At 58.5% G+C, this 57,671-nt stretch carries 48 protein-coding genes, 4 tRNA genes and 1 pseudogene (1 of these 53 running past the window's edge); 37 read left to right on the top strand and 16 right to left on the bottom strand.

What is annotated here, in order from left to right; all coding sequences use genetic code 11:
- The 10 genes from wzxE to BJP61_RS20225 all read left to right on the top strand — a co-directional run.
- On the top strand, window positions 1-920 hold the 3' portion of the coding sequence (gene wzxE, locus BJP61_RS20270; protein ID WP_171999210.1) for a lipid III flippase WzxE. 331 nt of this gene lie to the left of the window's left edge; 920 of the gene's 1,251 nt are visible here — the last part of the coding sequence; its start codon lies off the left edge, out of view; it ends in the stop codon at window positions 918-920.
- Window positions 917-1,993, top strand: a complete 1,077-nt coding sequence (locus tag BJP61_RS20265; RefSeq protein ID WP_038865835.1) for a TDP-N-acetylfucosamine:lipid II N-acetylfucosaminyltransferase — start codon at window positions 917-919, stop codon at window positions 1,991-1,993. Before wzxE ends, BJP61_RS20265 begins: the two co-directional genes overlap by 4 nt.
- A complete protein-coding gene (wzyE, locus tag BJP61_RS20260; protein ID WP_075193229.1) occupies window positions 1,990-3,354 on the top strand; it encodes an ECA oligosaccharide polymerase in 1,365 nt (454 codons plus the stop codon). The genes BJP61_RS20265 and wzyE overlap by 4 nt, the downstream gene beginning before the upstream one ends.
- Window positions 3,355-3,367: 13 nt before the next feature.
- Window positions 3,368-4,108 (top strand): lipopolysaccharide N-acetylmannosaminouronosyltransferase, encoded by a 741-nt coding sequence (gene wecG / locus BJP61_RS20255; RefSeq protein ID WP_171999380.1) that lies wholly within the window; start codon window positions 3,368-3,370, stop codon window positions 4,106-4,108.
- A gap of 229 nt (window positions 4,109-4,337) precedes the next feature.
- A complete protein-coding gene (locus tag BJP61_RS20250; protein WP_038865830.1) occupies window positions 4,338-5,723 on the top strand; it encodes an amino acid permease in 1,386 nt (461 codons plus the stop codon).
- Window positions 5,724-5,825: 102 nt separating this feature from the next.
- Window positions 5,826-5,902: transfer RNA gene (locus BJP61_RS20245), tRNA-Arg, on the top strand.
- Window positions 5,903-5,957: 55 nt separating this feature from the next.
- Window positions 5,958-6,033: transfer RNA gene (locus BJP61_RS20240), tRNA-His, on the top strand.
- Window positions 6,034-6,055: 22 nt separating this feature from the next.
- Window positions 6,056-6,140: transfer RNA gene (locus BJP61_RS20235), tRNA-Leu, on the top strand.
- A 36-nt stretch (window positions 6,141-6,176) separates the two neighbouring features.
- Window positions 6,177-6,253, top strand: a tRNA-Pro gene (locus BJP61_RS20230).
- 652 nt (window positions 6,254-6,905) lie between these two features.
- Window positions 6,906-12,443, top strand: coding sequence for an Ig-like domain-containing protein (locus tag BJP61_RS20225; protein WP_171999208.1), 5,538 nt, complete (start codon window positions 6,906-6,908; stop codon window positions 12,441-12,443).
- Window positions 12,444-13,267: 824 nt separating this feature from the next.
- Here BJP61_RS20225 and hemY read toward each other — a convergent pair.
- Genes hemY through hemC form a run of 4 tightly spaced genes read right to left on the bottom strand, consistent with a single transcriptional unit; the run spans window position 13,268 to window position 17,359 of the window.
- The gene (hemY, locus tag BJP61_RS20220) at window positions 13,268-14,464 is read right to left on the bottom strand and encodes a protoheme IX biogenesis protein HemY (RefSeq protein ID WP_171999206.1); all 1,197 of its coding nucleotides are present in this window, start codon (window positions 14,462-14,464) and stop codon (window positions 13,268-13,270) included.
- Window positions 14,464-15,660: a uroporphyrinogen-III C-methyltransferase gene (hemX, locus tag BJP61_RS20215; RefSeq protein ID WP_171999204.1), complete on the bottom strand. Its 1,197-nt coding sequence runs from the start codon at window positions 15,658-15,660 to the stop codon at window positions 14,464-14,466. Before hemX ends, hemY begins: the two co-directional genes overlap by 1 nt.
- Window positions 15,657-16,421, bottom strand: a complete 765-nt coding sequence (gene hemD, locus BJP61_RS20210; protein WP_038865821.1) for a uroporphyrinogen-III synthase — start codon at window positions 16,419-16,421, stop codon at window positions 15,657-15,659. The genes hemX and hemD overlap by 4 nt, the downstream gene beginning before the upstream one ends.
- Complete coding sequence (hemC, locus tag BJP61_RS20205) at window positions 16,418-17,359, bottom strand: hydroxymethylbilane synthase (protein WP_075193440.1); 942 nt, start codon at window positions 17,357-17,359, stop codon at window positions 16,418-16,420. The genes hemD and hemC overlap by 4 nt, the downstream gene beginning before the upstream one ends.
- Before the next feature lie 282 nt (window positions 17,360-17,641).
- Between hemC and cyaA the strand changes: the two genes are divergently transcribed.
- Window positions 17,642-20,188 carry a class I adenylate cyclase gene (gene cyaA / locus BJP61_RS20200; RefSeq protein ID WP_038865816.1) on the top strand — a complete coding sequence of 849 codons (2,547 nt, stop codon included), beginning with the start codon at window positions 17,642-17,644 and terminating at the stop codon, window positions 20,186-20,188.
- Here the strand turns inward: cyaA and cyaY are convergent, their stop codons facing one another.
- A complete protein-coding gene (cyaY, locus tag BJP61_RS20195) occupies window positions 20,189-20,509 on the bottom strand; it encodes an iron donor protein CyaY (RefSeq protein WP_038865813.1) in 321 nt (106 codons plus the stop codon).
- Window positions 20,510-20,675: 166 nt separating this feature from the next.
- On the opposite strand from cyaY, the gene BJP61_RS20190 reads away from it, so the two are divergent.
- From BJP61_RS20190 to corA, 7 genes are all read left to right on the top strand, one after another.
- On the top strand, window positions 20,676-20,879 hold the full coding sequence (locus BJP61_RS20190; protein ID WP_038865811.1) for a lipoprotein: 204 nt from the start codon (window positions 20,676-20,678) through the stop codon (window positions 20,877-20,879).
- Window positions 20,880-20,911: 32 nt separating this feature from the next.
- The gene (gene dapF / locus BJP61_RS20185; RefSeq protein ID WP_038865810.1) at window positions 20,912-21,736 is read left to right on the top strand and encodes a diaminopimelate epimerase; all 825 of its coding nucleotides are present in this window, start codon (window positions 20,912-20,914) and stop codon (window positions 21,734-21,736) included.
- Window positions 21,733-22,437, top strand: a complete 705-nt coding sequence (locus BJP61_RS20180) for a DUF484 domain-containing protein (RefSeq protein WP_038865807.1) — start codon at window positions 21,733-21,735, stop codon at window positions 22,435-22,437. The genes dapF and BJP61_RS20180 overlap by 4 nt, the downstream gene beginning before the upstream one ends.
- Complete coding sequence (gene xerC, locus BJP61_RS20175) at window positions 22,434-23,339, top strand: tyrosine recombinase XerC (protein WP_038865805.1); 906 nt, start codon at window positions 22,434-22,436, stop codon at window positions 23,337-23,339. Before BJP61_RS20180 ends, xerC begins: the two co-directional genes overlap by 4 nt.
- Entirely contained in the window at window positions 23,339-24,055 is a 717-nt protein-coding gene (yigB, locus tag BJP61_RS20170) for a 5-amino-6-(5-phospho-D-ribitylamino)uracil phosphatase YigB (RefSeq protein ID WP_161580911.1), read from the top strand. Before xerC ends, yigB begins: the two co-directional genes overlap by 1 nt.
- 136 nt (window positions 24,056-24,191) lie before the next feature.
- Window positions 24,192-26,354, top strand: coding sequence for a DNA helicase II (uvrD, locus tag BJP61_RS20165; RefSeq protein ID WP_038865801.1), 2,163 nt, complete (start codon window positions 24,192-24,194; stop codon window positions 26,352-26,354).
- Window positions 26,355-26,834: 480 nt separating this feature from the next.
- Window positions 26,835-27,785 carry a magnesium/cobalt transporter CorA gene (corA, locus tag BJP61_RS20160; protein ID WP_171999202.1) on the top strand — a complete coding sequence of 317 codons (951 nt, stop codon included), beginning with the start codon at window positions 26,835-26,837 and terminating at the stop codon, window positions 27,783-27,785.
- Between the two features lie 55 nt (window positions 27,786-27,840).
- On the opposite strand, the gene BJP61_RS20155 is transcribed toward corA, so the two are convergent.
- The 4 genes from BJP61_RS20155 to yigI form a co-directional block, all read right to left on the bottom strand.
- A complete protein-coding gene (locus tag BJP61_RS20155) occupies window positions 27,841-28,245 on the bottom strand; it encodes a DUF2628 domain-containing protein (RefSeq protein WP_038865797.1) in 405 nt (134 codons plus the stop codon).
- 58 nt (window positions 28,246-28,303) lie between these two features.
- Window positions 28,304-28,690 (bottom strand): hypothetical protein, encoded by a 387-nt coding sequence (locus tag BJP61_RS20150; RefSeq protein WP_161580912.1) that lies wholly within the window; start codon window positions 28,688-28,690, stop codon window positions 28,304-28,306.
- Between the two features lie 189 nt (window positions 28,691-28,879).
- On the bottom strand, window positions 28,880-29,773 hold the full coding sequence (gene rarD, locus BJP61_RS20145; protein WP_007717103.1) for an EamA family transporter RarD: 894 nt from the start codon (window positions 29,771-29,773) through the stop codon (window positions 28,880-28,882).
- 52 nt (window positions 29,774-29,825) lie between these two features.
- Window positions 29,826-30,296, bottom strand: a complete 471-nt coding sequence (yigI, locus tag BJP61_RS20140; RefSeq protein WP_171999200.1) for an acyl-CoA thioesterase YigI — start codon at window positions 30,294-30,296, stop codon at window positions 29,826-29,828.
- 179 nt (window positions 30,297-30,475) lie between these two features.
- Between yigI and pldA the strand changes: the two genes are divergently transcribed.
- The 3 genes from pldA to rhtC all read left to right on the top strand — a co-directional run bounded on the left by pldA (window position 30,476) and on the right by rhtC (window position 33,921).
- Window positions 30,476-31,345, top strand: coding sequence for a phospholipase A (pldA, locus tag BJP61_RS20135; RefSeq protein WP_038865789.1), 870 nt, complete (start codon window positions 30,476-30,478; stop codon window positions 31,343-31,345).
- Between the two features lie 67 nt (window positions 31,346-31,412).
- On the top strand, window positions 31,413-33,242 hold the full coding sequence (gene recQ / locus BJP61_RS20130; RefSeq protein ID WP_075193434.1) for an ATP-dependent DNA helicase RecQ: 1,830 nt from the start codon (window positions 31,413-31,415) through the stop codon (window positions 33,240-33,242).
- Window positions 33,243-33,300: 58 nt separating this feature from the next.
- Window positions 33,301-33,921 carry a threonine export protein RhtC gene (gene rhtC, locus BJP61_RS20125; RefSeq protein WP_171999378.1) on the top strand — a complete coding sequence of 207 codons (621 nt, stop codon included), beginning with the start codon at window positions 33,301-33,303 and terminating at the stop codon, window positions 33,919-33,921.
- Here rhtC and rhtB read toward each other — a convergent pair whose 3' ends face one another.
- The gene (gene rhtB / locus BJP61_RS20120; protein WP_038865784.1) at window positions 33,922-34,542 is read right to left on the bottom strand and encodes a homoserine/homoserine lactone efflux protein; all 621 of its coding nucleotides are present in this window, start codon (window positions 34,540-34,542) and stop codon (window positions 33,922-33,924) included.
- 109 nt (window positions 34,543-34,651) lie between these two features.
- Between rhtB and pldB the strand changes: the two are divergent.
- The 3 genes and pseudogenes from pldB (at window position 34,652) to BJP61_RS20105 (ending at window position 37,505) form a co-directional block, all read left to right on the top strand.
- Window positions 34,652-35,643: pseudogene (pldB, locus tag BJP61_RS20115) on the top strand (lysophospholipase L2).
- A gap of 49 nt (window positions 35,644-35,692) precedes the next feature.
- A complete protein-coding gene (gene yigL, locus BJP61_RS20110; protein WP_007754749.1) occupies window positions 35,693-36,493 on the top strand; it encodes a sugar/pyridoxal phosphate phosphatase YigL in 801 nt (266 codons plus the stop codon).
- A gap of 112 nt (window positions 36,494-36,605) precedes the next feature.
- A complete protein-coding gene (locus BJP61_RS20105; RefSeq protein ID WP_038865893.1) occupies window positions 36,606-37,505 on the top strand; it encodes a carboxylate/amino acid/amine transporter in 900 nt (299 codons plus the stop codon).
- Here BJP61_RS20105 and metR read toward each other — a convergent pair.
- On the bottom strand, window positions 37,393-38,346 hold the full coding sequence (gene metR / locus BJP61_RS20100; RefSeq protein WP_032991423.1) for an HTH-type transcriptional regulator MetR: 954 nt from the start codon (window positions 38,344-38,346) through the stop codon (window positions 37,393-37,395). The genes BJP61_RS20105 and metR overlap by 113 nt on opposite strands.
- Window positions 38,347-38,663: 317 nt before the next feature.
- On the opposite strand from metR, the gene metE reads away from it, so the two are divergent.
- A complete protein-coding gene (metE, locus tag BJP61_RS20095) occupies window positions 38,664-40,925 on the top strand; it encodes a 5-methyltetrahydropteroyltriglutamate--homocysteine S-methyltransferase (protein WP_171999198.1) in 2,262 nt (753 codons plus the stop codon).
- Window positions 40,926-41,066: 141 nt separating this feature from the next.
- Here the strand turns inward: metE and BJP61_RS20090 are convergent, their stop codons facing one another.
- Window positions 41,067-41,885 carry a dienelactone hydrolase family protein gene (locus tag BJP61_RS20090; protein WP_171999196.1) on the bottom strand — a complete coding sequence of 273 codons (819 nt, stop codon included), beginning with the start codon at window positions 41,883-41,885 and terminating at the stop codon, window positions 41,067-41,069.
- A 259-nt stretch (window positions 41,886-42,144) separates the two neighbouring features.
- Here BJP61_RS20090 and udp point away from each other — a divergent pair, with 259 nt between their 5' ends.
- The 10 genes from udp (at window position 42,145) to BJP61_RS20040 (ending at window position 50,549) form a co-directional block, all read left to right on the top strand.
- Window positions 42,145-42,900 (top strand): uridine phosphorylase, encoded by a 756-nt coding sequence (udp, locus tag BJP61_RS20085; RefSeq protein ID WP_038865772.1) that lies wholly within the window; start codon window positions 42,145-42,147, stop codon window positions 42,898-42,900.
- Window positions 42,901-43,044: 144 nt separating this feature from the next.
- A complete protein-coding gene (rmuC, locus tag BJP61_RS20080) occupies window positions 43,045-44,478 on the top strand; it encodes a DNA recombination protein RmuC (protein WP_171999194.1) in 1,434 nt (477 codons plus the stop codon).
- Window positions 44,479-44,567: 89 nt separating this feature from the next.
- Window positions 44,568-45,323, top strand: coding sequence for a bifunctional demethylmenaquinone methyltransferase/2-methoxy-6-polyprenyl-1,4-benzoquinol methylase UbiE (ubiE, locus tag BJP61_RS20075; RefSeq protein WP_075193431.1), 756 nt, complete (start codon window positions 44,568-44,570; stop codon window positions 45,321-45,323).
- 11 nt (window positions 45,324-45,334) lie between these two features.
- Window positions 45,335-45,940: an SCP2 domain-containing protein gene (locus tag BJP61_RS20070; protein WP_038865769.1), complete on the top strand. Its 606-nt coding sequence runs from the start codon at window positions 45,335-45,337 to the stop codon at window positions 45,938-45,940.
- Window positions 45,937-47,577 (top strand): ubiquinone biosynthesis regulatory protein kinase UbiB, encoded by a 1,641-nt coding sequence (ubiB, locus tag BJP61_RS20065; protein ID WP_038865768.1) that lies wholly within the window; start codon window positions 45,937-45,939, stop codon window positions 47,575-47,577. The genes BJP61_RS20070 and ubiB overlap by 4 nt, the downstream gene beginning before the upstream one ends.
- Before the next feature lie 76 nt (window positions 47,578-47,653).
- A complete protein-coding gene (tatA, locus tag BJP61_RS20060) occupies window positions 47,654-47,917 on the top strand; it encodes a Sec-independent protein translocase subunit TatA (protein WP_038865767.1) in 264 nt (87 codons plus the stop codon).
- 3 nt (window positions 47,918-47,920) lie between these two features.
- Window positions 47,921-48,499 carry a Sec-independent protein translocase protein TatB gene (gene tatB, locus BJP61_RS20055; protein WP_171999192.1) on the top strand — a complete coding sequence of 193 codons (579 nt, stop codon included), beginning with the start codon at window positions 47,921-47,923 and terminating at the stop codon, window positions 48,497-48,499.
- A 1-nt stretch (window position 48,500) separates the two neighbouring features.
- Window positions 48,501-49,262: a Sec-independent protein translocase subunit TatC gene (gene tatC, locus BJP61_RS20050; protein WP_038865765.1), complete on the top strand. Its 762-nt coding sequence runs from the start codon at window positions 48,501-48,503 to the stop codon at window positions 49,260-49,262.
- Between the two features lie 40 nt (window positions 49,263-49,302).
- On the top strand, window positions 49,303-50,094 hold the full coding sequence (tatD, locus tag BJP61_RS20045) for a 3'-5' ssDNA/RNA exonuclease TatD (RefSeq protein WP_161579093.1): 792 nt from the start codon (window positions 49,303-49,305) through the stop codon (window positions 50,092-50,094).
- A 122-nt stretch (window positions 50,095-50,216) separates the two neighbouring features.
- A complete protein-coding gene (locus tag BJP61_RS20040) occupies window positions 50,217-50,549 on the top strand; it encodes a glycine zipper family protein (RefSeq protein WP_038865763.1) in 333 nt (110 codons plus the stop codon).
- A 34-nt stretch (window positions 50,550-50,583) separates the two neighbouring features.
- Here the strand turns inward: BJP61_RS20040 and rfaH are convergent, their stop codons facing one another.
- Window positions 50,584-51,072 carry a transcription/translation regulatory transformer protein RfaH gene (rfaH, locus tag BJP61_RS20035; protein ID WP_038865761.1) on the bottom strand — a complete coding sequence of 163 codons (489 nt, stop codon included), beginning with the start codon at window positions 51,070-51,072 and terminating at the stop codon, window positions 50,584-50,586.
- A gap of 183 nt (window positions 51,073-51,255) precedes the next feature.
- On the opposite strand from rfaH, the gene ubiD reads away from it, so the two are divergent.
- Both ubiD and fre read left to right on the top strand, forming a co-directional pair.
- Window positions 51,256-52,740, top strand: a complete 1,485-nt coding sequence (ubiD, locus tag BJP61_RS20030) for a 4-hydroxy-3-polyprenylbenzoate decarboxylase (protein ID WP_038865758.1) — start codon at window positions 51,256-51,258, stop codon at window positions 52,738-52,740.
- Between the two features lie 45 nt (window positions 52,741-52,785).
- The gene (gene fre / locus BJP61_RS20025; RefSeq protein ID WP_038865756.1) at window positions 52,786-53,487 is read left to right on the top strand and encodes an NAD(P)H-flavin reductase; all 702 of its coding nucleotides are present in this window, start codon (window positions 52,786-52,788) and stop codon (window positions 53,485-53,487) included.
- A gap of 30 nt (window positions 53,488-53,517) precedes the next feature.
- Here fre and BJP61_RS20020 read toward each other — a convergent pair whose 3' ends face one another.
- From BJP61_RS20020 to fadB, 3 genes are all read right to left on the bottom strand, one after another.
- Window positions 53,518-53,865 (bottom strand): hypothetical protein, encoded by a 348-nt coding sequence (locus tag BJP61_RS20020; protein ID WP_038865754.1) that lies wholly within the window; start codon window positions 53,863-53,865, stop codon window positions 53,518-53,520.
- A 393-nt stretch (window positions 53,866-54,258) separates the two neighbouring features.
- Complete coding sequence (gene fadA / locus BJP61_RS20015) at window positions 54,259-55,422, bottom strand: acetyl-CoA C-acyltransferase FadA (protein WP_038865746.1); 1,164 nt, start codon at window positions 55,420-55,422, stop codon at window positions 54,259-54,261.
- Between the two features lie 10 nt (window positions 55,423-55,432).
- The gene (fadB, locus tag BJP61_RS20010) at window positions 55,433-57,622 is read right to left on the bottom strand and encodes a fatty acid oxidation complex subunit alpha FadB (protein WP_171999188.1); all 2,190 of its coding nucleotides are present in this window, start codon (window positions 57,620-57,622) and stop codon (window positions 55,433-55,435) included.
- Window positions 57,623-57,671: the final 49 nt, after the last annotated feature.

The raw sequence follows: 57,671 nt of genomic DNA, 5'->3' as shown, positions 1-57,671 counted from the left end.
GACATGATCGTTACCAGAACGTCGTGCGAATGGTGGCGTTCATTCAGATGGGCATCGCCTGGGCCAACCTGGCGCTCGCGATCATCAAAGGCTTTCGCGACGCGGCGGGTAATGCGCTGGCGCTGATTATCGGTAGCCTGACTGGCGTTGCGGCGTATTACGCCTGTTTTCGCGCAGGCGGCTACGAGGGCGCGTTGCTCGGTCTGGCGCTGGTGCCTGCGCTGGTGGCGGTCCCGGCGGTCTGGATGCTGATGCGGCGCGATCATGTGCCGCTGCGCTATCTGAAACCCTCGTGGGACGGCCAGCTTGCGCGCCACCTTGGCAAATTCACGCTGATGGCGCTGATGACAGCGGTGACGCTGCCGGTCGCTTACGTGATGATGCGTAATTTGCTGGCCGCCCGGTACGGGTGGGATGCCGTCGGCATCTGGCAGGGCGTGAGCAGCATCTCCGACGCCTACTTACAGTTTATTACCGCGTCATTCAGCGTCTGGCTGTTGCCGACGCTGTCGCGCCTTGAGGCGAAACGCGACATTACCCGTGAAATTGGGCGCGCGCTGAAGTTTGTGCTGCCAGCAGTCGCGACGGCGAGCCTCGCGGTTTACCTGTTGCGGGATTTTGCTATCTGGCTGCTGTTTTCACCGCAGTTCACCGCGATGCGCGATCTCTTCGCGTGGCAACTGGTGGGCGATGTGCTGAAAGTGGGCGCTTACGTATTCGGTTATCTGATTATCGCGAAAGCCTCGCTGCGCTTTTATATTTTGACGGAAATCAGCCAGTTTGCTTTATTAACCGGCTTTTCATACTGGCTGATCCCGGCGCACGGCGCGGCGGGCGCGGCGCAAGCCTATATGGCGACCTATATTGTCTATTTCGCCCTCTGTTGTGGCGTATTTTTACTCTGGCGCAGACAGACATGACAGCATTGATTCACGTTCTGGGGTCCGATATTCCCCATCATAACCAGACGGTACTGCGTTTCTTTAACGATGAACTGGCCAGCGATAACGAACAGGCGCGCCGCTTTATGGTGGTATGCGCCGATGAACAGCTCGGCCAGCAGTATGAGGCGCTTTCGCTTCGCGTTTATCCGGATAAAAAATCACTTGCACGCGCGGTCGTGGCGCTGGCGCGGGAAAACCGTCGTCAGCGCTTTTTCCTGCATGGTCAGTTTAATGCGCCGCTGTGGCTGGCCATGCTGAGCGGCGGGCTGAAACCGGCGCAGGTGAGCTGGCATATCTGGGGCGCGGATCTCTACGAAGCCTCGCGCAGCCTGAAGTTTCAGCTCTTTTACCGGCTGCGCCGCCTGGCGCAGGGGCGCGTCGGGCATGTTTTCGCCACGCGCGGCGATCTCAGCCACTTTGCAAAGCGCCACCCTGGCGTGCCGGGCGAATTACTCTATTTCCCGACGCGCATGGACGAAGGACTAAACCAGTTGCCGCCCCCGGAGCGCGACGGGAAACTGACGATCCTGGTGGGCAACTCCGGCGATCGAAGCAATGACCACATCGCGGCGCTGAACGCGGTGCATCAACAATTTGGCGATAACGTTAAGGTGATTGTGCCGATGGGTTATCCGGCCAACAACGCGGCGTGGATTAATGAAGTCACGCAGGCGGGGCTTGCGCTGTTCAGCCCGGAGAACCTGAACGTGCTGCGCGAAAAGCTCGATTTTGACGCCTATCTCGCGCTGTTGCGCCAGTGCGATCTCGGCTATTTCATTTTTGCGCGTCAGCAGGGAATCGGTACGCTGTGTCTGCTTATTCAGGCGGGCGTGCCGTGCGTACTGAGCCGCGAAAATCCGTTCTGGCAGGATATGGTGGAACAGAATCTGCCGGTGCTGTTCACCGGCGATAAGCTTAACGAGGTGACGGTGCGCGAGGCGCAGCGTCAGTTGCAGATGGTCGATAAATCGCAAATCGCGTTCTTTAAGCCCAACTACCTGACGGGCTGGCATCGCGCGCTGCGTATCGCTTCGGGAGACGTGGCATGAGCTTACTGCAATTCAGCGGCCTGTTTATCGTCTGGCTGCTGGCGACGCTGTTTATCGGCACGCTCACCTGGTTTGAGTTCCGCCGCGTGCGCTTTAACTTTAACGTCTTTTTCTCGCTGCTGTTCCTGCTGACGTTTTTCTTCGGCTTTCCGCTGACCAGCATCCTGGTGTTTCGTTTCGATGTGGCGGTAGTACCTGCGGAAGTCCTGTTGCAGGCGTTGCTGTCGGCGGGCTGTTTCTACGCGGTCTATTACGTCACCTATAAAACCCGCTTACGGGCGGCGCGGACGACGGCGCGCCCGTCAGGCGCCGGACTGTTTACCATGAACCGCGTCGAAACCCATCTTGCGTGGATAATGATGATGACGGTCGCGCTGGTGAGCGTCGGCATTTTCTTTATGCATAACGGCTTTTTGCTGTTCCGGTTGCACTCCTACAGCCAGATTTTTTCCAGCGATGTCTCCGGCGTGGCGCTAAAGCGCTTTTTCTACTTCTTTATTCCGGCCATGCTGGTGGTTTACTTCCTGCGCCAGGACAGCCGCGCGTGGCTCTTTTTCCTCGTCAGTACCGTCGGGTTCGGGTTGCTGACTTACATGATTGTCGGCGGTACGCGCGCCAATATTATTATCGCCTTCGCCATTTTCCTGTTTATCGGGATTATTCGCGGCTGGATCTCGCTTGGGATGCTGGCGGCGGCAGGAGTGATGGGGATTGTCGGGATGTTCTGGCTGGCGCTGAAGCGCTACGGCCTGAACGTCAGCGGCGACGAGGCGTTTTACACCTTCCTTTATCTCACGCGCGATACGTTCTCGCCGTGGGAGAACCTGGCGCTGCTGCTGCAAAACTACGGCAATATTGAGTTTCAGGGGCTGGCGCCGATTGCCCGCGACTTCTATGTGTTTATCCCGTCCTGGGTGTGGCCTGACAGGCCGCATATCGTGCTGAATACCGCCAACTATTTCACCTGGGAAGTATTGAACAACCATTCGGGACTGGCTATCTCGCCGACGCTGCTCGGCTCGCTGGTGATAATGGGCGGCGTGTGGTTTATTCCGCTTGGCGCGGTGGCGGTCGGGCTGATTATCAAATGGTTCGACTGGCTGTACGAGCGTGGCAACCGCGAGTCGAACCGCTATAAAGCGGCGATTTTGTATAGTTTCTGCTTTGGCGCCATTTTCAACATGATCGTGCTGGCGCGCGAAGGACTGGATTCCTTTGTGTCGCGCGTGGTCTTTTTTATGCTGGTGTTCGGCGCCTGTTTGTTGCTCGCGAAGCTCCTGTACTGGCTGCTGGATAACGCCGGGTTGATTCAGCCGCGCCGACGTCGCGCGGAACCGCTGTCGCCGACGGAAACGCTTTAAGGTAAGGAATATGATCTCTGAAAACGTCACCGCTCCGGTGTATTTGCTTCGCGGATTGCCGCTGCTGGGGTGGCGCGATATGCAACACGCGCTCGATTATCTCTATGCCGGCGGCGCGCTGCGCCACGGCACACTGGTTGCCATCAATGCGGAAAAGATGCTGACGGTGGAGGCGAATGCCGACGTCCGTGCTCTTATCGAAGCGGCGGAGTTTAAGTATGCCGACGGCATCAGCGTCGTGCGCTCGGTACGTAAAAAGTATCCGCAGGCGCAGGTGTCGCGCGTGGCGGGCGCCGATCTCTGGGAGGCGCTGATGGCGCGCGCGGGCCGCGAAGGCACGCCGGTCTTTCTGGTGGGCGGTAAACCGCAGGTGCTGGCGCAGACCATTGAAAAGCTTAAACGCCAGTGGAATGTGAATATCGTGGATGCGCAGGATGGCTATTTCAAGCCAGAGGAGCAGGCGGCGCTGTTTGCACGCATTCGCGACAGCGGCGCGCAGATCGTGACGGTGGCGATGGGCTCGCCGCGCCAGGAAATTTTCATGCGCGACTGTCGTCTCGTTCACCCGAACGCGCTTTATATGGGCGTTGGCGGTACCTATGACGTCTTTACCGGCCATGTGAAACGCGCGCCGAAAGTGTGGCAAAACCTGGGGCTGGAGTGGCTCTACCGTTTGCTCTCTCAGCCAAGCCGCCTTAAACGCCAGCTGCGGCTGCTGCGTTACCTCGGCTGGCACTACACCGGCCAGCTGTGATTTTCCGGCGGCGTCTGCCGACGCCGCCGCTTTTCCCTTCTGATGGTTTATTGCGCAGTGAGCGTATTTTTGCCACGCATTATTTGCCATTTACTAAAAATTGCGGAACCATTCGCCCGCACTTTGCCGGGCGGCGGTACCGTTCTGCTCCCCGCAAACGCACTCAGGTATTAACCATCACAATAACCAGGTTCACCTGGACGCACGTGAAACACAACACAGAGGATCTATGGCAGAGAATAAACCGGAACTACAGCGAGGGCTGGAGGCCCGACATATCGAGCTGATTGCGCTCGGCGGAACTATCGGGGTGGGGCTGTTTATGGGCGCCGCCAGTACGCTGAAGTGGGCGGGGCCGTCCGTGCTGCTGGCCTATATCATCGCCGGGCTGTTCGTCTTTTTCATTATGCGCTCAATGGGCGAAATGCTGTTCCTTGAGCCGGTCACCGGTTCGTTCGCCGTTTACGCGCATCGTTACATGAGCCCGTTCTTCGGCTATCTCACCGCATGGTCCTACTGGTTTATGTGGATGGCGGTAGGTATCTCGGAAATTACCGCCATCGGGGTTTATGTGCAGTTCTGGTTCCCGGAGATGGCGCAGTGGATACCCGCGCTGATTGCCGTAGGGCTGGTCGCGCTGGCCAATCTCGCCGCGGTGCGCCTGTATGGCGAAATTGAATTCTGGTTCGCGATGATTAAAGTCACCACCATTATCGTGATGATTATCGTCGGGCTGGGGGTGATTCTCTTCGGCTTCGGCAACGGCGGCCATGCGATTGGCTTTGATAATCTGACCTCGCACGGCGGCTTCTTTGCGGGCGGCTGGAAGGGTTTCCTGACGGCGCTGTGTATTGTGGTGGCGTCTTATCAGGGCGTTGAGCTTATCGGCATCACCGCGGGCGAAGCGAAAAACCCGCAGGTAACGCTGCGCAGCGCGGTCGGCAAAGTGCTGTGGCGCATCCTGATTTTCTATGTGGGCGCGATTTTCGTGATCGTCACTATCTTCCCGTGGGACGAGATTGGCAGCAACGGCAGCCCGTTCGTACTGACCTTTGCCAAAATCGGGATTACCGCGGCGGCGGGGATTATTAACTTTGTGGTACTGACGGCGGCGCTCTCTGGCTGCAACAGCGGCATGTACAGTTGCGGGCGTATGCTTTATGCGCTGGCGAAGAACCGTCAGTTGCCGGCGGCGATGGGCAATGTCTCGCGCAACGGTGTGCCAGTGGCGGGCGTGGCGCTCTCTATCGTTATTCTGCTGGTGGGCTCGTGCCTGAACTACATTATTCCTAATCCGCAGCGCGTGTTTGTTTACGTCTACAGCGCCAGTGTGCTGCCGGGGATGGTGCCGTGGTTTGTCATTCTGATTAGCCAGCTGCGCTTTCGTCAGGCGCACCAGGCGGCGATTGCCGCACATCCGTTCCGCTCCGTGCTGTTCCCGTGGGCCAATTACCTGACAATGGCGTTTCTGGTCTGCGTACTGGTGGGCATGGGCTTTAACGATGATACGCGGCTGTCGCTCATTGTCGGGGCGATTTTCCTGGCGCTGGTAAGCGTGGTTTATAAGCTTTTTGGGTTCGATCGGCACGTTCCGACACCCAAAGTGGACGTATAAACGCCAGAGTGCGCAAAGCATAACCAAACGCGCATTTTCTTCAAAAAAGCACTAGACAGCAGGGCGCGAAGTCCGTAGTATCCCCACCCGCAACGGCGCTACGCGCCCGTAGCTCAGCTGGATAGAGCGCTGCCCTCCGGAGGCAGAGGTCTCAGGTTCGAATCCTGTCGGGCGCGCCATTTAACCCGGCGCTTGAGCTGCGGTGGTTTTAATACCGCGTGAAAGAATACAGTGGTGGCTATAGCTCAGTTGGTAGAGCCCTGGATTGTGATTCCAGTTGTCGTGGGTTCGAGTCCCATTAGCCACCCCATTATTTAAGAGTTTGTGGCGATGCGAAGGTGGCGGAATTGGTAGACGCGCTAGCTTCAGGTGTTAGTGTCCTTCGGACGTGGGGGTTCAAGTCCCCCCCTCGCACCACTACTTGATTGAACAAAAAAGTCAAAAAGCAGTATCCGGCGAGTAGCGCAGCTTGGTAGCGCAACTGGTTTGGGACCAGTGGGTCGGAGGTTCGAATCCTCTCTCGCCGACCACTTTTGAACCTCGCTTCGGCGAGGTTTTTTGTTTTCTGCCGTTTGCCGTTTCGCTTCCCGGATTTATTTTTCCTCACTGCGTTTGTTTTTTTCATCTTGCCCGGGCGTAGTAATGCTTTTCTCCTGCCTCTCTTTTCTCACCAGACAATGTAATCACGATCACTAAATTCGTTTAGCATTATTAATCTCTTGCTTTGCTAAGTAATAGCGTTGCCGTTGCGTTAAAACGCCTTTTTTTTATATTAAAATGATGCGCTTTATAAGAAACGACTTCTCTGTGTGGTTAAATTTTTCATTAAAGAAAAATTTATTATTTATGATGGCATATCAATTTTAGTGCTGCGTTTTTTAGATAACTCTCGCTAATGTTCAATAAATATCAACCCATTGAATTTTAGGGAAATTAAAGAAAACCACCATCAACTTCATGCCTGAAATATATTCTCCAGTTGATTTGATCTTTTGCCAGCACCCATTACAACTATTACATATCCATAGATAACGCTGTCGGGATTGAATGCCTGGGCACCTCCACGCGTTGCTGTCACTCCTGTTTATGTGCGCTATTTCTGCGCGTAACTCAATTTTCCTCTTCCCGTAGTGTGTGGAACCGTTCTGTTAAGACATGGGTGACAATAATAAGCGAGGGGTTATGGCAACGATTCTGAATGGGAGCGCGACAGCGCAGGCGGTGACAATTCAAACGGTGGCGCGACACGGTGGCGAAATCATTACCACCGTGCAGGCGCAGGGCACCCGGACATTATTGCTTTCCGAGCCTTCCGTGGTGCGTGTGCAGGCGTCACCTGATGCGGTGCTGCGCTATGAACGCCAGGGCGAAGACTTAATTTTGCATATGCAGGATGGCAGCACGGTTATCTGCAAAAACTATTTTCTGGAGCAGGACGGCTATCACAGCGAATTATTGTTTGATGACGGCAAAAATCCGCCCGTTCATGCCGTTTTTTCTTCCAGCGACACTCTTGCCGCCAGCGCGCCGGGGCTGGCGCCGGAATATCAGGCGGTTGAGAGTATTGAGCCGCTCCTGATTAGCGACAGTAATACGATGACGGTACTCGGCTCCATTCTGGGCGCGGCAGCGCTGGGCGGCGTGATCGCCGCGGCGGGAGCCGGTGGCGGTGGCGGTGGCGGCGGTGATGAAGATGATGGCGACGATGGTGGTGGAAACAGCGGCAGCAACGGCACCATTACGCTTGATACGCTTTCCGGCGACGGCATGCTGAATGCCGAAGAGGCGCAAAACGCGCTGTTGATAAGCGGCCAGACGGTCAACGTCGCGCCCGGCACCACGGTGACGGTAACTCTTAACGGCAAAACCTATACCGCCACAGTAAGCGCGGACCACAGCTGGTCTTTGACCATTCCAGCCGCCGATGTGCAAAACTTTCCGGACGGCCCGCTGCAAGTCCGCGTGACCGCCACCGACACCGCCGGGCGTGAAATCAGCGCCGGGTCGACGTTAGACGTAGCGGCGCAATTCCTCCCGGAGCCGCAGATAGCCCCGGTGTTTGGTGACGACATGCTGGTGCTGAGCGAAAGCCAGGGCAACCAGACGATTAACGGCACCACGGGCATCACCGGCGAGGGCCAGAGCGCGGTAGTGATGATTAACGGCGTCTCCTATCCGGTGGAGGTCGACAGCCAGGGCAACTGGAGCCTGACGCTGAACCCTGCGCAGCTCAGCGCGCTCCCGCAGGGCGAGCTGCCGATTACCGTTATCGTCACCGACGCGGCGGGCAATACCGGCAGCAATACGCTGATCGCGACGGTGGATACCCTCCCGCCGCCGGTCACCGTCGCGCCGCTGACGGGCGATAACCTGGTCAATGCCATCGAAAGTCAGCTGCCCCTGACCATTAACGGCACGTCGGAGCCCGGCGCGCAAATTACGGTGAGCTATAACGACACGCAGTACACCACCACGACGGATGAAAACGGGGCGTGGAGCGTGCAGATCCCGGCGGACGCCCTGAGCGGCATGGCGAACGGCAACTATCCGCTCACCGTCACCGCGAAAGACGCCGCTGGAAATACAGGCACGACCAGTGAAACCGTGACGATGGCGCTTACGCCGCCCACGCCTACGCTGGATACCCCCTTCGGCGATGACGAACTCAACGATAACGACACCAACGTCACGCAACTGCTGACAGGTAAAACCGGCGCGTTCGGCAGCGCGCAGGGTGTGGTTATCAACATTGGCGGGCTGGATGTCATCAGCAACGCGCAGCCGGTGCGGGGCAGCGACGGAAAATGGTCGCTGAATATCGATCCGGTAGCAGGCGGCAATAACTATCTGGCGACAGTAGATGAGAACGGCAACTGGCAGCTGGCGCTGCCGCCCGACGTTCTCAGACAGTTTGCTGATGGCGAACTCACTATCACTGTGGTGGCCGTAGACGGCGCAGGCAATATCGGCGCCGCGCCGCAACAGACGTTTGAAGTAGATACTACACCGCCTGTGCTGACCATCTCGCCGGTAGCCGGCGATGACCTTATCACGGCGCTGGAAAGCGGTGCGGACGTTGTGATCAGCGGGAGCAGTAGTGGCCTTGAGAGCGGGCAGAGCGTCGATGTGCTGATAAACGGCATAACGTATGTTACCGCTGCCGGGCCCGATGGTAGCTGGAGCGTGACGATCCCCGCAGCGCAGGTGCAGGCGCTGCCGCAGGGCGACATCCCCATCTCTGTGATTGCCAGCGATACGGCAGGCAACCGCGGCAACGCGGCCAGCACCGTCACGGTGGATACGGAAGTGACGCTAACGGTTAATCCTGTTGCAACTGACGATATTATCAACTCGCTGGAGATTGCAGGCGACGTGCCGGTCAGCGGCACCGCCTCGCCGGAGGATGTCGGCCAGACGGTCACCGTCACGCTAAACGGTCAGGATTACATCACTACGGTGCAGCCGGACGGCAGCTGGACGCTTAATTTGCCCGCCGCCGATCTCCAGGCGCTTGCCGACGGCACACAACCGCTCGCGGTTTCGCTGAGCGACGCGGCAGGTAACAGCGTCACGGTTAATCATCCGGTAATCATTGACGCTGCCGCCGCAACGCTCCCTGTTCTGATCCTCGATCCTATCTCCGGTAATGGCTATATCAGCGCGTTTGAGCATACTCAGCCGCTGCTGTTAAGCGGCACCAGCACTAATGTCGAGGCGGGCCAGACGGTGACGCTGACGCTTAACGGCAAAACCTATACCGCGACAATCGGAAGCGATGGCACCTGGAGTGTCGAAGTGCCTGCCGCCGATGTGCTGGCGCTGACGGACCAGACATGGACGGTGGACGGCAACGTGACGGACACCAGCGGCAACCCCGCCGCCGCGAACGGCGATGTCACGGTTGTTGCGCAGAACCTGCCCATTATCTCGGTCGATCCGATCGCTGGCGATAACGTCATTAATGCTGTTGAGCAGGGCGTGGGCCTGACGGTCACTGGCACCACGTTAGGGATTCAGGCCGGCCAGACCGTGGAAATGCTATTTAACGGCAAACTCTACAGTGCGCTGGTGGGCAGCGACGGCACCTGGAGCATTCCCGTACCGGCGCAGGCGATGCAGGAACTGCCGGACGGGCCATTGATTGTCGCCGTGGGCGCCGAAGATATTGCCGGCAATCAGGCAACGGCGCAGCAAAACGTCACGGTGGATACCGTCGTGACGCTGACGGTGGATACGGTCGCCATTGACGACATTATTAACGATTCCGAATCTCAGGCTGACGTGCCGGTCACCGGCACCGCCTCGCCAGCCGATGCCGGACGCACGGTGACCGTGACGGTCACGCCTGGCGGCAAAGACTACAGCGCCACGGTGCAGCCCGACGGCACCTGGCGCGTTGACCTCCCTGCGGGCGATGTGCAGGCGCTTGCGGATGGCGAACTTATCCTCACCGCCTCGCTTACCGATGCCGCAGGTAACGCTGTCAGCGTCGATCATACCGTTACGCTCGATACTACCGCGCCGGTAGTCACGATTAACCCGATTGCTGTAGACGATCTCGTCAGCGAGGCGGAAGCGGGCGCGCTGGTGACGCTCAGCGGCACGGCGGAGGCCAACAGTAGCGTCGTGATTACCATCGGTTCGCTGACGTTTAACGCCACGGCCAACGCAAGCGGCGTCTGGACGACTGACGTATCGCTGGCGACGCTCGCGGACGGCGGCTACACCGCGAATGTGGTGGCGACTGACGCGGCGGGCAACAGTGGCGCGGCGAACCGGCCTTTTGAGATGCTCACCACGCCGCCTGCGCCGACGGTTGAAGCGTTACCGTTCGGCAACGCTTTTCTCTCACAGGCCGAGTCGCAAACCGACCAGATAGTGACGGGCACGGTGGGCACGGCGAACCCGGTGAGCGTAGAAGTGGAAATTATCGGCGTGACGTATCCCGCTACCTTCGACGCCAGCGGCAACTGGCAGATAACCGTTCCGGCGGCGGATTTGCAGGCGATGCCCGCCGACGGCTCGCAAATCCCGATAGTGGTGACGGTCACTGACACCGCAGGCAATACCGGCAGCGGCGATAACAGCTTCAGTGCCGATTTCGTGCCGCCTGCGCTCACCGTCAATGACGTTACCGGCGACAATTTTATAAACCCGACCGAAGCGGCAGGCGTTATCACCGTTTCCGGCACCTCCGATCCGGGCAGCATTATCACTTTCACGCTGAACGGTGTGAATTATGGCCCGACCACCACGGCGGGCAACGGCAACTGGAGCATCGCTATTCCCGCGGGCCAGCTTTCGTCGCTGGGCGATGACGTCTACGACATGGTGGTGACCGCGCAGGACGACGCGGGCAACACGCTTACAGAAACGGTGCCGCTCACTATCGACTTCACCGCGCCGGTGGTCACTATCGACGAGCCGCTGGCGGTGGATGGGTACATCAGCCAGGCGGAGGCGCAAAGCGGCGTGACCATCACCGGCACCGGCGAAGCGAATCTGGCGCTGACGTTGACACTTAACGGCGCGAACTATAACACCACGGTACAGCCCAACGGCACCTGGAGCGTGCTGGTGCCCGCAAGCGCCCTGGGCGCAACGCCTAATGGCGATTACACAGTGAGCGCAATCCAGGCCGACGCTGCCGGCAACAGCGGCGGCAGCAGCGCGCCGGTGACGGTGCTGCGCACGCTGCCTGCGCCAACCATCGCGCTGGCCTACGGCGACGGCTTTCTGAACGAGGCGGAATCGCTCACCGCGCAAACCCTTACCGGCACGACCGGCCTGAACGCCGGCGATCTGGTCGCGTCCGCGACGGTCACTGTCGGCGGGGTTGCTTATACGCCCACGATTAACAGCGACGGCACCTGGAGCGTAACGCTGACGCCCGAGCAGCTTCAGGCGCTGTCGCAGGGATCGGTGCCCATTCGGGTGGATATCACTGATGTGGCTGGCAATGCGGGCACCCGCCAGACGTTTTCAACTATTGATACCCAGACGCCGACCATTAACGTGGCGCCTGTGACCGGCGACGACATCATCGATCAGACCGAAATCGCCAGCGGTGAGCTGACGATGGGCGGCGATTCAGAACCTGGCGCGCAAATTACGATTATTTTCGGCAGCGAGACGCTCACCACCACGGCGCTCGGCGACGGTAGCTGGAGCGTGGCGCTAACGCCCGCGGCGCTGTCACAGCCTGCTGGCAGCTACACGCTGGATGTGACGGCGCGCGATGACGCCGGAAATACGATCACAACCCAGCATGTCGTGCAGTTGCAGAACGCTGACGCGCTGGCAAGCCCGGCTGTCGCGTCGCTAAGCGCCCTAAACCTCAACGATGCGATAGCCGCCGGAGTACAGGAACCGGCGCAGGATGCGGATAATGCGTTGCCGCAAACGCTCACTCTGGCGCAGCTTGGGTTCACAGACAGCACGATCAACGCGCTTAATGCTGACGCGAGCGGCGAGCCCAGTCTGCGCTCCGACAGCCTCATAACGTTTACTGATGACGTGCAGTATCCGCAGCGTATCCCTGCTGAGGAGAAGGATGGCCAGACGACGCTTCTTAATATGCCGGAGAGCCTCTGGGAGATAAGCGGCGAGCGGGTTACCGACGATCGTCTGTTTGATGTTTATCACAACGGTGCGTCTGGCGCGGATAACACCCTGGGCGACTTGCTCATTCAGGAAAATATTTCCGGCAGATTACCCTAGCGCGTGGGTGACGGGTTCTGGCGACAAGCTGAATTACGCGTGTCGCTGGCAGGAGACACATAAGTATTTAATATAATGGAATAAAACAGCTATGCGGAAAACCCTGTCGCTATTTGATGACACTTACTGGCTGCGCCTGCCAGGGAAAACGCAGTTTGGCCGCGGTCACAGTAGCGATGAAACAGCAAGTTAGCGATGACAGACAAACGCTGCATACCTGGCACGATTAATGCTACAATACCGGTGTAGATGCTCATTCCATCTCTTATGTTCGCTTCGGCTTCATAAACCCAGGAATGACGCAGAGCCGTTTACGGTGCTTATCGTCCACAGACAGATGTCGCTTCGGTCTCATCAGACACCATGGACATAACGTTGAGTGAAGCACCACATTTGTTGTCAAACAGACCTGTTTTGATACCTGCCCTCGGGCAGGTATTTTTTTCTGTGGGTCATCTTTCGCGCCGTGGCAGCCCTGGCAGCACGCGCTCACCCCAGTCGCTTACTCATGTAAGCTCCCTTGCTGGCCGCCTTGCCACACCACGAAATCTGACTACAGGCGGAAGGGGCTTTCGCGCCGTGGCGGCCCTGGCTGCGCGCGCTCACCCCGGTCACTTACTGATGTAAGCTCCTGGGGATTCTCTTGCTTGCCGCCTTGCCACACCACGAAATCTGACTACAGGCGGAAGGGGCTTACGCGCCGTGGCGGCCCTGGCTGCGCGCGCTCACCCCAGTCACTTACTGATGTAAGCTCCTGAAATTTGCTCGCAAGCCAACGTTATTCACCAGCAGACATAAAAAACCCCTCCGGAGAGGGGTGGGTATTATTGCGGAGTGTTTTGCTGTAGCGTCAGCAGCAGGCCGTCGTGGCGCATGGTCGCGGCCTCTTCAGGCTGGTGAAGTCGGTCAAGGACGTCGGCAAGCCAGGCGTAGTCGAACGCGTCCGGGCGCTGCTTAAGGGCGGCGCGAAACGCGAGGCTCGCCTCTTTCCATTCACCGTGCGACATCAGCAACTGGCCTAACGTGCTCCAGAGCAGCGGGCGGTCGCCGTAGGTTTTGATCTGCTGGCGCAGCGCTTTTTCCAGCTGTTCCGGATTGCCGGCTTTCAGGCGCGGCATCAGTAACACCAGACGGTCATCATACTGGCGCTTCAGGCCGTCGAGGATAATCTCCTGCGCGGTCTGATGATCGTCGCATTCGATAAGATGCTCCGCCATCGCCACCTGCAACGCCGGCTGGTGACGGGTTTTACGGCTCTGGTTACGCCACCAGGCTTTCAGCCCTTCGCTGCCCTGATCGGCGCGCGCCTGATCCATCAACCCGATCCAGGCCTGGCGTGTCAGCGCGTCGCGGTGTTCGTCGTCGCCCACGCCCGCTTTCTGCATCGAGGGAATAATATCCAGCAGCGAACTCCAGGCGCCGGTGCGAATATACGCCTGCTCCGCCAGACGCAGCACTTCAGGGTGGCGCGGCGTGACTTCCAGCAGGCGGTCCACGCCATGACGGGCCGCGTGATTTTCATTGCGCGCCAGTTGCAGTCGCACGCGGGTGATCTCAACCGGGATCTGATCGTTATCCGCCAGCTCCGCCGCGCGTTCAAGGTGCTGATTCGCACGCGCTTCGTCGCCGCGCTGCTGGGCGGCTTCGGCGGCCAGCAGATAGTTCACTACCGGCTGTTCGGCATGATCGGCGTTTTTCGACATCAGTTTTTCAACCTGCTGATAGTCGCCTTCGGCAAGCTTCAGCAGCGCCAGTTTGGTCTGCTTGCGCGCCCGGCTGCGTTTGCGGCCCGCGAACCAGCCGCGCGTACGCGCGCCGGTGCGGAACAGACGACGCAACAGCCATTCAAGCGCGAACAGCACCACCAGCGAGAGGATCAGAATGATCGCAAGGCCGGTGACGCTGGTTTCAATATTCCAGGTTTCCGTCTGGATCAGCACGTAACCCTGATGTCCGGCCACCATCGGGCCGACTACGATCCCGGCTATCAACAGCAGGAACAGCAACAAGACTTTCAGCATTACTGTTCTCCCTGCGTCGGTGCCGCGTCTGTCGGGGCTTGCGTCTGCGGGTCATCCACTTGCGGCGCCGTAGCATCGCCCGGCACTGACGGTTGCGCCATCAGGTTACGCACGCGCGTTTGCATGAGCTTTTCCAGAATCGCCTGGCTTTGCAGCGTTTCCGGCACGTCCATGGTGATGGACTGCTGGGTCAGACCGTCGATGGATTCCAGAAACGCTTTGGTGCCCGCGTCGTTAGTGTCGTAGTACGCGCGCACCCAGGTGGAGACGTTATCGAGCGACTGCTTGTAAATTTCATCCTGATGGCGCGGCACGGCTTGTGCGGCCACCAGCAGACGCGAGCGAATATTTTCGCGCAGATAGATATCCTGATTCGGTGCCAGCAGCGGCACGGCAGTATCGTCGCGGCGGCGGATGGTGATAAAGCTGTCCATAAAGTTATGCCAGCTCTTCACCAGATTCTGACGCCACTCGCTAAGCGAGCTGGAGAGTTCGCTGCCGTCGCTGTCCATCGGCGCGTCGTCGCTGTCGTTATCCGCAAGGCGCAGATTGTCGACCTGGTTAGAGAGTTGATTGAGTTTAAGAATGATGCCGTCGTAATCCACCTGTGTGACGCTCGCCAGCGCGGCGATATCGTCAGTCAACGCGCGACGCGCGGTGATAAGGCTCGGATCGTTCATGTCGGCGAGGCTCGCGTCAGCGCTTTTCAGTAGCGCGGCGGCGGTGGTAGCGTCCTGATCGCTCCAGAGCTTACGCCCGGCGAGCTTCACCAGAAAATCGGCCTGGGCGAGCTGCCAGGTTTTGGCATCGCTGCCGGAGATAGTAGCGACTTTCTTCTGCACCTCGTCCAGCTCGCGCGCCATCGTCTCCTGCTGGCGGTTCGCCGCTGCAAGCGCGTCCGCCTGCGCTTTGATGGTTTTCTCCAGCGCGGCTTTCTGCGCCTGCTGCTCGTTTTGCAACGAGGTTAACTGGGTGGCGAGGGTATCAGTGTTGGCGTTTTGGTTGTCGGCCTGTTTCTTGCTCCAGGTCCACAGGCCCGCGCCTGTCGCCAGCGCAATGGCGATGGCCACAGCGCTGAGCGCGAGCGCGGTTTTGCCGGTGCGGTCTTTTTTCGCGTTCGGTTCCGGCTGTGGCGTTGTCTCCACAACCTGCGGGGTTTCTTCAACCGTAGCAGGGGTGTGTTGTTGTTCCGTCATTGTGGCTTCCCGTGTAAGAGTGATTGCAACGCGCGCAGCAGCGCGTCGTTATCGGCATTATCAGCGACCAGAATGTTCTGCCAGCCCAGTTCCCGGGCGAGAGTCGCCAGACGCTCGCTGACGACCACCAGCCGACAGCGCAGCAACCAGTTCGCGCGATACCACGGCGGCATCAGGTCATGCAGCTGACGCAGCATTTCGCCGCTGGTTACCACCAGCGTCGTGATGCCGCGGGTGTGCCAGCGATGCGCTTCCTGCGTACCGTCGTAAATCTTCGCGCTACGTTGATAGCATTCGCAAAACGTGACCGCCGCGCCGCGCTCCGTTAAGGTTTCCCCTAACAGTTCACGACCGCCGTTGCCCCGCAGAATCAGTGCGCGCTTACCGGCAACGTTTTGTAATTCAGGTAATTGTAGCAAGACTTCGCTGATTTCCCGATCGCGCGGGTAGTGGATGTGCCATCCGCTGACCTGATGCAGCGCCAGCGCCGTGGTACGCCCGATAGCAAACGCCTCCACCGCGCGCGGCCAGCGACGCCCCAGACGCTGCAAATGCGCATTCGCAAAACTGACGGCGTGCTGAGAGAGAGCGAACAGAAGATCGTCCGGCGCGAGCGTGTCGAGTAATGCGGGCAGCTGCGGAAGTTCCTGACCAGGGCAGAATTCAATCAGCGGAAAACTCCAGGCCTCCTGCCCCAGTGCGCGCAGACGGCTCACTAATTCCTCCCCGGCGGGAGAGGGGCGGGTGACCAGAATCGTCATGCGGGGCCGTCCCCCTGGTAGACCTCGGCGAGGATCTCGCGCGCGCCGTGGTTTAATAGCTCTTCGGCGAGCGAAATGCCGAGCGCCCGCGCCTCCTGCGGCGTCCCGCGACGTTCGCCGCGTACGATGCGCGAACCGTCCGGCGCGCCAACCAGCGCGCGTAGCCACAGCTCGCCGTCGTTGAGTTCCGCATAGCTGCCGATAGGCACCTGACAACCGCCTTCGAGCCGCGTATTCATGGCGCGTTCTGCGCGCACGCGCACGGCGGTTTCTTCATGGTTGAGCGGCGCGAGCAGATCGCGGGTGCGCGTATCGTCAAGGCGGCATTCGATGCCGACAGCGCCCTGGCCTACGGCGGGCAGCGACTCTTCCGGCGCGAGCGGGCTGGTGATACGCGCGTCGAGTTGCAGACGCTTAAGCCCTGCGACCGCCAGGATAATGGCGTCATACTCGCCGTTGTCGAGTTTGCTCAGGCGCGTACCGACGTTGCCGCGCAGCGAGCGGATGATGAGATCCGGGCGGCGAGCGGCTATCTGGCACTGACGGCGCAGGCTGGAGGTGCCGACGATGCTGCCGGCGGGCATATCATCGAGGCGCTGATAGCGATTCGACACAAAGGCGTCGCGCGGATCTTCGCGCTCGCAAATGGTGACCAGGCCCAGCCCTTCCGGGAATTCGACCGGTACGTCTTTCATGGAGTGCACCGCGATATCAGCGCGGCCATCCAGCATGGCAAGCTCCAGTTCTTTCACAAACAGGCCCTTGCCGCCCACTTTCGCCAGCGGCGTATCGAGGATCACGTCGCCGCGCGTCACCATGGGCACCAGTTCAACCGTCAGCCCCGGATGGCAGGCTTCCAGCCGTTGCTTAACATATTGTGCCTGCCAGAGCGCCAGCGGACTTTGCCGGGTGGCAATTCTTAATACATTGTCTAACATGCTTGATACCGTAAATGTCGTCTGCTAATCATCCTACCACTGTTAGCGGAAGGCTGTCAGGTCAAACGGCGGCGAGACGCGGCGCGCAGGCGCAACAGAGAAAGGCGTTAAGGGCAGGGGAACGGTGCTATAATTATCTGTAGCGCATCTTTCTTTACGGTCAATCTACAAGGTGTTAGATTGATCACGTTTTAAACCATTTGTCCGCCCGTCACACCATAATCACAAGGGCGATACAACGGTGAACATCGTTTACATTCTGTAACCATCAGGCGATACGTCTTGTACCTCTATATTGAGACTCTGAAACAGAGACTGGATGCCATCAATCAATTGCGTGTGGATCGCGCGCTTGCTGCCATGGGGCCTGCTTTCCAACAGGTTTACAGTCTGCTGCCAACATTATTGCATTATCACCATCCGCTGATGCCGGGGTACCTTGAAGGTAACGTTCCCTACGGCATTTGCCTCTACACGCCTGATGAAACCCAACGCCACTACCTGAACGAGCTGGAAACGCAGCGCGGTATGCCTGCGCAACAAACCGTGAAGGGCGAACTGCCGATTACCGGCATCTATTCGATGGGCAGCACCTCCTCTGTGGGGCAGAGCTGTTCGTCCGATCTCGACATCTGGGTCTGCCATCAGGCATGGCTCGATAACGACGAACGTCAGCTCCTGCAACGTAAATGCAGCCTGCTGGAAAGCTGGGCGGCGTCGCTCGGTGTCGAAGTCAGTTTCTTCCTGATTGATGAAAACCGCTTCCGCCATAATGAAAGCGGCAGCCTCGGCGGCGAAGATTGCGGCTCCACGCAGCACATTTTGCTGCTGGATGAGTTCTACCGCACCGCCGTGCGCATGGCCGGCAAACGCATCCTGTGGAATATGGTGCCGGGCGACGAAGAAGAGCATTACGACGATTACGTCATGACGCTCTACGCCCAGGGCGTGTTGACGCCAAACGAGTGGATGGATCTGGGCGGCCTGAGCTCGCTGTCCGCCGAAGAGTATTTTGGCGCGAGCCTCTGGCAACTCTATAAAAGTATCGACTCCCCCTATAAAGCCGTGCTCAAAACGCTGCTGCTCGAAGCCTATTCCTGGGAATACCCGAACACCCGGCTGCTGGCGAAAGACATCAAACAGCGTCTGCACGACGGGGAAATCGTCTCCTTCGGGCTCGATCCCTACTGCATGATGCTGGAGCGTGTGACGCATTATCTGACGGCTATCGACGATACCGCGCGTCTTGATCTTGTGCGCCGCTGCTTCTACCTGAAAGTGTGCGAAAAGCTCTCCCGCGAGCGCGCCTGCGTCGGCTGGCGCCGGGAGGTGTTAAGCCAGCTGGTGAAAGAGTGGGGCTGGGACGATGCGCGTCTGGCCATGCTCGATAACCGCGCTAACTGGAAAATCGACCAGGTGCGCGAGGCGCATAACGAGCTGCTTGATGCGATGATGCAAAGTTATCGCAACCTGATCCGCTTCGCGCGCCGCAACAACCTGAGCGTCTCTGCGAGCCCGCAGGATATTGGCGTGCTGACGCGCAAACTTTACGCCGCGTTTGAAGCGCTGCCGGGTAAAGTCACGCTGGTTAACCCGCAGATTTCGCCGGACCTCTCCGAGCCGACGCTGACGTTTATCCACGTGCCGCCGGGCCGCGCCAACCGCACCGGCTGGTATCTCTACAACCGCGCGCCGAGCATGGATTCCATCATCAGCCATCAGCCGCTGGAATATAACCGTTATCTTAATAAGCTGGTGGCCTGGGCCTGGTTTAACGGCCTGCTGACGTCACGCACCCGCCTGTTTATTAAGGGCAACGGTATCTGCGATCTGCCGAAGTTACAGGAGCTGGTCGCCGATGTGTCGCACCATTTCCCGCTGCGCCTGCCCGCGCCGACGCCAAAAGCGCTCTACAGTCCGTGCGAAATCCGCCATCTGGCGATTATCGTCAATCTCGAATATGACCCGACGGCGGCCTTCCGCAATCAGGTGGTACATTTCGATTTCCGCAAGCTCGACGTATTCAGCTTCGGCGAACAGCAGCAGTGCCTGGTGGGCAGTATCGATCTGCTGTATCGCAACTCATGGAACGAAGTGCGCACGCTGCACTTCAACGGCGAGCAGGCGATGATCGAGGCGCTGAAAACGATTCTCGGCAAAATGCACCAGGACGCCGCGCCGCCGGACAGCGTCGAAGTGTTCTGTTACAGCCAGCATCTGCGCGGTTTGATTCGCACCCGCGTGCAGCAGCTGGTCTCCGAATGCATTGAGTTCCGACTCTCCAGCACCCGCCTTGAGCCGGGCCGCTTCAAAGCGCTGCGCGTAGCGGGCCAGACCTGGGGCCTGTTCTTCGAGCGCCTGAACGTCTCGGTACAGAAGCTGGAAAACGCCATCGAGTTTTACGGCGCGATTTCGCATAACAAACTGCACGGGTTATCGGTGCAGGTTGAAACCGATCACGTCCAGTTGCCGTCGGTCGTGGACGGATTCGCGAGCGAAGGGATTATTCAGTTCTTCTTTGAAGAGACGAACGACGACGGCTTTAACATCTATATTCTCGATGAAAGCAACCGCGCCGAGGTGTATCACCACTGCGAGGGGAGCAAAGAGGAGCTGGTGCGCGACGTGAGCCGGTTCTATTCATCATCACATGACCGCTTTACCTACGGCTCAAGCTTCGTAAACTTCAACCTGCCGCAGTTCTACCAGATTGTAAAAGTGGATGGCCGCCAGCAGGTGATCCCGTTCCGCACCCAGACCATCAACGCCGTGACGCCGCTCAAAGATGACGACAGCGCCACGCCGCTGTTACAGCAATATCAGTCCTGATTAACGAAAGCTGACCGCTTCGCCCGCCTGCTGCGTGGCGGCGGTTTCCAGCAGATCCCAGAATCCTTCACCGCTGCGATCGCAGACCCATTCGTTATTTTTATAATCGAAGTGGTAGCCGCCCTGTTTGGTCGCCAGCCACACCTGATGCAGCGGCTCCTGACGGTTAATAATGATTTTACTGCCGTTTTCAAACGACAGCGTCAGTACGCCGCCGTTGATTTCGCAGTCGATATCGCTGTCGCCGTCCCACGCGTCGAGACGCTCTTCAATGGTCATCCACAGGCCATCGGCCAGGCGGTGAAATTCGCTGTCGTTCATATCTGCTTCCTGTTGTGCGCAATGGCGGCAGTATAAAAGCAATAGCGGGGAATAGAAACCGGCGGTCGGGATGGCTTTTGTGTCATCCCGCGTTACGCAAACTCTTGCTTTTGCATCTTCACCTGCGATGATAGAAAACAGATGAATGAACAACAGGCACCGATAAATGAAAACGATTTTTCGCTCTCTGGCAGTGATGCTGACGCTGTTTAGCCTCACCGGCTGTGGCCTTAAAGGCCCGCTTTACTTCCCGCCAGCAGACAGCAAAGCCCAGCCGCAGAAAGCGCCGGCTCCGGAAACCCAGTCAACGATGCCGGACACCAACAACCGTGGCGATACCGATGGCCCGACGCAGGTGAGCACGCAGTAATCTACTCGTAACCGCGCAAACGGAGTACAACAATGCAGTTCTCTAAAATGCATGGCCTGGGTAACGACTTTATGGTCGTGGACGCGGTGACGCAAAACGTCTTCTTTTCCCCTGAGCTGATCCGCCGTCTGGCGGACAGGCACCAGGGGGTGGGGTTCGATCAACTGCTGATCGTCGAGCCGCCTTACGATCCTGACCTGGATTTTCACTACCGTATTTTCAACGCCGACGGCAGCGAAGTGGCGCAGTGTGGCAACGGCGCGCGCTGTTTCGCGCGTTTTGTGCGCCTGAAAGGGCTGACCAACAAACGTGAAATCCGCGTCAGCACGGCGAATGGCCGGATGATCTTAACGGTCAATGAAGACGAGCTGGTGCGCGTAAACATGGGCGAGCCGGTATTCGAGCCCTCGCAGGTGCCGTTTCGTGCCAATAAAGCCGAGAAGACATACATCATGCGCGCCGCCGAACAGACCGTGCTGTGCGGCGTGGTCTCGATGGGCAACCCCCATTGCGTGATTCAGGTGGATGACGTCAGCACCGCGCCGGTGGAGACGCTGGGCCCGCTGATGGAAAGCCACGAGCGTTTTCCGGAGCGCGCCAACATCGGTTTTATGCAGGTGATGAACCCGGAGCATATCCGGCTGCGCGTGTTCGAGCGTGGCGCCGGAGAAACCCAGGCCTGCGGCAGCGGCGCGTGCGGCGCGGTGGCGGTCGGCATTCAGCAGGGGCTGCTGGCGCCGCAGGTGCGCGTTGATCTCCCTGGCGGTCGGCTGGATATCGCCTGGAAAGGGCCGGGCAACCCGCTCTTTATGACCGGCCCCGCCACCCACGTTTATGATGGATTTATTCACTTATGAGTAAGGCTGGAGAACAGCAGGAGACGCTGGCGGCGCTCGATGACGACGCGGTGCTCGACTATCTGCTGCGCCATCCCGATTTTTTTATCCGCAACGCCGCGATGGTTGAACAGATCCGCGTACCGCACCCGGTGCGCGGCTCGGTTTCGCTGGTAGAGTGGCACATGGCGCGCGCGCGCAACCACATCAACGAACTGGAAGAAAACATGACGTTGCTGATGGAGCAGGCGAGCGCCAACGAAGGGCTTTTTTACCGTCTGCTGAAGCTTCAGGGGCGTCTCGCCTGCGCGAACAGTCTTCAGGAGATGCTGGAGCGCCTTAACCGCTGGGCGCGCGATATGGGCCTTGCGGGCGCGAGCATTCGCCTGTTTCCGGAGCGCTGGCGGCTCGGCGCGCCGTCCGGCTTTACGCATCTGGCGCTGTCGCGTCAGGCATTCGAACCGGTGCGCATTCAGCGTCTCGGCCAGCAGACGCATTATCTGGGGACGCTGAACGGCCCGGAACTGCTGGTGGTGCTGCCGGAGGCAAAAGCTGTGGGCTCGGTGGCGATGTCGCTGCTCGGCGAACATGGCGAGCTCGGCGTGCTGATTTTCAGCAGCCGCGACCCGCAACATTATCAGCCAGGGCAGGGTACGCAGCTGTTGCATGAGCTGTCGCTGATGCTGCCCGATCTGCTGGCGCGCTGGATAGAACGCGTATGACAGCGTCGCCGCTCCAGCCGTCCGTCGCGCGGTTTCTGCGCTACCTGAAAGTCGAGCGCCAGCTAAGTCCGGTCACGCTGGTTAATTATGAACGTCAGCTGTCGGCCATTGTTGCGCTTGCGGGTGAGGCGGGGCTGAAAAGCTGGGCGCAGTGCGATGCCGCGATGGTGCGCTCGCTCGCGGTGCGCAGCCGCCGCGCGGGGCTGGGGCCATCAAGCCTCGCTTTGCGTCTCTCGGCGCTACGCAGCTTCTTTGACTGGCAGGTCAGCCAGGGCGAGTTGAAAGCGAATCCGGCAAAGGGCATCAGCACGCCGAAAACGCCGCGTCATCTGCCGAAAAATATTGATGTCGACGATGTGAACCGGCTGCTGGATATCGATCTCAACGATCCGCTGGCCGTGCGCGATCGCGCGATGCTGGAAATCATGTACGGGGCCGGGCTGCGTCTTTCCGAACTGGTGAACATCGACTGCAACCATCTTGATCTTGCCAGCGGCGAAGTCTGGGTGATGGGGAAAGGCAGCAAAGAGCGACGTCTGCCCATAGGGCGCAGCGCGGTGGCCTGGATTGAACACTGGCTCAACCTGCGTGAGCTGTTTGGCCCCGATACTGACGCGCTGTTTTTATCAAAGCAGGGCAAGCGCATCTCGGCGCGCAACGTGCAGAAACGCTTCGCGGAGTGGGGAATCAGACAGGGGCTGAACAGCCATGTGCATCCTCACAAACTGCGCCACTCGTTTGCGACGCATATGCTGGAATCGAGCGGCGATCTGCGCGCCGTGCAGGAGCTGCTCGGCCATGCGAATCTCTCCACCACCCAGATTTATACCCATCTTGATTTCCAGCATTTGGCTTCGGTATACGACGCGGCGCATCCACGCGCCAGACGGGGGAAACCGTAATGTACTTTTACCGTCCGCTGGGCGAGATTGCCGCCCTGACGTTCGACCTTGACGATACGCTTTACGATAACCGTCCGGTTATCGCCCGCACCGAGCAGGAGACGCTGGCGTTTATGCAGCGTTATCATCCGCGCCTCAACGCCTTCACTGCCGCCGATCTCCACCGCGCCCGCACTGCGCTTCGCCAGCAGGAGCCGGAAATTTATCACGACGTCACCGAATGGCGGCGGCGCGCGATTGAGCAGGTGATGCTCGAAGCCGGGCTGTCCGCGCATGAGGCCTCTGAGGGCGCGAACGACGCGATGCTGAACTTCGCCCGCTGGCGCAGCCGCATTGAAGTGCCGACGGAAAATCTTGAATGCTTACAGCATCTTGCCAAAAAGTGGCCGCTGGTGGCTATCACTAACGGCAACGCCGAGCCGGAACAGTTTGGCCTCGGCGGCCTGTTTCAGTTTGTGCTGCGCGCCGGGCCGCACGGTCGCGCCAAGCCTTATGGCGACATGTACCATCTGGCCGCGCAGAAGCTGGGCGTGGCGCCTGAGGCGCTCCTGCATGTGGGCGACGACCTGACCACTGACGTCGCGGGCGCTATCCGCGCGGGCGTTCAGGCGTGCTGGATAAACCTGCTGGATGGCGACCTGATGCAGATAGATGACAGCCGCTTGTTGCCGCATCTGGAGATTTCGCGGTTGGCATCCCTGACCTCGCTGATATAATCATCACCACTCTGTATATAATTCCAGGTTTTCGCCGGGCGGCGCTTTGCGTCGCCGCCCTGTCATGACCTAAGCCTGGTCTGCGAGACGCCTGCGGGCGTTTTGTGTTTTTCCTGTTTTTAACGCGGCGGTGCCAATGGACGTTTCTTACCTGCTCGACAGCCTTAACGATAAACAGCGCGAAGCCGTAGCCGCGCCGCGCAGCAATATGCTGGTGCTGGCGGGCGCGGGCAGCGGTAAGACGCGCGTGCTGGTGCATCGTATCGCCTGGCTGATGATGGTGGAAAACTGTTCGCCGTACTCCATTATGGCGGTGACCTTTACCAACAAAGCGGCGGCGGAGATGCGCCACCGTATCGGTCAGTTGATGGGCACCAGCCAGGGCGGCATGTGGGTCGGCACGTTCCACGGGCTCGCCCATCGTCTGCTGCGCGCGCACCATATGGACGCGAATCTCCCGCAGGATTTCCAGATCCTCGACAGCGACGATCAGCTGCGCCTGCTCAAGCGTCTTATCAAGGCGATGAATCTTGACGAGAAGCAGTGGCCGCCCCGTCAGGCGATGTGGTACATCAACGGCAAAAAAGATGACGGCCTGCGCCCGCAACATATTGAGAGCTATGGCAATCCGGTAGAGCAGACCTGGCAGAAAGTGTATCAGGCATACCAGGAGGCGTGCGATCGCGCCGGACTGGTGGACTTCGCCGAGCTGCTGCTGCGCGCCCATGAGCTGTGGCTTAACAAACCGCATATCCTCAACCACTACCGCGAGCGTTTCACCAATATTCTGGTGGATGAGTTTCAGGACACCAACGGCATTCAGTACGCCTGGATCCGCCTGCTGGCGGGCGACACTGGCAAGGTGATGATCGTTGGCGACGATGACCAGTCCATTTATGGCTGGCGCGGCGCGCAGGTCGAAAACATCCAGCGCTTCCTGAACGATTTCCAGGGCGCGCAGACTATTCGTCTGGAGCAGAACTACCGCTCTACCAACAATATTCTAAACGCCGCCAACGCCCTGATCGCCAATAACGCGGGGCGTCTTGGCAAAGAGCTGTGGACCGACGGCAGCGACGGCGAGCCTATCTCCCTCTACTGCGCTTTCAACGAGCTGGACGAAGCGCGCTTTGTGGTCAACCGCATCAAAGTGTGGCAGGAGAATGGCGGCGCGCTGCAGGACTGCGCGATCCTGTATCGCAGCAACGCCCAGTCGCGCGTGCTGGAAGAGGCGCTGTTACAGGCGAGCATGCCGTACCGCATCTACGGCGGCATGCGATTCTTCGAACGCCAGGAGATTAAAGACGCGCTGTCGTATCTGCGTCTTATCGCCAACCGCAACGACGACGCGGCTTTTGAGCGCGTAGTGAATACGCCGACGCGCGGCATCGGCGACCGCACGCTGGATGTGGTGCGTCAGACCGCGCGCGATCGCCAGCTCACGCTCTGGCAGGCGTGCCGTCAGTTGTTGCAGGAAAAAGCGCTGGCCGGACGCGCCGCCAGCGCGCTTCAGCGCTTCCTTGAGCTTATCGACGCGCTGGCGCATGACACTATCGATATGCCGCTGCATGTTCAGACCGACCGGGTTATCAAAGACTCCGGCCTGTGGCTGATGTATGAGCAGGAAAAAGGCGAGAAGGGCCAGGCGCGTATCGAAAACTTAGAGGAGCTGGTGACGGCGACGCGCCAGTTCAGCTACAACGAAGAAGACGAAGATTTAATGCCGCTGCAGGCGTTTTTGTCCCACGCGGCGCTGGAAGCGGGCGAAGGGCAGGCCGACGCCTGGCAGGATGCGGTGCAGCTGATGACCCTGCACTCCGCCAAAGGGCTGGAGTTTCCGCAGGTATTTATCGTCGGTATGGAAGAGGGCATGTTCCCGAGCCAGATGTCGCTTGATGAAGGCGGTCGTCTGGAAGAAGAGCGCCGGCTGGCCTATGTGGGCGTCACTCGCGCCATGCAGAAGCTGACGCTGACCTACGCAGAAACCCGTCGCCTGTACGGCAAAGAGGCGTATCACCGTCCGTCGCGCTTTATCGCCGAACTGCCGGAAGGTTGTGTGGAAGAAGTACGCCTGCGCGCGAGCGTCAGCCGCCCGGTCAGCCATAAGCAGCTGGGCGCGCCGATAGCGCAGAACGACTCTGGCTATAAGCTTGGCCAGCGCGTGCGCCACCCGAAATTCGGCGAAGGCACGATTGTGAATCTCGAAGGCAGCGGCGAACACAGCCGTTTGCAGGTGGCGTTCAACGGGCAGGGCATCAAATGGCTGGTGGCCGCCTACGCGCGCCTCGAAAACGTCTGACGCTTTCACACTCAGGCAGAAAAGGCCGCCGGCGCGTTGCGTCAGCGGCCTTTTTCTTTTCTTCACGCGAAGCCGGATTTTCTGTCATCTGGAGCGGCGATAATCGCCCGGACAGGGAAGAAGCGAAGCGCGAAAACGCCCCGGCAAAACGCGCCCGCAGGCACTATAATTCCCATCAATCATTGAGGTGTTTTATCTTAAGTGTACGTGTTGACGCCTAATTTTTGGTGGCGTAACATGCGCCCACGATTACGCTAAGAGGACATTCGCCTTGGACACACCCAGTAGATGCTGGCTCAAAAACCTGTCAAACAGGAACAACTCCTAAGGCTATCCTCTTACGCTGATGGCCTTAGTGGTTGTCAGCGACTGTTTTCTCTCCCGTCGCGCTGAGTCAGGCTGTTTAATGGTCTGAAACCCAATCTGTTTCTGTGTGCCCAACCGAACTGTCCAGAATTTGTTTTTTTGGGAGTCCCGGTCATGCTGAGCGCATTTCAACTGGAAAACAACAAACTGTCCCGCCTCGAAGTTGACGAGGCCGTTTCGCTGAAAGATTCCATCTGGATTGATCTGGTGGAGCCGGAAGAGAGCGAACGACAGCGCGTGCAAACGGAACTTGACCAAATCCTGGCGACACGCCCGGAACTGGAGGATATCGAAGCCTCCGCCCGTTTCTTCGAAGATGAAGACGGGCTGCACATTCACTCGTTTTTCTTTTATGAAGACGCGGAAGATCACGGCGGCAACTCCACCGTGGCGTTCACGATCCGCAACGGCCGTCTGTTTACGCTGCGCGAGCGCGAACTGCCCGCGTTTCGTCTGTACCGCATGCGCGCCCGCAGCCAGTCGATGATGGACGGCAACGCCTATGAACTGCTGCTCGACCTGTTTGAAACCAAAATTGAACAGCTGGCGGACGAGATCGAAAACATCTACAGCGATCTTGAAAACCTGAGCCGCGTTATCATGGAAGGGCAGCAGGGCGACGAGTATGACGAGGCGCTCTCGACGCTGGCGGAGCTGGAAGATACCGGCTGGAAGGTGCGTTTGTGTCTGATGGATACCCAGCGCGCGCTGAACTTCCTCGTGCGCAAGGCGCGTCTGCCGGGCGGCCAGCTGGAGCAGGCGCGCGAGATCCTGCGCGACATCGAATCCCTGTTGCCGCACAACGAATCGCTGTTCCAGAAGGTGAACTTCCTGATGCAGGCGGCGATGGGCTTTATCAATATCGAGCAGAACCGCATCATCAAAATCTTCTCGGTGGTGTCCGTGGTTTTCCTGCCGCCGACGCTGGTGGCCTCCAGCTACGGGATGAACTTTGAGTTTATGCCGGAGCTGCACTGGAGCTACGGCTACCCCGCCGCGATTGTCGCCATGCTGCTGGCGGGGCTGGCGCCATATCTCTACTTCAAGCGTAAGAACTGGTTATAAAAGCAAAAAAGCCTCTTCCATGAAGAGGCTTTTTTCATAGTGCGAGGGGGGAGCCTTACAAGCTCCAGTCCTGCTTGCCTTTGACTTTCAGATCGTAATACCAGGTATTGGTACGTAAGGCAAAATAGATCGGTACGATATAGATCAGTCCTTTTATCCCCAGCAGCACGGTAATAAAGCCGACGATGAAAAAGGCTATCACGCAAATAATACTTTTCTTCCAAAGGCCGAGGATAGCCAGATAAATGAAGGAGAAAAAGTAAGTGAAGAAATTGATCATCACCTTAAGGCGTGCCATAAAGCCCATCTTTTTCAGCGCGCCACTCCACTCCGGCGTCGGGAAAAGGATGCCGGGATAACCATGCTCCTCAATGAACGCAAAGCGTGTTTTCCATTTATCGCTTAGCTTCTCGTCTGCCATAAAGTCGTAGTGGTTTTTATTGTTTTCCATGCTGGACATCCTGAAGGCTCCTTAACGCCTGAAATTTTGCTGGGGTGAGCGACATTACCGCCCGATTTTATTGCGCTTTTTTTGCGACGGCAGGTGCCGGGGCGGCCAGCAGCAGTAGCGTCATCACCACCTGAAAACTGCCGCCGAGCGAAAGGTATTCTATGCGGCCTGGCTCGAAACCTCGCAGATAAGCGATGACTATCCCGGCAATCCACATTGCCAGTGAATAGAACAGGTAATTTCGCGCTTTCAGACCGGCGTCACGGGCACGCATCGCACCGGCGCGGTAATAGAGCCAGAGAGCAATTAAAAAGGGAGCAAGCGCCACATCGTCAGGCGCGATCGCAAGTATCAGGCCCAGACCGAACAGCAAACCGATAAGCCATGCCAGATAAGGCAGGCGGCGCATGCTGGCCGTGCGCGGCGGGAAAAAGAAAGCAAGCAGGGCAGACATCAAAATACCTTTAACGCCTTTTGCTGTGGCGATATACAAAAAGCGTAATGCATAAAAGCCGGATTATAGGTAAGCGCATTAGGGTTGCAAGACAGCGTGCTGGCAAATATCAGTAGGTGAGAAACGCGATTATTTGGTGTAAGCAGCCATCACAGGGCGGAAATAAGGCCCCGTGATGGCCGTTATTGTTTAGCTACGACGCAAACGCCGTTGGGTATACAGCGCATCCATAATAAATATCGCCAGCGCCAGCCAGATAAACCCGAAGGTCACCATTTTATCGGGGCCTGGCACTTCGTCATAAAAGGCGACGGCCAGCAGGAACATCAGCGTCGGGCCGATGTACTGGAAAAAGCCGAGCGTGGAGAGGCGCAGGCGCGTCGCGGCGGCGGTGAAGCAGAGCAGCGGGATCGTCGTCACCACACCTGCTGCCATCAGCAGCAGATTCAGCGACCACGGATTGCTGCCCATATGGCTGGTCGGGCTGTCGGCGATGCCGAACAGGTAAATCGCCGCGACCGGCAGCAGCCACAGGGTTTCCATCAGCATGCCGGTTTGCGCGTCCACCATGATCTTTTTACGTACCAGGCCGTAGAAGGCGAAACTAAAGGCAAGGCCGAGTGCGATAACCGGCAGCGAGCCGAACGTCCAGAGCTGCACCAGCACGCCGCAGGCTGCCAGCAGCACCGCCAGCCACTGCATCCGGCGAAAGCGTTCGCCAAGAAAAATCATCCCCAGCAGCACGTTTACCAGCGGGTTTATGAAATAACCGAGGCTGGCTTCCAGCAGGTGATGATTATTCACCGACCAGATAAACAGCAGCCAGTTGCCGCCTACCAGCACGGCGCTGAGCGCGAGGCTGAACACTTTTTTCGGCGTCGCGAATAACCGTTTTACCGAGCCCCACTGACGGCTCAGGCTGATTAACGCCAGCATAAAGAAGAATGACCAGATAACGCGGTGCGTCAGAATTTCATCGGCGGGAACCGCCTGAATCAGTTTGAAATAGGCGGGCGCAATGCCCCAGATAAAATAAGCGGCGAGCGCGAATAACACACCCTGACGCGTCTGTTTAGCATCCATGTAAAACTCTTATCATGAGAAAAGTGTGAGCAGTTTATCAGCAATGCGCAGGTTACCCCACCATGTAGGTGGCCGTGGCGCTGGCGATATAAACCTGCTCTTCGTTGTGTAATTCGACACGCGCGACCGCGACTTTATTACCTGCGCGCAACAGCGTGCTGGAGGCCGTAAAGCGCTGGCCGCGACCGGGACGCAGGTAATCAACGCGCATATCGATAGTGCCCATCCGGGACAGGCGCTGGCGCAGCTCTTCTTCGCTGATGCTGTCGTGGCGCGTCAGCGTGCTGCCGACGCACACCAGGCCCGCCGCCACATCCAGCGCCGAGGCGATGGCGCCGCCGTGCAAAATGCTCTGCGCCCAGTTGCCCACCAGCATCTGCTGGTTATTAAACGCGAGCTGGGCATACGCTTTTTCGTAACGTTCCAGCTCCAGCCCGAGGGCGCGGTTAAACGGCATGTGATAAACAAAGATTTCGCCGACCAGTTGCAGGGCTGCTTCCGGAGTCAGCAGAGGTGCAGACATGATGATTTCCTCGACCGAAAAGACATGGCACACAAGGTTAAATGAATGTTGATTTTATGCTTCCCATTTGTTGCTTTCCAGTTTAAGAAAGCAGGACTAAGCAGACGCGAAATAAATATGTAGAATGGCTGCCGGATAATAATTCATCATCGAAATATTCGTTCAGGAGAACATTGCCGATGCGCACGTTTCTGGGTTGGTTTATGGCGGCAAGTTTGCTGCCATGCACAGCATTAGCACAGGAAGCGACCATGAAAGAGGTGCATGATGCGCCTGCCGTTCGCGGCAGCATCATCGCCAACCTGCTTCAGGAGCACGATAACCCGTTTACGCTTTACCCGTATGAGAGCAACTATCTGCTCTATACCGTCACCGACGATCTCAATAAAGAGGCGATTAAGTCCTACGACTGGACCGATAACGCTCGCAAAGATGAAGTGAAATTTCAGCTGAGCCTGGCGTTCCCGTTCTGGCGCGGCATTATGGGGCCGAACTCGGTGCTGGGCGCGTCTTATACTCAGAAATCCTGGTGGCAGCTTTCCAACAGCGGGCAGTCGTCGCCGTTTCGTGAAACCAACTATGAACCGCAGTTGTTCTTAGGCTTCGCGACCGACTATCAGCTGGCGGGCTGGACGCTGCGCGATGTGGAGTTTGGTTATAACCATCAGTCGAATGGCCGCTCGGATCCCACCTCCCGCAGCTGGAACCGTCTCTACACGCGCCTCATGGCGCAAAACGAAAACTGGCTGGTGGAAGTGAAGCCGTGGTATGTGATTGGCGATACCGACGACAACCCGGATATCACGAAATACATGGGTTACTACCAGCTCAAGGTCGGTTACCAGTGGGGCGAGGCCATTTGGAGTGTGAAAGGGCAATATAACTGGAACACCGGCTACGGCGGCGCCGAGCTGGGCCTGAGCTACCCGATAACCAAACACGTGCGCCTCTACACTCAGCTCTACAGCGGCTACGGCGAATCGTTAATTGATTACAACTTTAACCAGACTCGCTTTGGCTTTGGGGTTATGCTTAACGATCTGTTCTGAGGCATTGCAGTTTCCGACGCAGGCGCTGAAAATAGCGCCTGTTTTATTTTCAGTATCTGGAGTGAGTGTGGCGCAGGCGGAAGTTTACAGTCAGGAAACGCTGGCTAAGCAGGTTTTACAGGAAACCTTTGGCTATCAGCAGTTCCGTCCAGGCCAGGCCACCATTATCGACGCGGTGCTTGAAGGGCGCGACTGCCTGGTGGTGATGCCCACCGGCGGCGGCAAATCGCTGTGTTATCAAATCCCGGCGCTGGTGAAAACCGGCCTGACCGTGGTGGTTTCTCCGCTTATTTCCTTAATGAAAGATCAGGTCGACCAGCTGCTGGCGAACGGCGTGGCGGCGGCGTGCCTGAACTCGACGCAAAGCCGCGACGAGCAGCAGGCCGTGATGGCGGGCTGTCGTACCGGTCAGGTGCGTCTGCTCTATATCGCGCCGGAAAGGCTGATGATGGATAACTTCATCGACAGCCTGAGCTACTGGAATCTGGCGATGGTCGCGGTGGATGAAGCGCACTGTATTTCGCAGTGGGGCCACGATTTCCGTCCGGAATACGCGGCGCTCGGACAGCTGCGCGCGCGGTTCCCGGCCGTGCCGTTTATGGCGCTCACCGCCACGGCGGATGACACCACGCGCCGCGATATCGTGCGCCTGCTGGGCCTTGACGATCCGCTGATTGAAATCAGCAGCTTCGACCGTCCGAACATCCGTTACATGCTGATGGAGAAATTCAAGCCGCTCGATCAGCTGATGCGCTATGTCCAGGAGCAGCGCGGTAAATCCGGCATCATCTACTGCAACAGCCGCGCGAAAGTGGAAGATACCGCCGCGCGTCTGCAAAGCCGCGGCATCAGCGCGGCGGCTTATCACGCCGGGCTGGAGCATGAAGTGCGCGCCTCGGTGCAGGAGAAATTCCAGCGCGACGATTTACAGATAGTGGTAGCGACCGTGGCGTTCGGCATGGGCATCAACAAGCCCAACGTGCGCTTTGTCGTGCACTTCGATATTCCCCGTAATATTGAGTCTTACTATCAGGAGACGGGCCGCGCCGGGCGCGATGGGCTGCCGGCGGAGGCGATGCTGTTCTACGATCCGGCGGATATGGCCTGGTTGCGCCGCTGTCTGGAGGAGAAAGCGCCCGGCCCGCTTCAGGATATTGAGCGTCACAAACTCAACGCGATGGGCGCGTTCGCCGAGGCGCAGACCTGCCGCCGTCTGGTGCTGCTCAATTACTTCGGCGAAGGGCGCCAGGCACCATGCGGCAACTGCGATATCTGTCTCGATCCGCCGCGCCGCTACGACGGGCTGGTGGACGCGCAAAAAGCGCTGTCGGCTATCGCGCGCGTCGAGCAGCGCTTTGGCATGGGATATGTGGTGGAGGTGCTGCGCGGGGCGAATAACCAGCGCATCCGCGAGCTCGGTCACGACAAGCTCAAGGTGTACGGCATCGGGCGCGATCAAAGCCAGGAGCACTGGGTCAGCGTTATTCGCCAGCTTATTCATCTGGGCGTGGTGACGCAGAATATTGCGCAGCACTCGGCGCTCCAGCTCACCGAAGCGGCGCGTCCGTTCCTGCGTGGCGAAGCCCCGCTGATGCTGGCGGTGCCGCGCGTTGCGGCGCTGAAACCGCGTGTGGCGCAGAAATCGTACGGCGGCAATTACGACCGCAAACTGTTCGCCAAATTGCGCAAGCTGCGTAAAGCCATCGCCGATGAAGAGAATATTCCGCCGTATGTCGTCTTTAACGACGCGACGCTGATTGAAATGGCCGAGCAGATGCCGCTCAGCCCTGGCGAAATGCTCGGTATTAACGGCGTCGGTACCCGCAAACTGGAGCGCTTCGGCAGACCGTTTATGACGCTCATCCGCGAGCATGTCGACGGCGACGACGAAGAGTAGTCAGCCCCGCGCAAACATGCCAGGATGAATGTTCTCTGATTTTACCTGGCAAACCTCTATGTTAACGCTGTTCTTTACCGTCGCGATGGTGCATCTGGTGGCGCTGGCAAGCCCCGGCCCTGATTTCTTTTTCGTCTCGCAAACGGCGGCCAGCCGTTCGCGCAAAGAGGCGCTGATGGGCGTGCTGGGCATTACCGCCGGCGTCATGGTCTGGTCTGGCGTGGCGCTGCTCGGCCTGCATCTTATTCTCGAAAAAATGGCCTGGCTGCATAACATCATTGTGGTGGGCGGCGGGCTGTATCTGTGCTGGATGGGGTATCAGATGCTCCGTGGCGCGATGAAAAAAAGCGCGCCGACGACTGACGCGCCGCCGGTAGAGCTGGCGGCACGCGGGCGCAGTTTCCTGAAAGGGATGCTCACCAATCTTGCGAACCCGAAAGCGGTTATCTATTTCGGCAGCGTATTTTCACTGTTTGTCGGCGACAGCGTCGGCACCAGCGCGCGCTGGGGGATCTTTGTGCTGATAGCGCTGGAAACCTTCGCATGGTTTGCGCTGGTGGCGAGCGTCTTCGCGCTGCCGAAAATGCGTCGGGGTTATCAGCGTCTCGCGAAGTGGATCGACGGCACGGCCGGCGCGCTGTTCACCGGCTTCGGCATCCACCTCATCATCTCTCGCTAATCAGGCGCGGCGCGCGGTAGCCAGTAGCGCGCCGACCAGCATAAACAGCGAACCAAACACTCTATTTAAGGCCTTCATCTGATGCGGGCCTTTAATCCATCCGCCGATACGCGTTGCAAGCGTCGCGTAGCCAATCATCACGATGATATCCACCACCACGGTCGTCACGCCGAGCACCACATACTGCATCATCTGCGGCTGATGCGGCACGATAAACTGCGGAAACAGCGCGGCGAGAAACACGATGCTTTTCGGGTTAGTGAGGTTCACAAACACCGCGCGCTTAAAGAGTCTGCTGCGCGGCTGGCTTTGCGCCAGCGCGTTAAGGTCGATAGCGCCCGCGGCGCGCCACTGCTGAATGCCAAGCCAGATAAGATACGCGGCACCCGCCCATTTCAGCACTTCGAATGCCATCAGCGAGCGGGAAAACAGCGCGCCCAGCCCGATGCCGACCAGGACGATATGCAGCGCCAGGCCGGTCTGTAGCCCGGCGATAGAGGCCGCCGCGCCGCGATAGCCGTGGCTGATGGCGGTGCTCATGGTGTTAATCGCGCCGGAACCCGGCGAGAGGCTGAGAATAAGGGTCGTCAGAAGGTAGGTACACCACCACTCGAAGGTCATGCGAAGCTCCCTGATTGCGCACTTTTATGCCACAATACGCTATTGTTGAGGTATGTGCTACGAATCACAAAAAAGCCCGGACAGGCGTGGATGCGGAGCAATAAGGACCATGACCAGACACAGGAACGGTTGGTTTTCACGGGAAACAGGATTCGCGGCGTTCACCATGGGGCCGCTGACAGCTTTCTGGCAACAGCGCGAAGAAGACGAATTTTTGGGCGTTGACGATATTCCGGTGCGCTTTGTGCGTTTTCGTGCCGAAAACCACGAGCGTGTTATCGTCGTCTGCCCTGGTCGCATTGAATCCTACGTAAAATATGCGGAACTGGCTTACGATCTGTTCCACTGTGGGTTTGATGTGTTGATCATCGACCACCGCGGACAGGGGCGCTCCGGACGTCTGCTTGACGATCCGCATCGCGGCCACGTCGTAAACTTCAGCGATTATGTCGATGATTTCGAACGTTTCTGGCAGCAGGAAGTGGCGACAGGCCCGTGGCGTAAACGCTATCTGCTGGCCCATTCGATGGGCGGGGCGATTGGGACGCTCTTTCTGCTGCGTAACCCGAAAGCGTTTGACGCCGTGGCGCTGTGCGCACCGATGTTCGGTATTATTATCCGCTTGCCGGACTGGATGTTGCGCTCGATCCTTGACTGGGCGGAAGAGTACCCGTCGCTGCGTGACGGCTATGCTATCGGCACCGGACGCTGGCGGCCGCTGCCTTTTAGCCTCAACGTGCTGACCCACAGCCACGCGCGCTACCGACGTAATCTGCGTTTTTATGCTGACGAGCCGCAACTGCGCGTCGGCGGGCCGACATACCACTGGGTGCGGGAAGGCATCCAGGCCGGAGAACAGGTGCTGGCGGGGGCCACCGACAGCACCACGCCGCTATTGTTACTCCAGGCAGAACTGGAACGTGTGGTGGATAACCGCTCGCACGACCGCTTCTGTGAACTTCGCGCCGCGGCGGGCCACCCGTGTTGGGGGGTAAACCTTACGTCATTAAAGGCGCGTACCATGAGATCCTGTTTGAGCAGGACGCTATGCGCGCCGAAGCGCTGAATGCCATTGTCGATTTCTTCGACGAGCATAACTGATTACTCGCGACCGGAGCGTCTGGTCGCTCCACCAGAGGTTTATTTTTATATGTATCAGGTCGTTGCGTCTGATTTAGACGGCACACTCTTATCCCCTGACCATACGCTGACGCCGTTTGCCAAACAAACGCTCAAATTGCTTACCGCCCGCGGCGTGAATTTCGTATTCGCCACCGGCCGCCACCATATCGACGTGGGGCAGATTCGTGACGGCCTGGAGATCAAGGCTTACATGATCACCTCTAACGGCGCGCGGGTGCACGACACCGACGGCAATCTGGTCTTTACCCATAATCTCGACACCGATATCGCCGCCGATCTCTTCGGCGTGGTGCGCGACAACCCGGACATCATCACCAACGTCTATCGCGACGATGAATGGTTTATGAGTCGTGAGCGCCCGGACGAGCTGAAATATTTTAAAGAAGCCGTCTTTAAGTATTCGCTGTTCGAGCCGGCGTTGCTGGAGCCGCAGGGCGTCAGCAAAGTCTTTTTCACCTGCGACGTGCATGAAAAATTGCTGCCGCTGGAGCAGGCTATCAACGCCCGCTGGGGCGATCGCGTCAACGTCAGTTTCTCCACGCTGACCTGTCTCGAAGTGATGGCGGGCGGCGTCTCCAAAGGCCACGCGCTGGAGGCAGTCGCCAAAGCGATGGGCTACGGGCTGGAGTCCTGCATCGCGTTCGGCGACGGCATGAACGACGCAGAAATGCTCTCGATGGCGGGTAAAGGCTGCATTATGGGTAACGCGCACCAGCGCCTGAAGGATCTGCTGCCGGAACTGGAAGTGATTGGCACCAACGGTGAAGACGCCGTCCCGCACTATCTGCGTAAGCTTTTTCTCGCGTAATTCTCAGGGTGACAAGTGGTTTATCGGTAACCACTTGTCAACCAAATAGTGCAACTTTTCGCCAGCAGCTTCGCTACAATGCCTCTCTTTGTTTTCTGTAGAGATGATTATTGTGGCGTTACTCATCATCACCACGATTCTGTGGGCCTTTTCTTTTAGCCTGATCGGCGAATACCTCGCGGGCCATGTGGACAGCTATTTCTCGGTGCTGATGCGCGTCGGGCTGGCGGCGCTGGTGTTCCTGCCGTTTTTACGCACCCGCGGACAGAGCCTGAAAACGCTCTCGCTCTATATGCTGGTGGGCGCGCTGCAGCTGGGCGTGATGTACCTGTTCAGCTTCCGGGCATACCTCTACCTGACGGTGTCAGAATTCCTGCTGTTCACTGTCCTGACGCCGCTCTATATCACGCTGATTTACGATCTGCTGAGCCGTCGCCCGCTGCGCTGGGGCTACGCGTTAAGCGCGGGGCTTGCGGTCATCGGAGCGGCGATTATCCGCTATGACAAAGTGAGCGATCATTTCTGGACCGGGCTGATGCTGGTGCAGCTGGCGAATATCAGTTTCGCCATTGGGATGGTGGGCTATAAGCGGCTGATGGAAACGCACCCGATGCCGCAGCACAGCGCGTTTTCGTGGTTCTATCTCGGGGCATTCCTGGTGGCGGTCGTCGCCTGGTTCGCGCTCGGCAACCCGCAGAAGCTGCCAACCACGAATTTGCAGTGGGGCATTCTGGTGTGGCTGGGCGTCGCGGCGTCCGGGCTGGGGTATTTCATGTGGAACTATGGCGCCACGCAGGTGGACGCCGGCACGCTCGGCATTATGAATAACGTGCATGTGCCCGCCGGGCTGCTGGTCAATCTCGCCATCTGGCAGGAGCAGCCCCACTGGCCGAGCTTCATCATTGGGGGAGCGGTGATAATGGCTTCTCTGTGGGTCCACCGACGCTGGGTCGCGCCGCGCTCCGCACAAACGGCAGCGAATCACAGGCGTGCTGACGCGCCTGCTGAATAAACGCCTCCGTTACCGGCTGGCGCTGCTCGCCATCGCGCACCGCAGCGTACAGCCGGCTCCATAACCCGTCGCCAAGCGCGCGCGTTACCACCAGCCCCTGCCGCTCGAAATTTTCCACAACCCAGTGCGGCAGCGCGGCGATGCCCATGCGCGCCGACACCATCTGGATCAGCAGCAGCGTGTTATCAACGCTTTTCAGCGTCGGGCTGACCCCCGCAGGCTGTAAAAAGTGTCGCCAGACGTCAAGGCGACTGCGCTGTACCGGGTAGATAAGCAGCGTCTCGCTGGCGAAATCCTCCGGCGTCACCTGCGCTTTGGTCGCCAGCGGATGATCCGGCGCCACCACCAGGCGCACTTCAAAATCAAACATCGGCGAATAGTGCAGGCCGCTGCGCGGCAGAATGTCCGAGGTCAGCACCAGATCAAGTTCGTCCTGCTGCAACGCAGGTTGCGGATCAAACGTCACGCCTGATTTGAAATCCATCTCCACCTGCGGCCAGCGCTGGCGAAACGCTTCCAGCGCCGGCGCCAGCCACTGAATGCAGCTGTGGCACTCAATCGCGATGCGCAGCCGGGTCTGCTGCGGTTCGTTGCACGCCTGCAACGCGCGGCTAATCTGCGGCAGCACCTGGGCTGCGAGCTGCAACAGGATCTCGCCCTGCGGCGTAAAGCGCAGCGGCTGGCTTTTACGCACGAACAGCCGGAAGCCAAGACGCTGCTCCAGATCGCTGAACTGGTGTGAAAGAGCCGATTGGGTCTGATGCAGCGAGGCCGCCGCCGCCGCCAGCGAGCCGCAATTGCGCAGCGCCTGGAGCGTTCGCAGGTGTTTTATCTCGATCATGAAAGTCCTTCACTTGGCCATGAACATTTTGCGCTTGAGGAATATACAGTAACTGCCAATTATGGATGTGTAAACATCTGGACGTCCAAACTCGTCATAATTCGACTTGCAGATGCGTTGGCTTTCCTCGCTCGCCCCAGTCACTTACTGAAGTAAGCTCCTGGGGACTCGCTGCGTCGCCGCCTTTCTGCAAGCCGAATTATTTAGAGTTAGCCCCTTCGGAGGCGGATCCGAAATACACACGGATTAATTAAGAAGATCAGACGAACAGATTCATCTCCTGACACGGGATTCATTCTTAAGAGAGGCAGAACATCATGACTATCCATAATCACACCCTCGGTTTTCCCCGCGTCGGCCTGCGTCGCGAACTGAAAAAAGCGCAAGAAAGCTACTGGGCGGGCAAGAGCACGCGTGAAGAATTACTGGCGGTGGGCCGCGAGCTGCGCGCACGCCACTGGGAGCAACAAAAAGCGGCGGGGATCGATCTGCTGCCGGTGGGCGATTTCGCCTGGTACGATCATGTGCTGACCACCAGCCTGCTGCTCGGCAACGTCCCGGCACGCCACCAGAACGCCGACGGGTCGGTCGATATCGACACGCTATTCCGTATCGGTCGCGGCCGCGCGCCAACGGGCGAGCCCGCAGCGGCCGCTGAAATGACCAAATGGTTTAACACCAACTACCACTACATGGTGCCGGAATTCACCAAAGGCCAGCAGTTTGCGCTGACCTGGACGCAACTGCTGGACGAAGTGGACGAAGCGCTGGCGCTCGGCCACCATGTCAAACCAGTGCTGCTTGGCCCGGTTACTTATCTGTGGCTTGGCAAAGTGAAGGGGGAGCAATTTGATCGCCTCTCGCTGCTGAACGATATTCTGCCGGTCTACCAGCGGGTATTGGCGGAGCTTGCGAAGCGCGGCATCCAGTGGGTGCAGATTGACGAACCGGCGCTGGTGCTGGAGCTGCCGCAGGCGTGGCTCGACGCGTTCAAACCGGCCTACGACGCCCTGCAGGGCCAGACCAAACTGCTGCTGACCACCTATTTTGAAGGCGTGACCGACAATCTCGATACCATCACCGCGCTGCCGGTGCAGGGGCTGCATGTCGACCTGGTGCATGGTCATGACGACGTGAACGAACTGCATCGTCGCCTGCCGCAGGAGTGGCTGCTCTCGGCGGGCGTGATTAACGGGCGTAACGTCTGGCGCGCCGATCTCAGCGAGAAATATGCGCAGCTGAAGGCGGTCGCCGGGCAGCGCGAACTCTGGGTCGGCTCTTCCTGCTCGCTGCTGCACAGCCCGATTGATCTCAGTGTCGAGACCCGTCTGGATGCCGAGGTGAAAAGCTGGTTCGCCTTCGCGCTGCAAAAATGTGAGGAGCTGGCGCTGCTGCGTGACGCGCTGAACAGCGGCGATACGGCAAAAATCGACCAGTGGAGCGCGCCGATCCAGGCCCGTAAACACTCGGCCCGCGTGCATAACCCGGCGGTAGAGCAGCGCCTTCAGGCGATTACGCCGCAGGACAGCCAGCGCGCCCATGCGTACCCGGTGCGTGCCGAAGCGCAGCGTGCCCGCTTTAATCTGCCGGCCTGGCCGACCACGACGATAGGCTCCTTCCCGCAGACGACGGAAATCCGCGGCCTGCGTCTGGATTTCAAAAAAGGTAATCTGGATGCGGCAAACTACCGTACCGGCATCGCAGAACATATTAAACAGGCGATCGTCGAGCAGGAGCGTCTGGGCCTTGACGTGCTGGTGCATGGCGAAGCCGAGCGTAACGACATGGTGGAGTATTTCGGCGAACATCTTGATGGCTTTGTCTTTACCCAAAACGGCTGGGTACAGAGCTACGGCTCCCGCTGCGTGAAGCCGCCGGTGGTAATTGGCGACATCAGCCGTCCGGCGCCGATTACGGTGGAGTGGGCGAAATACGCGCAGTCGCTGACCGACAAACCGGTGAAAGGGATGCTGACCGGCCCGGTGACGATCCTGTGCTGGTCGTTCCCGCGTGAGGATGTCTCCCGTGAAACCATCGCGAAACAGATTGCGCTGGCGCTGCGCGATGAAGTGGCGGATCTCGAAGCGGCGGGCATCGGCATTATTCAGATTGACGAACCGGCGTTGCGCGAAGGGTTGCCGCTCAAGCGCAGCGACTGGGACGCGTATCTCGCCTGGGGCGTGGAGGCGTTTCGCCTGAACGCGGCCGTCGCGAAGGATGATACCCAGATCCACACCCACATGTGTTATTGCGAGTTTAACGACATCATGGACTCCATCGCCGCGCTGGATGCGGACGTCATCACCATCGAAACGTCACGTTCGGATATGGAGCTGCTGGAGTCGTTCGAAGAGTTTGAATACCCGAACGAAATCGGGCCGGGCGTTTACGATATTCATTCGCCGAACGTGCCGGATGTGGCGTGGATCGAAGCGCTGCTGAAAAAAGCTGCGCAGCGTATTCCGCAGGAGCGGCTGTGGGTGAACCCGGATTGTGGTCTGAAAACCCGTGGCTGGCCGGAGACCCGCGCGGCCCTCGCCAATATGGTGAAAGCGGCGCAGAACCTGCGTCAGGCTTAAAGGTTGTGATGAGGGCGGGTGGCGCTTCGCGTACCCGTCCTGGCATCGTGATACCCGTTTTTCGTAGGGGGTAAGCGTAGCGCACCCGCCATGTACTCATCTCCACACGCAAAAAAACGCCCGGTTTACCGGGCGTTTTTCTTATCCTTTCTTGTCACCGTAGGTCTGGAACCACGCTAGCATTCGCTCCCAACCATCCTTTGCCGACGCCTCGTGATAGCTCGGGCGATAATCGGCGTTAAAGGCGTGACCCGCGTCCGGGTAAACAATAATTTCCGCATTCGCGTTGGCGGCGCGCAAGGCATGACGCATCGTTTCCACGCTCTCCAGCGGAATGCCGGTATCCTGCGCGCCATACAGCCCCAGCACGGGCGCGGTGAGATCGGTCGCGATATCCACCGGGTGTTTCGGCGAGTTCAGCGTCTTATCGCCCAATAATTTGCCATACCAGGCCACCGCCGCTTTTAACTGCGGATTATGCGCGGCATACAGCCAGGCGATGCGTCCGCCCCAGCAGAAGCCGGTCAGCGTCAGACGATGCGCGTCGCCGCCGTTACGCGAGGCCCAGCTCGCGACATGGTCTAAATCCGCGAGAACCTGCGCATCCGGTACTTTCGAAACCAGATTGCTTAACAGCGAGGAGATATCGTCATAGTCGTTCGGGTCGCCCTGACGGAAATAGAGCTCCGGCGCCACCGCCAGATAGCCTTCCAGGGCCAGACGACGGCAGATATCGCGAATATGTTCATGTACGCCGAAAATCTCCTGGACCACGATCACCACGGGCAGCGGGCCATTGGCCTCCCGCGGGCGGGCGTGATAAGCAGGCATATTTTCGCCCTGTGTCGGGATCGAGGTTTCGCCCGCGATAATGGCATCCTGCGGCGTATGAACTACCGTTGAAGCGACAGGTGAGGCCGCAGCGGCAAAGCCTGCCGGATGGTCAGTTGTGTTGGTCATGGCATTCTCCGTACCCGTTATTGTTTTAGCGCAACCCTAACTATAGCCTGCGTGTGGCGAGCGTGGGGGTGGCAAAAGGCGTCATCAACGGCGCACAATCTCGCTTTTAAGGTTGTATGTGTGACTGTCATCACGAAATAATGGCAAATTAATGCAACTCCTTTCTTTTGAAGTGAATTCGGTCACGAAAAAGGCCGGAAAGGTTCTGTAAAGTACCGTTTTGCTTCTCCTGACAAACCGACCCACAGAGGAGTCACCTATGTCTGATGTTTTTCACCTCGGCCTTAAAAAAAGCGATCTTCAGGGCGCTGAGCTTGCGATTGTTCCCGGCGACCCGGAGCGAGTGGAAAAGATCGCCGCGCTGATGGATAAGCCGGTCAAACTGGCCTCTCACCGTGAATTCACCTCCTGGCGCGCCGAGCTTGATGGCAAGGCGGTCATTATTTGCTCTACCGGTATTGGCGGCCCGTCAACCTCTATTGCTGTAGAAGAGCTGGCGCAGCTGGGCATCCGCACCTTCCTGCGCGTGGGCACCACTGGCGCTATCCAGCCGCACATCAACGTAGGCGACGTGCTGGTCACGACCGCGTCAGTACGCCTTGACGGCGCCAGCCTGCATTTCGCGCCGATGGAATACCCGGCGGTGGCTGATTTCGCCTGCACCACCGCGCTGGTGGAAGCCGCGAAAGCGGTCGGCGCCACCACGCACATCGGCGTAACAGCATCTTCCGACACCTTCTATCCGGGCCAGGAGCGTTACGACACGTTCTCTGGCCGCGTGGTCAGCCGCTTTACTGGCTCTATGAAAGAGTGGCAGTCAATGGGCGTGATGAACTATGAAATGGAATCCGCCACGCTGCTGACCATGTGTTCGAGCCAGGGCTTGCGTGCCGGGATGGTGGCGGGCGTTATCGTCAACCGCACCCAGCAAGAGATCCCGAACGCTGAAACCATGAAGCAAACCGAAAGCCACGCGGTGAAAATCGTGGTCGAGGCGGCGCGCCGTCTTCTCTGAATGCTCCCTTCAGGCCGGCGTTCTGCCGGCCTTTTTGCGTAATGTCTCGCAGGAATAACGCTCCTTACAGAAAAACGCTTTTCCTCTGGAATTATGTACAGCACAATCCTCTCTGGCGTGATACGCGGTCAGGCAGGAGGCGTGGTGGAAATTTCATATCTGGTATTAGCGGTGGTCGCGCTGGCGGGCGTTGCGGTTGGCTGGCTTATGTCGGGCCTGCGAACCGCCCAACAGAAAGCGGAGCTGCTGGCCGAGCAGCGCGATATTTATGGCGAACTGAGCGCCGCCCGCGAGGCGCTGGCGCATAACCAGCACTGGCGCGACGAATGCGAGCTTCTCAATAATGAACTGCGCAACCTGCGGGAAATCAACAGCTCGCTGGAATCCGATCTGCGCGAGGTCACCACCCGTCTGGAAGCCACGCAGGTGCACGCCGAAGAAAAGCTGCGCCAGATGATAAGCAGCGAACAGCGACTCAGCGAACAATTTGAAAATCTTGCCAACCGCATTTTTGAGCAGAGCCGCCGACAGGTCGATGAGCAAAACCGCCAGAGCCTGAACGGCCTGCTGTCGCCGCTGCGTGAGCAGCTCGACGGCTTTCGCCGCCAGGTACAGGAAAGCTTCGGGCAGGAGGCGCGCGAGCGCCATACGCTTGCCCACGAAATCCGCAATCTTCAGCAGCTGAATGCGCAAATGGCGCAGGAGGCCATCAACCTGACGCGCGCGTTAAAAGGCGACAATAAGGTTCAGGGCAACTGGGGAGAAGTGGTGCTCGCCCGTGTACTGGAGGCTTCCGGTCTGCGCGAAGGACATGAGTATGAAACCCAGGTCAATATTCAGCTTGCCGACCGCAGCCGCATGCAGCCGGACGTTATAGTGCGTTTGCCGCAGGGCAAAGATGTGGTGATTGACGCCAAGATGACTCTCGTGGCTTATGAGCGTTATTTCAACGCGGAAGATGACTACAGCCGCGAGTTGGCCATCAACGAGCATATCGCCGCTATCCGTAACCATATCCGGTTGCTGGGCCGCAAGGATTACCAGCAACTGCCGGGGTTGCGCACGCTGGATTACGTGCTGATGTTTATTCCGGTCGAACCCGCCTTTTTACTGGCTATCGACAAACAGCCGGAGCTCATCAGCGAAGCGTTAAAAAACAATATCATGTTGGTGAGCCCGACCACGCTGCTGGTGGCGTTGCGCACTATTTCTAACCTCTGGCGTTATGAGCATCAAAGCCGCAACGCCCAGCAGATAGCCGACCGCGCCAGCCGCCTGTACGACAAAATGCGGCTTTTCATTGATGACATGAGCGCTATCGGTCAGAACCTCGATAAAGCCAGCGACAGCTACCGGCAGGCGATGAAAAAGCTCGCCACCGGGCGCGGCAATCTGCTCGCCCAGGCGGAGGCGTTCCGTGGAATGGGCGTCGAGGTGAAGCGCGAGATTAATCCGGATTTGGTCGAACAGGCGACGCAGGAAGATGAGGCGTTCGCGCTTTCCGACGCCGATGCGCTTGCTGACGCTCCAGATGAAAACAGCCACTTAGCGGCGTTTCGCGTTGCGGGCGAGCGCTGAGCGGCGCGGCAATGCCGCCTTGAATCGTAGGGCAATTGCGGCCAATCTGTTACACTTCACAAACATTTCCTTGATAAGCAGGCACTGAGATGGTTGAAGATTCACAAGATACAACGCACTTTGGCTTCCAGACCGTAGCGAAAGAGCAAAAAGCGGATATGGTGGCGCAGGTCTTCCACTCCGTGGCGGCGAAATATGATGTCATGAACGACCTGATGTCGTTTGGCATTCATCGCCTGTGGAAGCGCTTCACTATCGATTGCAGCGGCGTGCGTCGCGGCCAGAAGGTTCTTGACCTCGCAGGCGGCACCGGCGATTTGACCGCCAAATTTTCCCGTCTGGTCGGCGAGAGCGGCAAAGTAGTGCTCGCAGATATCAATGATTCCATGCTGAAAATGGGCCGCGAAAAGCTGCGTAACACCGGCATCATCGGCAACGTCGAGTATGTCCAGGCCAACGCGGAAGCGCTGCCGTTCCCGGATAACACCTTTGACTGCATCACAATTTCCTTCGGCCTGCGTAACGTCACCGATAAAGAAAAAGCGCTGCGCTCTATGTTCCGCGTGCTGAAGCCGGGCGGTCGTCTGCTGGTGCTGGAGTTCTCCAAACCCGTGTTCGAGCCCCTGAACAAAGCGTATGACGCCTACTCTTTCCATATTCTGCCGCGCGTCGGTGAACTGGTGGCGAAAGACGCCGGCAGCTACCGTTATCTGGCCGAATCTATCCGCATGCATCCGGATCAGGAAACCCTGAAAGCGATGATGAACGACGCGGGCTTTGAGAACGTTAACTACTACAACATGACCGGCGGGATCGTAGCGCTGCATCGCGGCTACAAATTCTGAGGAGGTGCCGGATGCCTTTCACACCGCTAATGATGGCAGGCATTGAAGGCGCGTTGAACACCTTCCTGTATCGCGAGAGCGCGCTGAAAGCGCCGCGCCAGCGTCTGCAGGGCAAGGTGCTGCGCGTGACGCTTGAAGAGCTCTCCACGCCGCTGGTGCTGGTATTCAGCGAGCAGCAACTGGATGTGCTCAGCAAATGGGAAGGCGAGGCGGACTGTACCGTCATCACCCGGCTTGCCGTATTACCGAAACTGCAGGATCGCCAGCAGTTAACCGCGCTTATTCGTAGCGGCGAACTGGAAGTGCAGGGCGATTTGCAGGTGGTGCAGAATTTCGTCGCGCTGATGGATATGGCCGAGTTTGACCCCGCCGGGCTACTGGCGCCGTGGGTTGGCGATATCGCGGCGGAAGGCATCGGCCGCGTGATGCGTCGCGGCGGGCAATTGCTGCAAAAAAGCTTCACGCGCAACCAGCAATATCTGGCGGAAGCTATTACCGAAGAGTGGCGCGTCGCGCCGGGCGCGCTGGAAGTCGCCTGGTTTGCCGAAGAAATTTCGGCTATTGAGCGCAGCCTGGAAGGATTAACCAAACGGTTGGATAAACTGGAGGGCAAATGACGCCAGGTGAAATTCGGCGCCTTTATTTCATCATTAAAACGTTCCTGAGCTACGGTCTGGATGAGCTTATCCCACGGATGCGTCTTACGCTGCCTCTGCGGGTCTGGCGTCGCGGGCTGTTCTGGCTGCCCAACCGCCACAAAGATCTTGAGCTCGGTACGCGGCTGCGGCTGGCATTGCAGGAGCTGGGGCCGGTATGGATCAAGTTTGGTCAGATGCTCTCGACCCGCCGCGATCTCTTCCCGCCGGTTATCGCCGATCAACTCGCTCTGTTGCAGGATCGCGTCGCTCCCTTTGATGGCCGACTGGCGAAGCAGCAGATCGAAAAAGCGATGGGCGATCGCCCCGTCGAAGCCTGGTTTGATGACTTCGACATTAACCCGCTCGCGTCTGCTTCTATCGCCCAGGTCCATACCGCGCGTCTGAAAGAGAACGGCAAAGAGGTGGTCATCAAAGTGATCCGCCCCGATATCCTGCCGGTCATCAAAGCGGACATGAAGCTGATTTACCGCCTGGCGCGCTGGGTGCCGCGTCTGCTGCCAGATGGCCGCCGTCTGCGGCCGATGGAAGTAGTGCGCGAGTATGAAAAAACGCTGCTTGATGAGCTTGACCTGCTGCGCGAGGCGGCCAACGCCATTCAGCTGCGCCGTAATTTTGAAAACAGCCCGATGCTCTACATTCCGGAAGTCTATTCGGACTACTGCAGCCCGACGATGATGGTGATGGAGCGTATCTATGGCATTCCCGTGAATGACGTTGCGGCGCTGGAAGCCAACGGGACGGATATGAAGCTGCTTGCCGAGCGCGGCGTTCAGGTTTTCTTTACCCAGGTCTTCCGCGACAGCTTCTTCCACGGCGACATGCATCCGGGCAATATTTTTGTCAGCCATGACCACCCGCATGACCCGCAATACATCGGTATTGATTGCGGTATTGTGGGCTCGCTAAATAAAGAAGATAAGCGCTATCTGGCGGAAAACTTTATCGCTTTCTTCAACCGCGACTACCGCCGCGTGGCGGAGCTGCACGTTGATTCCGGCTGGGTGCCGCCAGACACGAATGTTGAAGAGTTTGAGTCGGCCATTCGTACTGTCTGTGAGCCGATTTTTGAAAAGCCGCTGGCGGATATCTCGTTTGGTCACGTGCTGCTGAACCTGTTTAATACCGCGCGACGCTTCAATATGGAAGTTCAGCCGCAGCTGGTGCTGCTGCAAAAAACGCTGCTTTATATCGAGGGCGTGGGGCGTCAGCTTTACCCGCAACTCGATTTATGGAAAACGGCGAAACCTTTTCTCGAAAGCTGGATCAAAGATCAGGTGGGCTTCCCGGCGCTGGTGCGCTCTTTTAAAGAAAAAGCCCCATTCTGGGCCGAGAAAATCCCGGAGATCCCTGAACTGGTCTACAACAGCCTGCGGCAAGGCAAACAACTGCAACAAAGTGTTGATAAGATTGCCCATGAGCTGCAGGAACACCGCGTGAAGCAAGGGCAATCGCGGTACCTGTTTGGCATCGGCGCTACGCTGATGCTGAGCGGTACGCTGCTCTTTATCAACCGGCCTGACTGGGGGATGTCGCCCGGATGGCTGATGGCAGGCGGGATCCTCGTCTGGCTTATCGGCTGGCGGCGCACCGACTAGCAGGCATTGTTATGTAACGGCCACAGGTATACTGTGGCCTGATGAATACCATTATCACTGGTAACTGAGGAAATGTATGGGTGGCATCAGTATCTGGCAGTTATTGATTATCGCTGTTCTGGTTGTTCTGCTTTTCGGCACCAAAAAGTTACGCTCGCTGGGCTCCGATCTCGGTGAATCCATCAAAGGCTTTAAAAAAGCGATGGGTGATGACGATAAACAGAAACAGAGTCAGGATGCGGATTTCACCGCGCCTTCAGAGCAGGATAAACGCATCAGCGAAACCAAAAGCGACGTCAACCCTGACGACGCCAAAAAACGTGATAAAGAGCAGGTGTAATCCGTGTTTGATATTGGTTTTGGCGAACTGCTGCTGGTTTTTGTTATCGGTCTTATCGTCCTGGGGCCGCAGCGTTTGCCTGTGGCTGTCCGGACTGTCGCAGGCTGGGTGCGCGCGCTGCGATCGCTTGCGACCACCGTGCAGAACGAACTGACTCAGGAGCTAAAGCTTCAGGAGTTTCAGGAAAGCCTGAAGAAAGTGGAAAAGGCGAGCATTGATAACCTGACGCCGGAGCTGAAAGCCTCTATGGACGAACTGCGCGAGGCGGCGGAATCCATGAAGCGGTCTTACAACGTTAACGATCCTGAAAAAGCGAGCGACGAAGCCCACACGATCCACAACCCGCTGGTTAAAGGCAATGAGGCTGAACATCAGGGTGTGACGCCGGCCAGGGCCGAGCATCAGGCCCAGTCGCCCGCACAGAAACCGGGGCAGGATGAACCGCACACGGCAACGCCTGATGTGGCAGCGCAGCCTGCCCCTGCGGAATCTGTACACCCTGACGCCGGGAAAAACGCTGACGCTGCGCCCGGTGGCGTGCGCAAGCCTGAAGCCGTCTCTATCGTGAGTGATAAATCCTGACATGGCAGTTGAAGATACCCAACCCCTAATCAGTCATCTGATTGAACTGCGCAAGCGGCTGCTGAACTGCATTATCGCGGTGCTGCTGATTTTTCTGGCGCTGGTCTATTTCGCCAACGACATCTACCAACTGGTTTCGGCCCCGCTTATCAGCCAGATGCCGCATGGCGCCAGCATGATTGCCACCGATGTGGCGTCGCCGTTCTTTACGCCTATCAAGCTGACCATGATGGTGTCGGTGATCCTCTCCGCGCCGGTTATCCTGTACCAGGTCTGGGCGTTTGTCGCTCCGGCGTTGTACAAGCATGAGCGCCGGTTAATCATACCTTTGCTGGTCTCCAGTACGCTGCTGTTTTATATCGGCATGGCATTTGCCTACTTTGTCGTGTTCCCGCTGGCGTTCGGCTTTTTGACCAAAACCGCGCCCGTTGGGGTGGTGGTATCGACCGATATCACCAGCTATCTCGATTTCGTCATGGCGCTGTTTATGGCGTTCGGCGTGTCGTTTGAAGTACCGGTCGCGATTGTGCTGCTGTGCTGGATGGGCGTCACGACACCGCAGGATCTGCGAGAGAAACGCCCCTATGTTCTGGTCGGCGCGTTTGTCGTCGGGATGCTGCTCACTCCGCCGGATGTTTTCTCGCAAACGCTACTGGCGATACCCATGTACTGTCTGTTTGAAGTCGGGATTTTCTTCTCGCGCTTCTACGTCGGTAAACGGCGTCCGCGCGAGGCAGATGCTGAAGAAGAAGCTGAAGAATAACCAAACCGCCCGTCAGGGCGGTTTTCATATGGAAAGCGCAATGTTTGATATTGGCCTGAATATTACCAGCTCTCAGTTTGACCATGACAGGGATGCCATGATGGCCCGCGCCCGGGCGGCGGGCGTCGACCATATGCTGTTTACCGGCACCTCGCTTGATGAGAGCGAGCGCGCCTGCGAGTTCGCCAGACGCTATGAAGGCTGCCTGGCAACAGCTGGCGTTCACCCGCATGACGCCAGCACCTGGAATGATGAGAGCGCAGCACGGCTGCGGGCACTGGCAGGTGAGGCGCAGGTGGTTGCCATCGGCGAGTGCGGGCTCGATTTCAACCGGAACTTTTCAACGCCCGCACAGCAGGAGCATGCCTTTACCGAACAGCTGCGGCTGGCGGCGGAACTGGCGCTGCCGGTGTTTTTACATTGTCGCGATGCGCATGCGCGTTTTCTGGCGCTGCTGGATCCGTGGCTGGATAAACTGCCGGGCGCGGTGCTGCACTGCTTTACCGGCAGCGAACAGGAGGCGCGGGAGTGCCTGGCGCGCGGCCTGTATCTGGGCATTACCGGCTGGGTATGCGACGAGCGCCGCGGGCTCGAACTGCGCGCGCTGCTGCCTGTGATCCCGGCAGACCGCCTGCTGCTGGAGACCGACGCGCCTTATCTGCTGCCACGCGATCTCACGCCCAAACCCGCGTCGCGTCGCAACGAGCCATGCTGGCTGCCGCATATTCTCTCGCGTGTGGCGCAGTGGCGCGGCGAAGATCCGGCGTGGCTGGAGGCAACCACTGACGCAAACGCTGCCCGTCTGTTTCTGAAAAGCTCGTCGCCTGCGTAAGGCGGTTATCAGAATCCCGCTGAGTGTGGATTTTTGCACGCGGTTGAGACATCACCTCCTGAAAGCCCGGTGATAAGCTTCCCGCCAGGGATTTTCCCTGTTTTCAGACGCGAGGGATGTTAATGAGAAAGGTAACGACAACAGTCGTAGTGTTGATGCTGCTGGCGGGCGGGCCCGTCATGGCGATGGATAAAACCGCGACCGGCGCGGTGCTTGGCGCCACCGCGGGCGCTATCGCTGGCAAAGATGTCAAAAGCGCAGCGGGTGGAGCCATCATTGGCGCAGGCACCGGCGCGATGCTGAAAAAAGGCGATAAAGGCAAAGCTGCGCGCAAAGGCGGCGTCGCGGGCGCGGTGGTGGGCGCAGGTGTGGCGGCGGCAACCGGAAAAAGCGTTTTAAAAGGCGCGGCGGTTGGCGCGGGTGCGGGCGGTGTTATTGGCGAAGCGGCACATTAATCGCAGGCGGCGTTACGGCGCCGCCAGCCTCGCGTCAGACTTTACGGAATTCGGTATTCTTCACGCTCTGCAGCACCTGCTTATTCAGCAAATTCAACAGCAGCATGGAACGGGCTTCGCCATCGGGCTCGGTAAAAATCGCCTGTAACCCTTCAAACGCGCCTTCGGTAATCACCACCATATCGCCGGTATGCGGCGTGTCCGGATCGGTCACGTTCTCCGGCTGCCAGTCGAGCAACTGTTCGATAACGGTTTGCGGCACCACCGCCGGGCTTGAGCCAAAGCGAACAAAATGGCTGACGCCGCGCGTAGAGCTGACCGTAGTGGTATGGATATCTTCCGGATCGAACCGGACGAAAAGGTAATTGGGGAACAGCGGCTCGCTGACGGACGTGCGTCTGCCACGTACCATTTTTTCGAGCGTTATCATTGGCGTAAGGCAGTTCACCGACTGTCGTTCAAGGTGCTCTTTGGCGCGCTGAAGTTGCCCGCGTTTACAGTACAGTAAATACCAGGATTGCATAATGACTCTTCTTACATGGCCGGACGCGCCAGCATAACAAAACCACCTCAGGATCGCTAAGGGCATTATACCGCGCTGTGCTATAGCCTGTGGTGATGATTCACGTTAATTTAACAAAATTACGGCATGCCTGCGGCGAACACCGTATAATAAAAAGCTTATTTTAAAGCCACGAATAACTGCATGAAATACCACGACCTACGCGAATTTCTGGCGCTGCTGGAGCAGCAAGGCGAACTCAAGCGCATTACATTGCCTGTCGATCCTTATCTGGAGATGACGGAAATCGCCGACCGCACCCTGCGCGCGGGCGGTCCGGCGCTGCTGTTTGAAAATCCCAAAGGCCATACCATGCCGGTGCTCTGCAACCTGTTCGGCACGCCAAAACGCGTGGCGATGGGCATGGGGCAGGATGATGTCTCCGCGCTGCGTGAAGTCGGCAAGCTGCTGGCCTTTCTGAAAGAGCCGGAGCCGCCGCGCGGTTTTCGCGATCTCTTCGATAAGCTGCCGCAGTTTAAGCAGGTGCTGAATATGCCGACGAAGCGGTTGCGTAACGCGCCGTGTCAGCAGAAGGTGTGGCAGGGCGATGAGGTCGATCTGAACCGGATCCCCATTATGCAGTGCTGGCCAGATGATGCTGCGCCGCTCATCACCTGGGGCCTGACGGTAACGCGCGGGCCGCATAAAGAGCGTCAGAATCTCGGCATTTATCGCCAGCAGTTAATTGGCAAAAACAAACTGATTATGCGCTGGCTTTCGCATCGCGGCGGCGCGCTCGATTTTCAGGAGTGGTGTCAGGCGCATCCCGGCGAGCGTTTCCCGGTTGCCGTGGCGCTGGGCGCTGACCCGGCCACCATTCTGGGCGCGGTGACGCCGGTGCCGGATACACTCTCTGAATACGCCTTCGCCGGTCTGCTGCGCGGCACCAAAACCGAAGTGGTGAAGTGCCTGTCAAACGATCTGGAGATTCCGGCCAGCGCGGAGATCGTGCTGGAAGGGTATATCGAACCGGGCGAAATGGCACCGGAAGGGCCGTATGGCGACCACACGGGTTACTATAATGAGATTGATAATTTCCCGGTTTTCACCGTGACGCATGTGACGCAGCGCGAAGATGCGATTTATCACTCGACGTATACCGGCCGTCCGCCTGATGAACCGGCCGTGCTTGGCGTGGCGCTGAATGAAGTTCTGGTGCCGATTCTGCAAAAGCAGTTCCCGGAAATCGTGGATTTTTATCTTCCGCCGGAAGGGTGCTCTTATCGCCTCGCCGTAGTAACGATGCGCAAGCAGTACGCGGGCCACGCGAAGCGCGTAATGATGGGCGTCTGGTCGTTCCTGCGTCAGTTTATGTATACCAAGTTTGTCATCGTTTGCGATGATGACGTGAACGCGCGCGACTGGAACGACGTTATCTGGGCGATTACTACCCGTATGGACCCGGCGCGCGACACGGTGATGGTGGAGAACACGCCGATCGATTATCTGGATTTCGCCTCGCCGGTATCCGGTCTCGGCTCCAAAATGGGGCTCGACGCCACCAACAAATGGCCGGGCGAAACCCAACGCGAGTGGGGCAGACCCATCAAGAAAGATCCCGAAGTGACGGCGCGTATCGACGCCATCTGGGATGAACTCGCCATTTTTCATGACGGAAAAGGCGCCTGACGCGCCGCCGTTGCAGTTGCATTATTGACCCGACAGAGGGAACGCATGACAACCTTAAGCTGTAAAGTGACCTCGGTAGAAGCCATCACGGATACCGTTTATCGCGTTCGTTTGGTGCCGGAAGCGGCCTTTTCGTTTCGCGCAGGTCAGTACCTGATGGTGGTAATGGATGAGCGGGACAAGCGCCCTTTTTCTATGGCCTCCACGCCGGATGAGCAGGGCTTTATCGAACTGCATATCGGCGCGTCGGAACTTAACCTCTATGCGATGGCGGTGATGGACCGCATCCTCAAAGAGCGTGAAATCGTGGTCGATATTCCGCATGGCGAGGCGTGGTTGCGCGATGATGAAGAGCGTCCGCTGATTTTAATCGCAGGCGGCACGGGCTTTTCTTACGCCCGCTCAATTCTGCTGACGGCGCTGGCTCGCAATCCGAATCGCGATATCACCATTTACTGGGGCGGGCGCGAAGAGAAACACCTGTACGATCTGGCGGAGCTGGAAGCGCTGTCTGTCGACCATCCGAATCTCAACATTGTGCCCGTTGTCGAGCAACCTGATGAGACGTGGCGCGGCCGCAGCGGCACCGTACTGACGGCGGTAATGCAGGATTTCGGCACGCTTGCCGGGCATGACATCTATATTGCCGGACGTTTCGAGATGGCGAAAATCGCCCGTGACCTCTTCTGCAACGAACGCGGCGCGCGTGAAGACCGCCTGTTCGGCGACGCCTTCGCGTTTATCTGAGCCGCTGATTGATGACGCCAGCCCGGCATCTTAAGGGCTGGCGGTAAGCTCCTTCCCTGACCACACATACAACGGTTGATCGTTTTCCAGCAGGCAAAGCAGCGTAATATTTTTGCGCGCCGGATGGTCAAGCTTTGCGGTGAGCTGCGTCGCGATATGCTGTTGCCCCACGTTTTCGTCATACCGCTCCACCACGACGCTTCCCGGCACAATGCGAGACTCATTCAGAACCTGGTGCATCCAGGTATGGTTTTGCGACGCGTCGATAAGCGACGCCAGACAGCGCTGCGCCAGCGTCTCTTCAGACTGCTGCGCCTGGGCGGGAACCGTAAAAAACAGCGCAGCGGCAAGGGGCGCGCAGATAAAGCATCCTTTCATAATTTTCCCTGAAGCGTGGAGAGCGATAAAAGAGCCTGGCACAAACGCGGCAAATAAAAAACCCGCCCCTGACAGGCGGGAAGAACGGCAACTAAACTTTTCTCTCTTCGCCGTTGATGCCATAGTGGCGTTGGCCGCGTTCACTTACCCCAGTCACTTACGTCAGTAAGCTCCTGGGGATTCGTTCACTTGCCGCCTTGCTCTGACATCAACGGCATTGAGAGCACGCTCTCTTCGCGCTTGCTACTATGGCGGCGTTGGCGGCGTTCACTTACCCCAGTCACTTACGTCAGTAAGCTCTTGGGGATTCGTTCACTTGCCGCCTTGCTCTGACATCAACGGCATTGAGATCATGCTCTCTTCGCGCTTGCTACTGTGGCGGCGTTGGCTATCTCACACCCGCTCAAACACCGTCGCAATTCCCTGGCCGAGGCCGATACACATGGTGGCGAGGCCGAGCTGTGCGTCGCGGCGCTCCATCAGGTTGATAAGCGTGGTGCTGATGCGCGCGCCAGAGCAGCCGAGCGGGTGACCGAGCGCGATCGCGCCGCCGTTAAGGTTGATCTTCTCGTCTATCTGCTCCATCAGACCCAGATCTTTAATACAAGGCAGGATCTGCGCGGCAAAGGCTTCGTTCATCTCAAACAGATCGATATCGCTCGCGGTCAGTCCGGCTTTTTTCAGCGCCAGCTTTGAGGCAGGCACCGGGCCATAACCCATAATGGAGGGATCGCAGCCCACCACCGCCATAGAACGAATACGGGCGCGCGGCGTCAGGCCAAGTTCACGGGCGCGCGACTCGCTCATCACCAGCATTGCCGCCGCACCATCGGAAAGCGCCGACGAGGTGCCTGCCGTCACGGTGCCATTAGCCGGATCAAAGGCCGGCTTCAACTGCGACAGCCCTTCGGCCGTGGTCTCCGGGCGGATCACTTCGTCAAAGTCATAGCGTTTCAGCACGCCGTCCGCGTCATGACCGCTGGTGGGGAGGATTTCATTTTTGAAATGCCCGGCCTGCGTGGCCGCCCAGGCGCGCTGATGCGAGCGGGCAGCGAAGGCGTCCTGCATTTCACGGCTGATACCGTGCATGCGCGAGAGCATTTCTGCCGTCAGCCCCATCATGCCTGCCGCTTTCGCCACATTGCGGCTTAAGCCGGGATGAAAATCGACGCCGTGGTTCATCGGCACATGGCCCATGTGCTCCACGCCGCCCACGAGGCAGACGCTGGCGTCGCCGGTCATGATCATCCGCGCGGCGTCATGCAGCGCCTGCATCGACGAGCCGCACAGGCGGTTTACCGTCACCGCCGGTACGCGGTGTGGAATTTCCGCCAGCAGCGCCGCGTTGCGGGCGATGTTAAAACCCTGCTCCAGCGTCTGCTGTACGCAGCCCCAGTAGATGTCGTCAATAGCATTCGCGTCCAGCGCCGGGTTGCGCGACAGCAGGCTGCGCATCAGGTGCGCGGAGAGATCTTCCGCGCGTACCTGACGGAACGCGCCGCCTTTGGAGCGGCCCATCGGGGTGCGGATAGCATCAACAATTACAACCTTTTCCATTCGTCACTCCTTAAGCCGTTTGCAGGTCGCCCACCGGTTGGGCGGGTTCAACCTGGGGATAATAGGGCGCGTTGTGGCTCGCTTTGTCGCGAAGCCCCGCAGGCGCTTCATACAGCGGCCCCAGATGCTGATAGCGCTGCGCCATATCGACATATTTCGCGCTGCCCTGGGTGTCGAGCCAGCGGAACGCGCCGCCGTGGAACGGCGGGAAACCGAGACCATAGACCAGCGCCATATCGGCCTCCGCCGGGCTTGCGATAATGCCTTCTTCCAGGCAGCGCACCACTTCGTTGACCATCGGGATCATCATGCGCGCCACGATCTCTTCATCGCTGAACGCGCGTTTCGGCTGACTCACTTCCGCCAGCAGGCTGTCGACGGCATCGTCCTGCTCTTTGCGCGGCTTGCCTTTGCTGTCTTCTTTATAGGCGTAGAATCCTTTACCGTTTTTCTGCCCGAAACGGCCTGCGTCAAACAGCGCGTCGATGGCGTCGCGGTAATCTTTCTGCATTCTTTCCGGGAAGCCCGCCGCCATCACTGCCTGAGCGTGGTGCGCGGTATCGATGCCGACAACGTCCAGCAGATACGCCGGGCCCATCGGCCAGCCGAACTGTTTTTCCATAACTTTATCGATCTGGCGGAAATCCGCGCCGTCGCGCAGCAGCTGGCTGAAACCCGCGAAGTAGGGGAACAGCACGCGGTTAACGAAAAAGCCGGGGCAGTCGTTAACCACAATCGGCGTTTTACCCATTTTGCTCGCCCAGGCGACGACTTTCGCAATGGTGTCGTCAGAGGTTTTTTCGCCACGGATCACTTCAACCAGCGGCATACGGTGAACCGGGTTAAAGAAGTGCATGCCGCAGAAGTTTTCCGGACGCTTAAGGACGCTCGCCAGTTCGCTGATAGGAATGGTGGAGGTATTGGAGGCGAGTACGGTGTCCGGGCGCACCTGATCTTCGGTTTCCGCCAGTACCGCTTTTTTGACTTTCGGGTTTTCGACCACGGCCTCGACGACGACATCGGCGCGCCCGAAGCCTGCGTAATCCAGCGTCGGGTGGATAGTCGCTATCACGCTCGCGAGCTTCAGCCCGTCAATTTTGCCGCGCTCCAGCTGTTTGTTCAGCAGTTTACTGGCTTCGCTGATGCCGAGCGCCAGCGATTTTTCATTTATATCTTTCATGATGACCGGCACGCCTTTCCAGGCAGACTGGTAAGCGATGCCGCCGCCCATGATGCCAGCCCCGAGAACGGCCGCTTGTTTTGGCGTCTCTGTTTCTCTGGTCTGCTTTTTCGCCAGCCCTTTGACGTACTGATCGTTTAAGAAGATGCCGACCAGCGCGCGCGCTTCGCTGGAGCGCGCCAGCGGAACAAAGCTGTTATTTTCCAGCGCCAGGGCGTCGTCGCGCCCCATACCGGCAGCGGCTTCAATGGTTTTCACCGCTGTCATCGGTGCCGGGTAATGTTTACCGGCGGTCTGCATGACCATGCCTTTGGCGATAGTAAAGCTCATGGCGGCTTCGATTTTGCTTAAGCGCAGCGGTTCGAGTTTCGGCTGGCGTCTGGCCTGCCAGTCGAGATCGCCGTCGATGGCCTGACGCAGCATGCGCAGCGCGCCTTCAACCAGTTTTTCCGGTTTCACGACGGCGTCCACCAGGCCCACTTTCAGCGCGGCGTCGGCGGTGATGTCTTTACCGGCGGCGATAATTTCCAGCGCGCTGTCGGCACCCAGCAGGCGGGGCAGACGTACAGAGCCGCCAAAGCCCGGCATGATGCCAAGTTTCGTCTCCGGCAGCCCGATACGGGCATCCGGCGTGGCGAGACGGAAATCGGTCGCCAGCACGCATTCGCAGCCGCCGCCCAGGGCGTAGCCGTTGATAGCGGAGAGCGTCGGCACCGGCAAATCTTCAAGACGGTTAAACACGCTGTTGGCGAAGTGCAGCCACTGGCTCAGTTGCTCAGCGGGCACCTGGAACAGCGAGAGGAATTCGGTAATGTCGGCCCCGACGATAAACGCGGCTTTTTCCGAGCGCAGCAGCAGGGCTTTCAGACGAGGTTCTTTTTCCAGCACTTCCAGCGCGTGGCCAAGGCTTGCCACGGTCGCGGTATCGAGCTTATTCACCGAGCCGGGGGCATCGAACACCAGTTCGGCAATGCCGTCTTCCAGCCAGTTAAGGTACAGGGTGTCGCCTTTGTAGAGCATGTCGGTCTCCTGAATCCAGCAAGGGGATCTGGTCGTACCAGATGAAGCG

It is taken from the genome of Cronobacter sp. JZ38 (genome assembly GCF_008932145.1).
In the GTDB taxonomy this organism is placed as follows: domain Bacteria; phylum Pseudomonadota; class Gammaproteobacteria; order Enterobacterales; family Enterobacteriaceae; genus Cronobacter; species Cronobacter muytjensii.
This window is presented reverse-complemented; position numbering and strand designations above follow the sequence as displayed.

What these genes read in the sequence shown, in the direction of transcription:
- BJP61_RS20265 (WP_038865835.1), top strand. Translation starts at nt 917, where the DNA reads ATGACAGCATTGATTCACGTTCTGGGGTCCGATATTCCCCATCATAAC.
- wzyE (WP_075193229.1), top strand. Translation starts at nt 1,990, where the DNA reads ATGAGCTTACTGCAATTCAGCGGCCTGTTTATCGTCTGGCTGCTGGCG.
- BJP61_RS20250 (WP_038865830.1), top strand. Translation starts at nt 4,338, where the DNA reads ATGGCAGAGAATAAACCGGAACTACAGCGAGGGCTGGAGGCCCGACAT.
- BJP61_RS20225 (WP_171999208.1), top strand. Translation starts at nt 6,906, where the DNA reads ATGGCAACGATTCTGAATGGGAGCGCGACAGCGCAGGCGGTGACAATT.
- hemY (WP_171999206.1), bottom strand. Translation starts at nt 14,464, where the DNA reads ATGCTGAAAGTCTTGTTGCTGTTCCTGCTGTTGATAGCCGGGATCGTA.
- hemX (WP_171999204.1), bottom strand. Translation starts at nt 15,660, where the DNA reads ATGACGGAACAACAACACACCCCTGCTACGGTTGAAGAAACCCCGCAG.
- hemD (WP_038865821.1), bottom strand. Translation starts at nt 16,421, where the DNA reads ATGACGATTCTGGTCACCCGCCCCTCTCCCGCCGGGGAGGAATTAGTG.
- hemC (WP_075193440.1), bottom strand. Translation starts at nt 17,359, where the DNA reads ATGTTAGACAATGTATTAAGAATTGCCACCCGGCAAAGTCCGCTGGCG.
- cyaY (WP_038865813.1), bottom strand. Translation starts at nt 20,509, where the DNA reads ATGAACGACAGCGAATTTCACCGCCTGGCCGATGGCCTGTGGATGACC.
- BJP61_RS20190 (WP_038865811.1), top strand. Translation starts at nt 20,676, where the DNA reads ATGAAAACGATTTTTCGCTCTCTGGCAGTGATGCTGACGCTGTTTAGC.
- dapF (WP_038865810.1), top strand. Translation starts at nt 20,912, where the DNA reads ATGCAGTTCTCTAAAATGCATGGCCTGGGTAACGACTTTATGGTCGTG.
- BJP61_RS20180 (WP_038865807.1), top strand. Translation starts at nt 21,733, where the DNA reads ATGAGTAAGGCTGGAGAACAGCAGGAGACGCTGGCGGCGCTCGATGAC.
- xerC (WP_038865805.1), top strand. Translation starts at nt 22,434, where the DNA reads ATGACAGCGTCGCCGCTCCAGCCGTCCGTCGCGCGGTTTCTGCGCTAC.
- yigB (WP_161580911.1), top strand. Translation starts at nt 23,339, where the DNA reads ATGTACTTTTACCGTCCGCTGGGCGAGATTGCCGCCCTGACGTTCGAC.
- uvrD (WP_038865801.1), top strand. Translation starts at nt 24,192, where the DNA reads ATGGACGTTTCTTACCTGCTCGACAGCCTTAACGATAAACAGCGCGAA.
- corA (WP_171999202.1), top strand. Translation starts at nt 26,835, where the DNA reads ATGCTGAGCGCATTTCAACTGGAAAACAACAAACTGTCCCGCCTCGAA.
- BJP61_RS20155 (WP_038865797.1), bottom strand. Translation starts at nt 28,245, where the DNA reads ATGTCCAGCATGGAAAACAATAAAAACCACTACGACTTTATGGCAGAC.
- BJP61_RS20150 (WP_161580912.1), bottom strand. Translation starts at nt 28,690, where the DNA reads ATGTCTGCCCTGCTTGCTTTCTTTTTCCCGCCGCGCACGGCCAGCATG.
- rarD (WP_007717103.1), bottom strand. Translation starts at nt 29,773, where the DNA reads ATGGATGCTAAACAGACGCGTCAGGGTGTGTTATTCGCGCTCGCCGCT.
- yigI (WP_171999200.1), bottom strand. Translation starts at nt 30,296, where the DNA reads ATGTCTGCACCTCTGCTGACTCCGGAAGCAGCCCTGCAACTGGTCGGC.
- pldA (WP_038865789.1), top strand. Translation starts at nt 30,476, where the DNA reads ATGCGCACGTTTCTGGGTTGGTTTATGGCGGCAAGTTTGCTGCCATGC.
- rhtC (WP_171999378.1), top strand. Translation starts at nt 33,301, where the DNA reads ATGTTAACGCTGTTCTTTACCGTCGCGATGGTGCATCTGGTGGCGCTG.
- rhtB (WP_038865784.1), bottom strand. Translation starts at nt 34,542, where the DNA reads ATGACCTTCGAGTGGTGGTGTACCTACCTTCTGACGACCCTTATTCTC.
- yigL (WP_007754749.1), top strand. Translation starts at nt 35,693, where the DNA reads ATGTATCAGGTCGTTGCGTCTGATTTAGACGGCACACTCTTATCCCCT.
- metR (WP_032991423.1), bottom strand. Translation starts at nt 38,346, where the DNA reads ATGATCGAGATAAAACACCTGCGAACGCTCCAGGCGCTGCGCAATTGC.
- metE (WP_171999198.1), top strand. Translation starts at nt 38,664, where the DNA reads ATGACTATCCATAATCACACCCTCGGTTTTCCCCGCGTCGGCCTGCGT.
- BJP61_RS20090 (WP_171999196.1), bottom strand. Translation starts at nt 41,885, where the DNA reads ATGACCAACACAACTGACCATCCGGCAGGCTTTGCCGCTGCGGCCTCA.
- udp (WP_038865772.1), top strand. Translation starts at nt 42,145, where the DNA reads ATGTCTGATGTTTTTCACCTCGGCCTTAAAAAAAGCGATCTTCAGGGC.
- ubiE (WP_075193431.1), top strand. Translation starts at nt 44,568, where the DNA reads ATGGTTGAAGATTCACAAGATACAACGCACTTTGGCTTCCAGACCGTA.
- BJP61_RS20070 (WP_038865769.1), top strand. Translation starts at nt 45,335, where the DNA reads ATGCCTTTCACACCGCTAATGATGGCAGGCATTGAAGGCGCGTTGAAC.
- ubiB (WP_038865768.1), top strand. Translation starts at nt 45,937, where the DNA reads ATGACGCCAGGTGAAATTCGGCGCCTTTATTTCATCATTAAAACGTTC.
- tatA (WP_038865767.1), top strand. Translation starts at nt 47,654, where the DNA reads ATGGGTGGCATCAGTATCTGGCAGTTATTGATTATCGCTGTTCTGGTT.
- tatC (WP_038865765.1), top strand. Translation starts at nt 48,501, where the DNA reads ATGGCAGTTGAAGATACCCAACCCCTAATCAGTCATCTGATTGAACTG.
- tatD (WP_161579093.1), top strand. Translation starts at nt 49,303, where the DNA reads ATGTTTGATATTGGCCTGAATATTACCAGCTCTCAGTTTGACCATGAC.
- BJP61_RS20040 (WP_038865763.1), top strand. Translation starts at nt 50,217, where the DNA reads ATGAGAAAGGTAACGACAACAGTCGTAGTGTTGATGCTGCTGGCGGGC.
- rfaH (WP_038865761.1), bottom strand. Translation starts at nt 51,072, where the DNA reads ATGCAATCCTGGTATTTACTGTACTGTAAACGCGGGCAACTTCAGCGC.
- ubiD (WP_038865758.1), top strand. Translation starts at nt 51,256, where the DNA reads ATGAAATACCACGACCTACGCGAATTTCTGGCGCTGCTGGAGCAGCAA.
- fre (WP_038865756.1), top strand. Translation starts at nt 52,786, where the DNA reads ATGACAACCTTAAGCTGTAAAGTGACCTCGGTAGAAGCCATCACGGAT.
- BJP61_RS20020 (WP_038865754.1), bottom strand. Translation starts at nt 53,865, where the DNA reads ATGAAAGGATGCTTTATCTGCGCGCCCCTTGCCGCTGCGCTGTTTTTT.
- fadA (WP_038865746.1), bottom strand. Translation starts at nt 55,422, where the DNA reads ATGGAAAAGGTTGTAATTGTTGATGCTATCCGCACCCCGATGGGCCGC.
- fadB (WP_171999188.1), bottom strand. Translation starts at nt 57,622, where the DNA reads ATGCTCTACAAAGGCGACACCCTGTACCTTAACTGGCTGGAAGACGGC.